This window comes from Burkholderia sp. Bp9142 (genome assembly GCF_003853415.1).
In the GTDB taxonomy this organism is placed as follows: Bacteria; Pseudomonadota; Gammaproteobacteria; order Burkholderiales; family Burkholderiaceae; genus Burkholderia.
This window is the reverse complement of the sequence record NZ_QTPP01000001.1, coordinates 400109-456086: the sequence shown is the minus strand read 5'-3', so window position 1 is coordinate 456086 and position 55978 is coordinate 400109. Positions and strand designations below refer to the sequence as shown.

53 protein-coding genes (2 of these 53 cut by a window edge) are annotated in these 55978 nt (G+C 68.4%); 22 read left to right on the top strand and 31 right to left on the bottom strand.

The genetic code is table 11. The features are described 5' to 3' along the window. The 4 genes from DIE22_RS02095 to DIE22_RS02075 all read left to right on the top strand — a co-directional run. Positions 1–344 carry the final stretch of an RHS repeat-associated core domain-containing protein gene (locus DIE22_RS02095; protein WP_124604322.1) on the top strand. Its footprint begins 4519 nt before the window's first position, so 344 of the gene's 4863 nt are visible here — the last part of the coding sequence; its start codon lies off the left edge, out of view; it ends in the stop codon at positions 342–344. Positions 345–749: 405 nt separating this feature from the next. Further along, on the top strand, positions 750–2213 hold the full coding sequence (locus DIE22_RS02085; RefSeq protein ID WP_124604318.1) for an IS1182 family transposase: 1464 nt from the start codon (positions 750–752) through the stop codon (positions 2211–2213). Between the two features lie 260 nt (positions 2214–2473). Next, positions 2474–3136, top strand: a complete 663-nt coding sequence (locus DIE22_RS39150) for an RHS repeat-associated core domain-containing protein (protein WP_311767725.1) — start codon at positions 2474–2476, stop codon at positions 3134–3136. Next, complete coding sequence (locus tag DIE22_RS02075; RefSeq protein WP_124604314.1) at positions 3133–3528, top strand: hypothetical protein; 396 nt, start codon at positions 3133–3135, stop codon at positions 3526–3528. Before DIE22_RS39150 ends, DIE22_RS02075 begins: the two co-directional genes overlap by 4 nt. A gap of 74 nt (positions 3529–3602) precedes the next feature. Here DIE22_RS02075 and DIE22_RS02070 read toward each other — a convergent pair whose 3' ends face one another. The 5 genes from DIE22_RS02070 to DIE22_RS02050 all read right to left on the bottom strand — a co-directional run bounded on the left by DIE22_RS02070 (position 3603) and on the right by DIE22_RS02050 (position 8656). Continuing rightward, positions 3603–4325 carry an HAD family hydrolase gene (locus DIE22_RS02070; protein WP_124604312.1) on the bottom strand — a complete coding sequence of 241 codons (723 nt, stop codon included), beginning with the start codon at positions 4323–4325 and terminating at the stop codon, positions 3603–3605. Between the two features lie 21 nt (positions 4326–4346). Then, positions 4347–5318 (bottom strand): ornithine cyclodeaminase family protein, encoded by a 972-nt coding sequence (locus tag DIE22_RS02065; RefSeq protein WP_124604440.1) that lies wholly within the window; start codon positions 5316–5318, stop codon positions 4347–4349. 153 nt (positions 5319–5471) lie between these two features. Next, complete coding sequence (locus tag DIE22_RS02060) at positions 5472–6602, bottom strand: DSD1 family PLP-dependent enzyme (protein ID WP_124501819.1); 1131 nt, start codon at positions 6600–6602, stop codon at positions 5472–5474. A 113-nt stretch (positions 6603–6715) separates the two neighbouring features. Continuing rightward, on the bottom strand, positions 6716–7642 hold the full coding sequence (locus DIE22_RS02055) for a LysR family transcriptional regulator (protein ID WP_260426583.1): 927 nt from the start codon (positions 7640–7642) through the stop codon (positions 6716–6718). Positions 7643–7741: 99 nt separating this feature from the next. Beyond that, positions 7742–8656 carry an NAD(P)/FAD-dependent oxidoreductase gene (locus DIE22_RS02050; RefSeq protein ID WP_124501817.1) on the bottom strand — a complete coding sequence of 305 codons (915 nt, stop codon included), beginning with the start codon at positions 8654–8656 and terminating at the stop codon, positions 7742–7744. Positions 8657–8798: 142 nt separating this feature from the next. Here DIE22_RS02050 and DIE22_RS02045 point away from each other — a divergent pair, with 142 nt between their 5' ends. The 4 genes from DIE22_RS02045 (at position 8799) to DIE22_RS02030 (ending at position 14677) form a co-directional block, all read left to right on the top strand. Then, complete coding sequence (locus DIE22_RS02045) at positions 8799–9239, top strand: Rrf2 family transcriptional regulator (RefSeq protein WP_059601208.1); 441 nt, start codon at positions 8799–8801, stop codon at positions 9237–9239. A gap of 259 nt (positions 9240–9498) precedes the next feature. Then, on the top strand, positions 9499–10083 hold the full coding sequence (locus DIE22_RS02040; RefSeq protein ID WP_124604310.1) for a DUF2760 domain-containing protein: 585 nt from the start codon (positions 9499–9501) through the stop codon (positions 10081–10083). Continuing rightward, positions 10080–11921: an Hsp70 family protein gene (locus tag DIE22_RS02035; RefSeq protein ID WP_124604308.1), complete on the top strand. Its 1842-nt coding sequence runs from the start codon at positions 10080–10082 to the stop codon at positions 11919–11921. Before DIE22_RS02040 ends, DIE22_RS02035 begins: the two co-directional genes overlap by 4 nt. A gap of 5 nt (positions 11922–11926) precedes the next feature. Beyond that, positions 11927–14677 (top strand): Hsp70 family protein, encoded by a 2751-nt coding sequence (locus DIE22_RS02030; RefSeq protein WP_124604306.1) that lies wholly within the window; start codon positions 11927–11929, stop codon positions 14675–14677. Positions 14678–14810: 133 nt separating this feature from the next. On the opposite strand, the gene ctlX is transcribed toward DIE22_RS02030, so the two are convergent. Continuing rightward, positions 14811–15812: a citrulline utilization hydrolase CtlX gene (ctlX, locus tag DIE22_RS02025; RefSeq protein WP_124604304.1), complete on the bottom strand. Its 1002-nt coding sequence runs from the start codon at positions 15810–15812 to the stop codon at positions 14811–14813. A 59-nt stretch (positions 15813–15871) separates the two neighbouring features. Beyond that, entirely contained in the window at positions 15872–16951 is a 1080-nt protein-coding gene (locus DIE22_RS02020) for an ornithine cyclodeaminase (protein WP_124501812.1), read from the bottom strand. Positions 16952–17246: 295 nt separating this feature from the next. Here DIE22_RS02020 and DIE22_RS02015 point away from each other — a divergent pair, with 295 nt between their 5' ends. Beyond that, entirely contained in the window at positions 17247–17678 is a 432-nt protein-coding gene (locus DIE22_RS02015) for an Lrp/AsnC family transcriptional regulator (RefSeq protein ID WP_044845386.1), read from the top strand. Between the two features lie 99 nt (positions 17679–17777). Here the strand turns inward: DIE22_RS02015 and DIE22_RS02010 are convergent, their stop codons facing one another. Further along, a complete protein-coding gene (locus DIE22_RS02010) occupies positions 17778–19196 on the bottom strand; it encodes a sensor histidine kinase (RefSeq protein WP_124604302.1) in 1419 nt (472 codons plus the stop codon). Continuing rightward, a complete protein-coding gene (locus tag DIE22_RS02005; RefSeq protein WP_124604300.1) occupies positions 19183–19848 on the bottom strand; it encodes a response regulator transcription factor in 666 nt (221 codons plus the stop codon). The genes DIE22_RS02010 and DIE22_RS02005 overlap by 14 nt, the downstream gene beginning before the upstream one ends. A 246-nt stretch (positions 19849–20094) precedes the next feature. Between DIE22_RS02005 and DIE22_RS02000 the strand changes: the two genes are divergently transcribed. The 3 genes from DIE22_RS02000 (at position 20095) to DIE22_RS01990 (ending at position 22886) form a co-directional block, all read left to right on the top strand. Next, positions 20095–21120: an ABC transporter substrate-binding protein gene (locus DIE22_RS02000; protein ID WP_124604298.1), complete on the top strand. Its 1026-nt coding sequence runs from the start codon at positions 20095–20097 to the stop codon at positions 21118–21120. Positions 21121–21233: 113 nt separating this feature from the next. Then, positions 21234–22544, top strand: a complete 1311-nt coding sequence (locus DIE22_RS01995) for an MFS transporter (RefSeq protein ID WP_124604296.1) — start codon at positions 21234–21236, stop codon at positions 22542–22544. 99 nt (positions 22545–22643) lie between these two features. Further along, positions 22644–22886, top strand: a complete 243-nt coding sequence (locus DIE22_RS01990; protein ID WP_311767724.1) for a prevent-host-death protein — start codon at positions 22644–22646, stop codon at positions 22884–22886. Positions 22887–23043: 157 nt separating this feature from the next. On the opposite strand, the gene DIE22_RS01985 is transcribed toward DIE22_RS01990, so the two are convergent. Further along, on the bottom strand, positions 23044–24843 hold the full coding sequence (locus tag DIE22_RS01985; protein WP_124501799.1) for a sensor histidine kinase: 1800 nt from the start codon (positions 24841–24843) through the stop codon (positions 23044–23046). Further along, positions 24840–25487 (bottom strand): response regulator transcription factor, encoded by a 648-nt coding sequence (locus tag DIE22_RS01980; protein ID WP_124501798.1) that lies wholly within the window; start codon positions 25485–25487, stop codon positions 24840–24842. Before DIE22_RS01980 ends, DIE22_RS01985 begins: the two co-directional genes overlap by 4 nt. Before the next feature lie 303 nt (positions 25488–25790). Between DIE22_RS01980 and DIE22_RS01970 the strand changes: the two genes are divergently transcribed. Beyond that, positions 25791–26243, top strand: coding sequence for a hypothetical protein (locus DIE22_RS01970; RefSeq protein ID WP_124501797.1), 453 nt, complete (start codon positions 25791–25793; stop codon positions 26241–26243). 102 nt (positions 26244–26345) lie between these two features. Next, positions 26346–28364 (top strand): LssY C-terminal domain-containing protein, encoded by a 2019-nt coding sequence (locus tag DIE22_RS01965; RefSeq protein WP_124604294.1) that lies wholly within the window; start codon positions 26346–26348, stop codon positions 28362–28364. A gap of 15 nt (positions 28365–28379) precedes the next feature. Here the strand turns inward: DIE22_RS01965 and DIE22_RS01960 are convergent, their stop codons facing one another. From DIE22_RS01960 to DIE22_RS01935, 6 genes are all read right to left on the bottom strand, one after another. Then, positions 28380–28709: an addiction module antidote protein gene (locus tag DIE22_RS01960; protein WP_124604292.1), complete on the bottom strand. Its 330-nt coding sequence runs from the start codon at positions 28707–28709 to the stop codon at positions 28380–28382. Continuing rightward, positions 28706–29038 (bottom strand): type II toxin-antitoxin system RelE/ParE family toxin, encoded by a 333-nt coding sequence (locus DIE22_RS01955; protein ID WP_124604290.1) that lies wholly within the window; start codon positions 29036–29038, stop codon positions 28706–28708. Before DIE22_RS01955 ends, DIE22_RS01960 begins: the two co-directional genes overlap by 4 nt. Before the next feature lie 356 nt (positions 29039–29394). After that, positions 29395–29949, bottom strand: a complete 555-nt coding sequence (locus DIE22_RS01950; protein WP_124604288.1) for a protein tyrosine phosphatase — start codon at positions 29947–29949, stop codon at positions 29395–29397. Positions 29950–30138: 189 nt separating this feature from the next. Continuing rightward, positions 30139–32577, bottom strand: a complete 2439-nt coding sequence (locus tag DIE22_RS01945; RefSeq protein WP_124604286.1) for an alpha/beta hydrolase fold domain-containing protein — start codon at positions 32575–32577, stop codon at positions 30139–30141. Beyond that, complete coding sequence (locus tag DIE22_RS01940) at positions 32564–34282, bottom strand: GMC family oxidoreductase (RefSeq protein WP_124501415.1); 1719 nt, start codon at positions 34280–34282, stop codon at positions 32564–32566. Before DIE22_RS01940 ends, DIE22_RS01945 begins: the two co-directional genes overlap by 14 nt. 26 nt (positions 34283–34308) lie before the next feature. Further along, positions 34309–35730 (bottom strand): coniferyl aldehyde dehydrogenase, encoded by a 1422-nt coding sequence (locus DIE22_RS01935; RefSeq protein ID WP_124501416.1) that lies wholly within the window; start codon positions 35728–35730, stop codon positions 34309–34311. 144 nt (positions 35731–35874) lie between these two features. Here DIE22_RS01935 and DIE22_RS01930 point away from each other — a divergent pair, with 144 nt between their 5' ends. Together DIE22_RS01930 and DIE22_RS01925 are read left to right on the top strand one after the other, a co-directional pair. Next, complete coding sequence (locus DIE22_RS01930; RefSeq protein ID WP_124604284.1) at positions 35875–36924, top strand: AraC family transcriptional regulator; 1050 nt, start codon at positions 35875–35877, stop codon at positions 36922–36924. Between the two features lie 60 nt (positions 36925–36984). Next, on the top strand, positions 36985–37494 hold the full coding sequence (locus tag DIE22_RS01925) for a GNAT family N-acetyltransferase (protein ID WP_124501418.1): 510 nt from the start codon (positions 36985–36987) through the stop codon (positions 37492–37494). An 8-nt stretch (positions 37495–37502) separates the two neighbouring features. Here the strand turns inward: DIE22_RS01925 and DIE22_RS01920 are convergent, their stop codons facing one another. The 3 genes from DIE22_RS01920 to DIE22_RS01915 all read right to left on the bottom strand — a co-directional run bounded on the left by DIE22_RS01920 (position 37503) and on the right by DIE22_RS01915 (position 39457). Beyond that, positions 37503–38456: a leucyl aminopeptidase gene (locus tag DIE22_RS01920; RefSeq protein WP_124604283.1), complete on the bottom strand. Its 954-nt coding sequence runs from the start codon at positions 38454–38456 to the stop codon at positions 37503–37505. A 58-nt stretch (positions 38457–38514) separates the two neighbouring features. Beyond that, entirely contained in the window at positions 38515–38637 is a 123-nt protein-coding gene (locus tag DIE22_RS38590) for a hypothetical protein (RefSeq protein WP_006752127.1), read from the bottom strand. 364 nt (positions 38638–39001) lie between these two features. Next, positions 39002–39457, bottom strand: a complete 456-nt coding sequence (locus DIE22_RS01915) for an Lrp/AsnC family transcriptional regulator (RefSeq protein WP_124501420.1) — start codon at positions 39455–39457, stop codon at positions 39002–39004. Between the two features lie 117 nt (positions 39458–39574). On the opposite strand from DIE22_RS01915, the gene DIE22_RS01910 reads away from it, so the two are divergent. Both DIE22_RS01910 and DIE22_RS01905 read left to right on the top strand, forming a co-directional pair. After that, a complete protein-coding gene (locus tag DIE22_RS01910; protein WP_124501421.1) occupies positions 39575–40120 on the top strand; it encodes an alpha/beta hydrolase in 546 nt (181 codons plus the stop codon). A 248-nt stretch (positions 40121–40368) separates the two neighbouring features. Continuing rightward, positions 40369–41628, top strand: a complete 1260-nt coding sequence (locus DIE22_RS01905) for a YbfB/YjiJ family MFS transporter (protein WP_124604281.1) — start codon at positions 40369–40371, stop codon at positions 41626–41628. A gap of 54 nt (positions 41629–41682) precedes the next feature. Here the strand turns inward: DIE22_RS01905 and hpaC are convergent, their stop codons facing one another. Continuing rightward, complete coding sequence (gene hpaC, locus DIE22_RS01900; RefSeq protein ID WP_124501423.1) at positions 41683–42228, bottom strand: 4-hydroxyphenylacetate 3-monooxygenase, reductase component; 546 nt, start codon at positions 42226–42228, stop codon at positions 41683–41685. Positions 42229–42561: 333 nt separating this feature from the next. Here hpaC and DIE22_RS01895 point away from each other — a divergent pair, with 333 nt between their 5' ends. Further along, positions 42562–43194, top strand: a complete 633-nt coding sequence (locus tag DIE22_RS01895; protein WP_124501424.1) for a response regulator transcription factor — start codon at positions 42562–42564, stop codon at positions 43192–43194. Positions 43195–43299: 105 nt separating this feature from the next. Here DIE22_RS01895 and DIE22_RS01890 read toward each other — a convergent pair whose 3' ends face one another. Genes DIE22_RS01890 through DIE22_RS01870 form a run of 5 tightly spaced genes read right to left on the bottom strand, consistent with a single transcriptional unit; the run spans position 43300 to position 47423 of the window. Further along, the gene (locus tag DIE22_RS01890; protein ID WP_124604279.1) at positions 43300–44043 is read right to left on the bottom strand and encodes an SDR family NAD(P)-dependent oxidoreductase; all 744 of its coding nucleotides are present in this window, start codon (positions 44041–44043) and stop codon (positions 43300–43302) included. A gap of 56 nt (positions 44044–44099) precedes the next feature. Further along, positions 44100–45224 (bottom strand): amidase, encoded by a 1125-nt coding sequence (locus DIE22_RS01885; RefSeq protein ID WP_124604277.1) that lies wholly within the window; start codon positions 45222–45224, stop codon positions 44100–44102. Between the two features lie 32 nt (positions 45225–45256). Further along, the gene (locus tag DIE22_RS01880; RefSeq protein WP_124604275.1) at positions 45257–45790 is read right to left on the bottom strand and encodes a nuclear transport factor 2 family protein; all 534 of its coding nucleotides are present in this window, start codon (positions 45788–45790) and stop codon (positions 45257–45259) included. A gap of 8 nt (positions 45791–45798) precedes the next feature. Continuing rightward, positions 45799–46176 (bottom strand): hypothetical protein, encoded by a 378-nt coding sequence (locus tag DIE22_RS01875; RefSeq protein WP_124501428.1) that lies wholly within the window; start codon positions 46174–46176, stop codon positions 45799–45801. Positions 46177–46229: 53 nt separating this feature from the next. Beyond that, on the bottom strand, positions 46230–47423 hold the full coding sequence (locus DIE22_RS01870) for an acyl-CoA dehydrogenase family protein (protein WP_124604273.1): 1194 nt from the start codon (positions 47421–47423) through the stop codon (positions 46230–46232). A gap of 127 nt (positions 47424–47550) precedes the next feature. Between DIE22_RS01870 and DIE22_RS01865 the strand changes: the two genes are divergently transcribed. Further along, complete coding sequence (locus DIE22_RS01865; RefSeq protein WP_124604271.1) at positions 47551–49104, top strand: ATP-binding protein; 1554 nt, start codon at positions 47551–47553, stop codon at positions 49102–49104. 62 nt (positions 49105–49166) lie between these two features. Here DIE22_RS01865 and DIE22_RS01860 read toward each other — a convergent pair whose 3' ends face one another. The 3 genes from DIE22_RS01860 to DIE22_RS01850 form a co-directional block, all read right to left on the bottom strand. Next, positions 49167–49553 carry a tautomerase family protein gene (locus DIE22_RS01860; RefSeq protein WP_124501431.1) on the bottom strand — a complete coding sequence of 129 codons (387 nt, stop codon included), beginning with the start codon at positions 49551–49553 and terminating at the stop codon, positions 49167–49169. A 65-nt stretch (positions 49554–49618) separates the two neighbouring features. Then, positions 49619–50122 carry an aromatic-ring-hydroxylating dioxygenase subunit beta gene (locus tag DIE22_RS01855; RefSeq protein WP_124501432.1) on the bottom strand — a complete coding sequence of 168 codons (504 nt, stop codon included), beginning with the start codon at positions 50120–50122 and terminating at the stop codon, positions 49619–49621. Continuing rightward, complete coding sequence (locus tag DIE22_RS01850; RefSeq protein ID WP_124501433.1) at positions 50119–51402, bottom strand: Rieske 2Fe-2S domain-containing protein; 1284 nt, start codon at positions 51400–51402, stop codon at positions 50119–50121. The genes DIE22_RS01855 and DIE22_RS01850 overlap by 4 nt, the downstream gene beginning before the upstream one ends. 139 nt (positions 51403–51541) lie before the next feature. Here DIE22_RS01850 and DIE22_RS01845 point away from each other — a divergent pair, with 139 nt between their 5' ends. Then, positions 51542–52459, top strand: coding sequence for a LysR family transcriptional regulator (locus tag DIE22_RS01845; protein WP_124501434.1), 918 nt, complete (start codon positions 51542–51544; stop codon positions 52457–52459). A 144-nt stretch (positions 52460–52603) separates the two neighbouring features. Here DIE22_RS01845 and DIE22_RS01840 read toward each other — a convergent pair whose 3' ends face one another. Both DIE22_RS01840 and DIE22_RS01835 read right to left on the bottom strand, forming a co-directional pair. Further along, positions 52604–53584 carry a PDR/VanB family oxidoreductase gene (locus DIE22_RS01840; protein ID WP_124501435.1) on the bottom strand — a complete coding sequence of 327 codons (981 nt, stop codon included), beginning with the start codon at positions 53582–53584 and terminating at the stop codon, positions 52604–52606. 154 nt (positions 53585–53738) lie between these two features. Next, positions 53739–55136: an MFS transporter gene (locus DIE22_RS01835; RefSeq protein ID WP_124501436.1), complete on the bottom strand. Its 1398-nt coding sequence runs from the start codon at positions 55134–55136 to the stop codon at positions 53739–53741. 410 nt (positions 55137–55546) lie between these two features. On the opposite strand from DIE22_RS01835, the gene DIE22_RS01830 reads away from it, so the two are divergent. Continuing rightward, positions 55547–55978, top strand: partial view of a porin gene (locus DIE22_RS01830; protein WP_124604269.1) — the 5' end (the start) only. 699 nt of this gene lie beyond the right edge of the window; 432 of the gene's 1131 nt are visible here — the first part of the coding sequence; it begins with the start codon at positions 55547–55549; its stop codon lies beyond the right edge, outside the window.

The following is a 55978-nucleotide window of genomic DNA, read 5'->3' as shown; positions in this document are numbered from 1 at the left end:
CGTTGGGGCTTTCTGCTGCATCCGATCTACCTCGGGTGAAAGGACGAAGTGCGCCACGTGTAGGATCGGTGCTGAATGATGCGGGCTTTGCCAAAACGAAAGACAATGGCGTGAACGAGACTTGGAAGCATGCGGACGGATCAGAGGTCCGGGTTCATAAATACGGAAACAAGTGCCCTTGTCCTTATAGATCGGGAAATAACGCGCATGTCCACAAGGAAGATCCCGCTGGGAATCAACTTAATGATCGTGGACTTGTATCACTAGATCCAAATGAAACGCACATTGGTATCCGTAACCCTGCTGATCTGCCAGCCGTTCGCGGGAGGCCGCACGGATCATGAGCTACGAATATAGATTGGTGTTTGACGACGCTGCTTCAGCGCAGCTTGTCATCGATTCACTGAAGTCGAGTGACGCCTGTGTCAAAGCGCAAGCTCAGGAAGTCTGCCTGAAGGACAGGGACCTACAGACGTTGGCTGAATATGATGCTAGGTTGACCAAAGAGAGTGATCGAGCGCTACGGTTGGAAGTTAATTTTAGATCGCCTAATTTGTACAATTTAGTGCAAGGAGCATTGAGCAGCAGGGTTGTTAGATGCTTCGAAGATGGGGATTGGGACGATGAAGTAACACTGAAGGAGGCGTTTCGCATCAAGTCCAGTAACTAACAACAAGGGCCGCAGTTGCGGCCCTTCAGACTGCTGACAAACCCTCGCCAAGTGCGAGGGTTTTGTTTTTAATAGCGTGATGCTGAAGACACCGACGCCCACGCAGCACGAACTCGAGATGGTGACGCTCGAGGAACTCGTGCCGAAGGACCACTTGCTGCGCCAGATCGACGCGGCGGTGGATTTCGAATTCATCCGCGAGAAGGTGGCGCATCTGTACTGCGCGGACAACGGCCGGCCGGCACTCGATCCGGTGGTGATGTTCAAGCTGCTATTCATCGGCTACCTGTTCGGGGTACGCAGCGAGCGGCAACTGATGCGCGAGGTCCAGGTCAATGTCGCCTATCGCTGGTTCGCCCGGTTCCGGCTGACCGACAAGGTGCCGGATGCCTCGACGTTCTCGCAGAATCGCCGACGCCGCTTCACGGACACCACGGTGTATCAGGAGATCTTCGACGAGATCGTGCGGCAGGCAATCAAGCGCGGGCTGGTCGACGGTCGGGTGCTGTACACGGACAGCACGCATCTGAAGGCGAACGCGAACAAGAACAAGTTCGACGTGGTGAAGCTGGAACAGACTCCGGCGGCGTACACGCAGGCGCTGAATGCGGCGGTGGACGCGGACCGTGCCGCGCACGGCAAGAAGCCGCTGGATCGCAACGACGACGAGCCGCCACCGAGCAAGGACACCAAGGTCAGCCGGACCGACCCGGACAGCGGTTACATGGTCCGGGACGACAAGCCGAAGGGCTTCTTCTATCTGGACCACCGCACGGTGGATGCCAGGCACGCGATCATCACCGATACGCACGTGACGCCGGCCTCGGTACACGATAGCCAGCCGTATCTGGATCGACTGGATCGCCAGCGCGAGCGCTTCGAGTTCAAGGTTGAGGCGGTCGGGCTGGATGCGGGCTACTTCACGCCTGCGGTGTGTCAGGGGCTGGAGGAGCGGGAGATTGCCGGGGTAATGGGTTATCGCACACCGAACCACAAGCCGGGCATGTTCTACAAACGGCAGTTCAAGTACGACGCGTATCGCAACGAATACGTATGCCCGCAGGGGCAGGTGCTGCTTTACAGCACGACCAATCGGGTCGGCTATCGGGAATACAAATCGAATCCGCAGATCTGCCGGCGCTGCGCGGTGCGGGCACAGTGTACGAACAGTGCCAACGCGGTGAAGGTGGTGACGCGCCACGTCTGGGAGCGTGCCAAAGAACGGGTGGATGCGCGACGCCTGACCGAATGGGGCCAGCGCATTTACGCGCGGCGCAAGGAGACGGTGGAACGCAGCTTCGCCGACGCCAAGCAGTTGCACGGACACCGTTATGCACGCATGCGCGGGCTGCGCAAGGTGGCTGAACAATGCTTGCTGGCCGCGGCGGAGCAGAACATCAAGAAGATCGCGATGCTGTTGGCCCGGAAGGGGAAAAAGGGCCCAGCGGGTCCCGATTGGTGCTTCGTACGCCTCCTGCTGCGCCTGGTGAGCCGTTTGCCCAGCAGCTTTGGCTGCTCGCTCGCTGCGAGTCTGCAACCCTGATTCCAGAAAGACGAAACCCCACGCTTCGAAAAACGTGGGGTTCGTCAGCAGTCTGAAGGGCCGCAGTTGCGGCCCTTGTTGTTATCGAGGTTGGTGGTGATCCGGGCCGATGGTGATCTGCTCGGCTTGCGTTACTGCGGGAGCGATCTGAGCGGCGGTAATGGTGAGCTTGCCGTGTTCAACGTGAACGTGGAGCTTCTGACCGGCGTGGAAGCCACCGTCGTGGGCGAGCCACTGAGTTGCTGGATGAGTCGGGGAAGGTGGTGTGGGTCGGGCGGTATCGTGCGTGGGGCGGGGAGAAGACGGTGTGGCGGGAGACGCCGGAGCGGAATGAGGCGGGTAACTCGATCCGGTTTCAGGGGCAGTATCGGGATGAGGAGACGGGGCTGCATTACAACCGGTATCGGTACTACGATCCGGGGTGTGGGCGGTTTGTTAGCAAGGATCCGATCGGGCTGGCCGGTGGACTGAACGTTTATCAATATGCACCGAACGGTACCGAATGGGTCGATCCTTTAGGCTTAGCCGGAAATCGTGCGAACCGTCGTGCAGGTAATATTTTGCAGGATATCGACGCAAAGGGAGGAGGGCACACCTATTCTCATCATGGAGCAGGGACAACACTTGCACAGCAGGAGCATCGTGCTATGACGGGAATTCCGCCTGACTGTCCGTGTCCTAAGCGTCCTCGTCCGACCGATTCAACGAGGTTTATGAGTAATGTTGATCAGTTGGATGCTATTCAGCGCGGTACGGCAAAGCTGAATGCCAGCGGGGAAAATTCAGTAACTTTCGATATAGGCAGAACTGTAGGGGAAGGCTATCGAAAAGGGGGAGGCGCAGTATTGAGCACGTCAGAGGTTACCGTTGTTCGTCGGGACGGAAGTATCGTCACTGCATTTCCTAAGTTGCCATCGCCATGAAGAAAATCATCAATTTTAACTATATCGGCCCATTGTATTATTACCTCTACTCCATGAGGGATGATGAGCTGGATGATTTTTATGTTAATGAAAAGAATGATCTGAATCGACTGTTTGGGGAGATGAAGTTGAGGTTTGAGGGGTTTGGGCCGATTTCTCAGTCTCGGGTTTCAGATGTTTTGGAATATGTTATGGCTTCGCATTCGTGCTGCGCCAACTGGAGAGGATTGTTTCCGCAAGAGATTCCTTTGGATGAAGTGGAAGATAAGGAGCGATTTGTGCATGATCTTTTTGTTGCGCTGTTTGGAAGAGAGCCAAATTTTGATTTTGATATTGCGGATATCGAGGTGAATAATTTTGTTGGCCCGGATGGCATTGATACAAAAATATGATGTTGGGAGGCGACTTGCTTGCGCGCGATTCCCATCGAACGATTCGATTGATTCACCTGCCGTCTCGAGAACTTCTACGACACCTCGACAGGCCCGCCGAGCGCTCGACACAGCGACGACAGGTCGCGCAGCGTGAGGTGCGCGGAAGCCGCTCGTGGCTGAACGTGTTCCGCGTCCGGATGCGTGTCGCGAACCAGCCACGCCGCCTGAAGCCCCGCATTCAACGCGCCGACGATATCGAGGTGAAAGTCGTCCCCGACGTGGAGCAGTTCGGCCGCAGGCACGCCAAGCGACGCCGCCGCCGCATGAAAGATTTCCGGCTCGGGTTTCGCGACCCCGAACGCCTGCGCGCTGAGCGTTTCCCGAAAGAATTCGCCGCCGCCGGTCAGCCGGAGGTCTGCGTTGCCGTTGGTCACCGCGATCAGCGGAAAGCGCGCGCTCAACCACGCGAGCGCCGGCAACGCATCTTCGAAGAACTCGACCTTGTTCCGCGCGGAATAGAACGCGGCGTACGCGTGTCCGGCCAGCGAGACATCTTCGTTCGCCCGCTCCAGCGCAAGCGCGATCGATCCGATTCGCAACGCACGATAGTCGCTGACGAGGTCCGGGCGCGCGCGCTCGTATTCGTCGCGCAACCGGCTCAACGCGTGCCGCGTGGGCAAGATGCTCGCGGTATCGGGCGCGTGCTCGATCAACCATGCGTGAAGTGCGGCCTCGGCCCGTTCGACGGTGGCGCCGAATGGCCATAGCGTGTCATCGAGATCGAACGAGAGGGCGGATACTTTGGCGAGACGCATGATGGTTGAAGGGGAAGTCGGTTACCAGGGCCACGGAACGAAGGTTCCGGTGCCGTTTTCGAGAGCCTGCCGATACAGGAAGCGCGCAACGGTCAGGTCCTGAAGCGCGAGTCCGGTCATGTCGAAGACCGTGATCTCGTTCGGCGCGCGATTGACCGGCGCAACGCCAGCGAGGATGTCACCGATTTCAGTGCGCGGCAAATCCGGCGCCCATTGGCACTCGCCGATGCTGCGCGCCTGCTCGTGGTCGTCCACGAAAATCCGCGCACGCGCCAGCACGCCTTCCGGAAGCTCGCGCTTGCCAGCGGTGTCGGCTCCGACGCAGGTCAGATGCGTGCCCGGTTGAACCGCATCCGCGTCGAACAGCGGGCCGCCGCCCGGTGTCGCCGTGATGACCACATCGCTGCCCGCCACCGCATCGTTGCGGTCCCGCGCGACGCGGATGTCGCAGCGTTCGCGGAACGCCGATTCGAACCGCGGATCCGGCTCGCCGCTGACGTTCACGTACTGCACCGCGCATCGTCGCGGCAGCAGCCCGATCGCATAGTCGAGCTGGACGCGCGCCTGCACGCCGGTGCCGAACACGCAGATTCGCGAGCTGTCGGGCCGGGCGAGCGCCTGCAGCCCGAGGCCGCCGGCCGCGCCTGTGCGGGCGGTCGTGATCGCATTGCCGTCCATGATGCAGAGCGGGCGGCCGGTGGCCGGGTCGAACAGCGCGATCGTCGCCTGATGCGGCTCGCCGCCCCGGCTGCGATTACCGGGCCAGAACCCGGCCGCCTTGAAACCGAGCAGATCCTGGCTGGCGACGTCGCCCGACTTGATACCGAACACGCCGCCGGTATGCAGCTTCTCGCGCACGACCGGGAACACGCGTCCGGCGCGTCGACCATGCAGCACGAAGGCTTCGCGGACGGCCGCCATCACCTGCTCGGCTTGAAGGGCCGGTTCGACGGCATCCCGGTCGAGAAGAAGGAGTTGGGCGTCTGTCGGCATAGGGGCGAACCTGTCGGGTGCAGTGCGAATCACGAATTTTATAGTTTGTCTATATTTGGACAAGCAGTCAATGCCGGGGCGAGGGTGCGGTGGCCGGTTTCATCGCAGGAAATCGGTGCATCACATCCCCGCACCGGCCGTCGTACTCGTTCTTTACCACCCGTAGAAGCGCGGCCAGGTCTGTACGGTGCCGTCGCCGCTCAGCGCGTGGTATTCCGGATGTTGCGCACCGGTCGCGCACGCGTGGTTCGGCAGGATCCGCAAACGGGTACCGATCGGAAACCGCTGCGCGATGCCCGTGTCGGGCGTATCGATGCGGGACACGATGCCGTGCTCCTGATTGGCCGAGCTCATCACATACTCGCCGAGCACGTCGCCGTCGTCGGTACACACCTGCCCGTAGCCGAAATCCCGCGCCTGCCGCTGCGTGCCGCGGTCGCGGCTCATCGCCATCCACCCCGCGTCGACGATGGCCCAGCCTTTCTCTTCCTGGTGCCCGATGACGGTGGTCAGCACCGACAGCGCGATGTCGGACAGCGCGCACACGCCGATGTTGTGCATCACGAGGTCGAACAGCACGTATACGCCTGCGCGGACTTCCGTCACCCCGTCGAGGTTCTCCGCGGACAGCGCGGTCGGCGTCGAACCGATGCTCACGACCGGGCACGGCAAGCCGGCCGCCCTGAGGCGCTCGGCGGCGCGCACGGTGCGGCTGCGCTCCTGTTCGGCGATCGCGACCAGCGCGTCGCGCGTGTCGTATTCATAGCTGGAGCCGGCATGAGCGAGCACGCCGCCGAGCGTCATGCCGCCGTCGACCAGCGCGCGGCCGACGTCGATCAGCAGGCCGTCGTCGGGCCGAACGCCCGAACGGTGTCCGTCGACGTCGACTTCGATCCAGACTTCGAAGCGCTCGCCGTGCTCGCGTCCGAATTCGGCGATCGCGTTCGCGGTCTGCACGCTGTCGGCGACGATCTTCAGGTCGCAGCCCTGGCGGCGCAGCGCGAGCGCCTGGCCCAGCCTGGCGGGAATCATCCCGACCGCGTAGACGATGTCACGCACGCCGCCCGCGAAGAACTGTTCGGCTTCCTTCAGCGTCGACACCGTGACGCCCTGCGCGCCGGCCGCGATCTGCGCGTCGACGACCTGCCGGCACTTGGTGGTCTTCACGTGCGGCCGGAACCTGACGCCGAGCGCGTCGAGATGCGCCTGCATGCGCGCGATGTTCTCGCGCATGCGATCGACGTCGATCAATGCGGCGGGGGTGTTGACGGGTGGGATGCCCATGGTGCGTTGCCTCGGTAGGTTGCCGACAGCGAGCACTGTAGGGCGTTTGGCCAGCAGCGTGTTTAACGCCAGGCAAATCGATCATTAACCGGCATTTAATCCGGGAAAGTCGTTCATGCCTTGCCGCGCCAAGGCGGCGGATCGAGAAATTGCCTCGCGGCGTCGAGAAAGACGCGTTGCCGCGCGGAACGGCCGGTGCGTGACGGCAGCAGCGCGGTCACGGGCGCCGGCGGCAGATGCCAGTCGGGCAGCAGCCTGACCAGCTTGCCGTTCGCGAGCAGCGGCGCGACGTCCCATTCCGAGCGCTCCACGATGCCGAGCCCGGCCAGTGCCCAGTCGGTGATGACGGTGCCGTCGTTCGACGACAGCGCGCCCGTTGCGCGGATCACCGTGGATCGCCTGGGTTCGCCCTTGTCGTCGCCGTTTTGCGAGAAGTGCCAGCGCGGGATGTCCTCGTCGTTCTCGCGCAGGCACAGGCAGTCGTAGCGGGCCAGGTCCGACGGGTGATTCAGTTCCTCGATGCGGCGCGCGTACCCGGGGCTCGCGCACAGGAAGCGCTCGTTGGGCGCGAGCGGATAGCCGATCCATGACGACGACTTCAGGCTGCCGACATGCACGACCACGTCGGCGCCCGATGCGCTGCTTAGCGGACTCTCCGCGAGGTGCAGCGAGATCTCGAGCTTCGGATGCGCGCGTAGCACGTCCCGCACGATCCGCGCGACGTACTTGCGTCCGAAGCCGAACGGCGCGACGACGCGCAGCGTACCCTGCACGTCGCCGTGATCGCCGGAGATGTTGACCGGCAGTGCCTCGACGCGCTCGAGAATCTCGACGGCTTCCTGATACAGCCGCTGACCTTCGTCGGTCAGTGCGATCCCTTTCGGCTGTCGCACGGCAAGGCGGACGTCCAGCCGCGCCTCCATCCGCTGCAGGCGGATCGTGACCGCGGGCGGGGTGAGGTCGAGCAATCGGGCGGCGGATGCCAATGAACGCGACGCGCCGATCGCGCGTACGAGTCGAAGGTCTTCGAGATCGAGCATTGCGTGTCTCTTAATGCTGGCGTTGCCGAGCATTAAACACCACATCGGGTGACGAAAGTGGCGATACGCCGCATCAACCCGCGCGCGGCTTCATGCCCGTCATGCCTCGAGCCCGAAAATCAACGACCGATGCGCGCCCACCCCGGCCGCGACGCCCGATGCCGACGCGAACGTCGCATTGGTCATCAGGCTCGACGCATCGCCGGCCGCGAACACGCCGGGCACGCTCGTCTGCTTCCACATGTCGACGCGGATCGCCACGCCGAGCGGCCCTTCGTCGAACGCACAGCCGAGCTGTCGCGCGAGATCGCTCGCCATCGCCGTACGCGCGCCGATGAACAGCGCATCGATCGGTACGACTTGTCCGTCGGCGAGCCGCAACGCGTCGATACGCGGCGCTTCGCCGAGAATCTCGACCACCGGCGACCGCTCGATACGCACGTCACGTGCACCGAGCAATGCGGTTTCCTCTTCATTCGGTTCGACCACGCGTTGCGTGAACCAGGTCGTCGGCCCCCAGTCCGGAATCAGGATCGCCTGATGCACGGACAGCGGATGCGTGGCCAGCACGCCGAGTTGCCGGCCCGACACCTCGTATCCATGGCAGTACGGACAATGCAGCACGCTGATCCCCCAGCGTTGCGCGAGCCCCGGCAGTGCGGGCAACTCGTCGCGGATGCCGGTCGCGAGGATCAGCCGGTCGGCGCTTGCGCGGCTGCCGTCCGCGAGCGTCACGTGAAAGCGTCCGCTCGCATCGCGCTCGGCGGTGCGCGCTTCACCGGTGATCCGCTGCACGGTCGGATAGGCCGCGAGTTGGGCGGCGGCGTCGGCGACGATCTGCGCGGGCGGCTTGCCGTCCTGCCCGAAAAATCCGTGCGCGTGTTCGGCAAAGCGATTACGCGGCCGCCCGGCATCGATCACGAGCACGCGGCGCCGTGCGCGCGCCAGTTGCATCGCGGCCGACAGCCCAGCAAAGCTGCCGCCGATCACGATCACTTCATGATGGTTCTGCATGTGTTCACACCTTTCCCGAATCCGTACAAGCGAAGAACGTGCTCCGATGGCGGTCAACTCATGAAACACGATAAGTTGCATGATAGGTCGATGGTATCATTCATGCAACTTCATAAGTTTCGAGAGTGGGAGCAACCCGTCCGTGAGAACCGACAGTCGTTTGTCGCGCATGCTGCATGCGCTGATCCACATGGACCAAGCTGACGGGCCGCTGACGTCGGAGGCGATCGCGGCGATGCTGTGCACGAATCCGGTCGTCGTGCGGCGCCTGCTCGGCGGCTTGCGCGACTGCGGCTACGTGCAGTCGGAAAAGGGTCACGGCGGCGGCTGGGCGCTCAGCGTCGCGCTGGACGACATCACGCTGCTCGACGTCTATCGCGCGGTGGGCGAGCCGCCGGTGTTTTCCGATCTGGTGGCCGAGGATGCGCCCGAATGCCTGGTCGAACAGGCGGTCAACGCGCATCTGTCGGCCACGCTGAAGGAGGCCGAGGCGGTGCTGCTCGCGCGCTTCGGCGAGGTCACGCTCGGCATGCTGTCGCGCGATTTCGAAGCGAAGGCGGCGCGCCGCCGCAAGCCGCGCTGATGCGCTGCAACATCGCGGCCGACGGCAGATAGCCGGCAGTCCGACGCAATCCGGCGCGGTGCAAAACCGGCGCGTCGCCGTGTTCTGTCCCCCAACTTCTGCCCGGTTCGCCCGCCACAGGGCAAAATACGGGTTTTCCGCACCCGAGAGGGCGCGCCCGAATCACGCGCCGGGTGGCGGCAGTGCGCAATCGCACGCCGCCGCCGGGCGCCCAGGCAAGCTGCTCGCCGCGTCGCGAGCCCACAGGAGTCCAGACCCCATGCCCGAATCCAACCTGTCCTTCTTCGGCCGGCTGTCGCTGGCCGTCGGCACGTTCTTTTCCGTGCTCGGCAACCGCGAGTTCGCGGCCGGCGTGCTGCGCGTGCGCGATGGCGCCCCGGCACCGGTCGTGCCGACGCCGGCCCCGGCTGCCGCGCCCCCGGCGCCCGCGCCCGTGAAGGCGCCGGCCCCCGAGTTGCGCGAAGCCAGCCCGCAAGCCGCGCTGCAGCTGCTCGGCCTGCTGCAGCGCGATGCGCGCTTCATCGACTTCGTCGAGGAAGACATCGCCGGCTACGCGGACGCCGACATCGGCGCCGCCGCCCGCCTCGTGCACGAGGGCTGCCGTGCCGCGCTGCGCGAGCACTTCACGATCGTGCCGGTGCGCGATGAAGCCGAAGGCAGCCGCGTGACGCTGCCGGCCGGCTTCGACGCGACGGCCGTGCGCGTGACGGGCAACGTGGTCGGCGCCGCGCCCTTCACCGGCACGGTCAGCCATCGCGGCTGGCGCGTGGCCGACGTGCGCCTGCCGAAGCTGACGGGCAGCCACGACGCCTCGGTGGTCGCACCGGCGGAGGTGGAACTGTGAGCGATCCGCGCTATTCGATCGGTATCGACCTCGGTACCACCCACTGCGCGCTGTCGTACGTCGACAGCGCCGCGAGCGAAGGCGAAAAAATCACGCAGCAGGTGCTGCCGATCGCGCAGCTGACCGCGCCCGGCGCGCTGGAGTCGCGCGACCTGCTGCCGTCGTTCCTCTATCTTCCGCATGAAAGCGAGCTGACGCAGGGCGACCTGACGCTGCCGTGGACCGCCTCGCGCGGCTTCGCGGTCGGCGAAATGGCGCGCACCCGCGGCGCGGGCACGCCGATCCGCCTCGTGTCGAGCGCGAAGAGCTGGCTGTGCCACCCGGGCGTCGATCGCCGCGCAGCGATCCTGCCGAGCGATGCGCCGCCCGAAGTGTCGCGCGTGTCGCCGCTGGAAAGCTCGATCCGCTACCTGACGCACCTGCGCGAGGCGTGGGACCATGCGCATCCCGACGCGCCGTTCGCCGACCAGGACGTGACGGTCACGATCCCCGCGTCGTTCGACCCGGCCGCGCGCGAACTGACGGCGGAAGCCGCGCGTGCCGCCGGCTACTCGCGGATGACGCTGCTCGAGGAGCCGCAAGCGGCGCTCTACAGCTGGATCCAGAAGAGCGACGGCGGCTGGCGCAAGCAGGTGCAGGTCGGCGACCTGATCCTGTGCGTGGACGTCGGCGGCGGCACGACCGACCTGTCGCTGATCGCGGTGGTCGAGCGCGACGGCAACCTGGAACTGCATCGCGTGGCGGTCGGCGAGCACATCCTGCTCGGCGGCGACAACATGGACCTCGCGCTCGCGCACGTGGTCGCGCGCAAGCTCGCGCAGCAGGGCACGCAGGCCGATCCGTGGCAACTGCGCGCGCTGACCTACGCGTGTCGCGCCGCGAAGGAAACGCTGCTGTCCGACCCGATGACCGATGCGGTGCCGCTCGTCGTGCCGAGCCGCGGCTCGAAGCTGATCGGCGGCTCGATCCGCACGGAGCTCACGCGCGCCGAACTCACGCAGACGATCCTCGAAGGTTTCTTCCCGCAAGTCGATGCGGCCGCGCGTCCGGTGAGCCGCGCGCGCGTCGGCCTGACGCAGCTCGGCCTGCCGTATGCGCAGGACGCGGGCATCACGCGCCATCTCGCGGCGTTCCTCGGCCGCCAGGTCGCGGCGCTCGACGCGCTCGACGGCGTGCAGCGCACGCTGCCGCAGGGCGCGACGTTCCTGCATCCGACCGCGGTGCTGTTCAACGGCGGCGTGTTCAAGTCGACGCTGCTCACGCAGCGCGTGCTCGATACGCTCAACAGCTGGCTCGCCGCGGAAGGCGCGCCGGCCGCGCGCCTGCTCGAAGGCGCGGATCTCGATCTCGCGGTCGCGCGCGGCGCGGCGTACTACGGCTATGTGAAGCGCGGCCGCGGCGTGCGCATTCGCGGGGGCACGGCGCGGGCGTACTACGTCGCGATCGAGTCGGCGATGCCTGCGGTGCCGGGGCTCGAACCGCCGGTGCAGGCGCTGTGCGTCGCGCCGTTCGGGATGGAGGAAGGCTCGGATGCGGCGCTGCCGCCGCAGGAGTTCGGCCTCGTCGTCGGCGAACCGGTGCAGTTCCGTTTCTTCGGGTCGTCGGTGCGCCGTCAGGATCAGGTGGGCACGCTGCTCGACTACTGGTCGCCGGAAGAGCTGCAGGAGCTCGAGGAAATCCAGGCCACGCTGCCCGCCGACGGGCGCACGGTCGGCGAGGTCGTGCCGGTGAAGCTGCATGCGCGCGTGACCGAAGCCGGCACGCTCGAACTCGAGGCGATCCCGAGCGGCACGAACGAGCGCTGGAAGGTCGAGTTCGACGTGCGCGGCGCCGCCTGAGCGCGATGAAGCGCTATACGGTCGGCATCGACCTCGGCACGAGCAACACGGTCGTCGCATACGTCGAGGCCGGCTCCGACGCGATCCGCGTGTTCGACGTCGAGCAGCTGGTCGGCCCCGGCGCGGTGGCCGCCCAGCCGCTGCTGCCGTCGGTGCGCTATCACCCGGCGGCGGGCGAACTGCCGCCGGACGCGCTGCGCCTGCCATGGGCGGGCGATCCGAAGGCGAACGCAGCCGCAGCCGATGCGCCGCCGGCCGTGATCGGCCGTTATGCGCGCACGCTCGGTGCGCAGGTGCCGGGGCGGCTCGTCACCAGCGCGAAGAGCTGGCTGTCGCACGCATCGGTCGACCGGCTCGCGGCGATCCTGCCGTGGGGCGCGGCCGACGGCGTCGACAAGGTGTCGCCGGTCGATGCGAGCGCGAGCTATCTCGCGCACGTGCGTGCCGCGTGGGATGCCCGTTTTCCCGATGCGCCGCTCGCGAAGCAGGACGTCATCCTGACGGTGCCGGCGTCGTTCGACGACGGCGCGCGCGCGTTGACGGTCGAGGCCGCCAGGCGCGCGAAACTGCCGGCACTGCGGTTGCTGGAGGAACCGCAGGCCGCGTTCTACGACTGGTTGTACGGCCAGCGCGCGACGTTGCGCGACACGTTCGCCGCGCCGCGCCGCGTGCTGATCTGCGACGTCGGCGGCGGCACGACCGACCTCACGCTCGTCGATGTCGCGCCGGGCGACGACGGCGAGCCGGCGTTCACGCGCGTCGGCGTCGGCAATCACCTGATGCTCGGCGGCGACAACATGGATCTCGCGCTCGCGCGCCTGGTCGAGACGCGGCTGACCGAGCCCGGCACGCGGCTGTCCGCCGCGAGCCTGTCGCAACTTGTCGAACGCTGCCGGGCCGCGAAGGAGCGGCTGCTCGGCGACGACGCGCCGGCGTCCGTCACCGTGACGCTGCTCGGCGCGGGCAGCAAGCTCGTCGGCGGCGCGCGCTCGGCCGAGCTGACGCGGCAGGAAGTCGAGCAGATCGTCGTCGACGGATTCTTTCCACAGGTCGAGGCCGGCGAGCTGCCGCGCCGCGCGCGGGCCGCGATCGTCGAATTCGGCTTGCCGTATGCGAGCGACCCGGCCGTTACGCGCCACGTCGCCGCATTCCTGAATCGTCATGCGGAAGGCCCGCTGCCCGACACGCTGCTGCTCAACGGCGGCGTGTTCCGCGCGGGCGCGCTCGCCGGCCGTCTCGCGCAGACGCTCGGCGCGTGGCGCGGCGCGCCGCTCGACGTGCTGCACAACGCGCATCCGGATGTGGCGGTGGCGCGCGGCGCGGTGGCCTACGGCCTCGCGCGGGCAGGGCATGCGCCGCGCATCGGCGGTGGCTCCGCGCGCAGTTACTTCCTCGTGCTCGACGATGGTGACGGCGACGCGGCCCCGCGCGGCGTCTGCCTGCTGCCGCGCGGCGCGGAGGAAGGCCGCGAGATCCGGCTCGAGGAGCACACGTTCGCGCTGCAGCTCGGGCAACCGGTGCGGTTCCACCTCGTGTCGACGGTAGCCGAGACCGCGTACCGGCCCGGCGATCTCGTCGACCTGGACGGTGGCGATTTCGTGCGGCTGCCGCCGATCGCGACAGTCGTCGACCGGCAGGCCGGCGGCGACGCGCGCGAAACGCCGGTAAAACTCACCGCGTCGCTGACTGAGGTCGGCACGCTCGAAATGCACTGCATCGCGACCGACGATGCATCGCGCCGCTGGCGGCTCGAATTCCAGTTGCGCGGCGATGCGCCCGCACATGGTGACGACGCCGCGCTCGCGCGCCATCCGCGTCTCGATCACGCGATCGAGCTGATCGACCGCTCGTTCGGCAGCAAGTCCGCGGAGGTCACGCCGAAGGACACACGACGGTTGCGCGCGCAACTTGAACAGGTGCTCGGCCCGCGCGACGAGTGGGACGTCGCGCTCGCGCGCGAACTGTTCGACGCGTTGCTCGCACGGGCGCGCCGCCGTCGGCGCTCGGCCGATCACGAACGTGCGTGGCTGAACCTTGCCGGCTATTGCCTGCGCCCGGGCTTCGGCCATCCGCTCGATGCGTGGCGCATCGAGCAGCTGTGGCCGCTGTTCGACGACGGGATCCAGTACGTGACCGACGCGCAGGTGTGGTCCGAGTGGTGGACGCTGTGGCGGCGCGTGGCCGGCGGCCTCGACGACGATGCGCAGACGCAGGTACGCGACGCCATTGCATTCCTCGAACCGTCCGACGACAAGCGCCGCAAGCTGCCGTTCGACCCGGCCAAGGTCGGCCCGGCCGACATGACGCGCTTGTCCGCGTCGCTCGAACGATTGCCGGTCGAACGCAAGGTGGAACTGGCCGAGCGATTGATCGTGCAATTGCAGAAGCCGGCCGAGCGCACGCTGTGCGCGTGGGCGCTCGGGCGGATCGGCGCGCGGCGGCCGTTCTACGGCAGCGCGCACAGTGTCGTGCCGGCCGGGATGGCGAATCGCTGGCTCGACGCGCTGTTCGCGCTCGACTGGAAGCAGGTGGAACCCGCGGCATTCGCGGTCGCGCAAATCGCGCGGATGACGGGTGACCGCGAACGCGATTTGCCGGATGACACGCGTGAAGCGGTGATCAAGCGTCTGTCGGCCGCGAACGCATCGGCCGCGTGGATCGCCATGGTGCGCGAAGCGATTGCGTTCGACGAAGCCGACACGGCGCGCGTGTTCGGCGAAACGCTGCCGGCCGGGTTGAAGCTGCTGGCGGGGTGAGCGGCGCGGTGTGCGCCGGTATCGTTCGGATGCCGGAGCATTCCGCGGCGCCGCCGATTCAATACCCTTCGAATACGAAAACGGCTGCCGGTGCATCGCATCGGCAGCCGTTTTAGCTTTGCCAGCCTGTCGGTCAGATCTGCGGCGCCGTCTCGCGTGGCGAAGCGGTAGATTCCACGGCGATCGCATCCGGCGCCGTTGCCCGCCGCGCGAGATGAATGCCCGCGAGCATGCAGCGCACGGAGCCGCCGGCCAGCTCGATCGTCGGCACGTCGAGCGGCAGCAGTCGCGCGGAGCGTTCGATCGTCGCGCGCTGGTCGCGAGTGAGGCAGTCGAACGCACGCCGTGACAGTGCGAGCACGCGCCCGTCCTTGCCCGACAGTTCCAGCGTATTGCCCGCGAAATTCGCGATCTGCGCGTGATCGAGCGCGATCACGGTGCGGCCCGTTTCGGTCAGGCGTTGCGCGATCTCGTCGCGGCGCCGCCGGTCGGCGATCAGGTCGAGGCCGATCATCGCGAACTCGGTGGCGACGCTCATCATCACGTTCGTGTGATAGATCGGCTTCCCGTTGGCGTCGGCCGTGTCGAAGCAGATCGGCTCGAAGTTGAAGTTCGTGCAGAAGCGCTCGAGCGCGACCGGATCGGCGCGGCGCGAACGCGCGGTGTACGCGATCCGCGCGACGTGGTCGAGCACCATCGCCCCCGTGCCTTCCAGGAACACGTCGTCGTATTCGAGCCCCGAGTAGTCGATCACGTCCTGCACGCGGTACTCGGCCTTCAGCATCTCGACGATGTCCGCGCGCCGTTCGCGGCGGCGGTTCGGGCTATACATCGGATACAGCGCGACGTGCCCGCCCGGATGCGTCGAGAACCAGTTGTTCGGGAACACGGAGTCGGGCGTGTCGCGCTCGCCGTGGTCGTCGAACACGTGCACGCGCACGCCGGCATCGGCGAGCGTGTGCGCGGCGGCCGTGACTTCGTCGCGTGCGGCGGCCGACACCGACGACGAGTCGTGCGCGCTGCCGGCCGCCGTGCGCTGAAACGCGTTGTCGGCGGCGGTCTGCGGGTTCGGCAGGAAGCGGTGCGGCCGGATCATCACGACGGCGGCCGGCGCCTGGATCGATACGAGATTCATGAACGGTAAGGGCGAGAGACGGGGAGGCGGGCGGCGCGCACGCCGCCCGAAGATGACGATCAGCGCGCGAACGCGGCGGCGGCTTCGGTCACGAACGCCGCGTGACCCGGTGCGATCGCGGCCGGATCGTCGATCAGCGCGAACAGGTTCTTCGGGTCGACGGCCGGCGGAATCAGCGCGATCTCGACGCCCGCATTGTGCTGCTGCGCGAGTGCGTACAGGTAGCGCAGCGCCGAGTAGTCCTCGAGCGCGAAGCCGACCGAGTCGAACACCGTGACGTCGTCCGCGCGTTCGCGGCCGGCCGTCTCGCCCTGCAGCACGCGCCACAGTTCGGTCACCGGGAAGTCGGCCGGCATCTGCTGGATCTCGCCCTCGATGCGCGATTGCGGCTCGAACTCGACGAACACGCGGCCCGCGTGCAGCACGCCCGCTTCGAGCTCGGTCTTGCCCGGGCAATCGCCGCCGACCGCGTTCAGGTGCATGCCGGGCTCGATCATGTCGGCCGTGATGATGGTCGCGTACGCCTTGTCGGCGGTGACGGTCGTCACGATGTCGGCGCCGCGCACGGCGTCGGCGGTCGACGCGGCGCGCACGACGCGCAGCGCCGGATAGGCGGCGAGGTTCCGCACGAGCTTGTCGGTCGCGCGCGGATCGACGTCGAACACGCGGATCTCTTCGATGCCGAGCAGCGTGTGGAACGCGATCGCCTGGAATTCGCTCTGCGCGCCGTTGCCGATCAGCGCCATCGTGCGCGCGTCGGGGCGGGCGAGCGCCTGCGCGGCCAGCACCGACGTCGCGGCCGTGCGCAGCGCGGTGGTCAGCGTGAGTTCGGCGAGCAGCAGCGGGTAGCCGGTGTCGACTTCGGCGAGCGCGCCGAACGCCATCACCGTATGCATCCCGCGCGCGGCGTTGACGGGGTGGCCGTTCACGTACTTGAACGCGAACAGCGACGCGTTCGCGACCGGCATCAGCTCGATCACGCCGTCGCGCGAATGGCAGGCGACGCGCGGCGACTTGTCGAAGTCGGCCCAGTGCAGGTAGTCGGCGCGCAGCGTGTCGACGAGTTCGCGCAGGAACGGCGTGACGCCTGTTTCGGCGATCAGTCGGGCAGTGGCGGGAACGTCGAGGAAGCGAGTCATCGGTCAGTCTCCATTTTTTTGCCGGTACGGGTGTCCGGCGTTCTGGTCGACCGGGGCGGGCGCGTCGGCCCGGGCCCCGGTTCCATGAAAAGCGGTGTCGCGGCGTGTGCGGCCGGTCGATGGAGTCATTATTTCCGGGAGTCGAGCCAACAAAAAGACGGCAAAAGTGGCATATTTATCGATAGACTTGGCAAATTGCTGGCCTGATCTAGCGATTTGTGCAACTCGTGCTGGTCGAAATGCGCGCTGTCCGGCACGCTGTCGGCCGGCTCATGTTCAACAGGAAGGTCCGTTCATGATTACGCTCGACGACGTCGACCGGCAGCTCATCGCGCTGTTGCGCGACAACGCGCGAATGCCCGTCGTCGCCCTCGCGAAGGCGCTGCGCGTCGCGCGCGCGACCGTGCAGAACCGGCTGACGCGGCTGGAGAAGAACGGCGTGATCGTCGGCTATACGGTGCGGCTCAAGCCGGCGGCCGAGCGGCACCGGATCCGCGCGCTGATGTCGATCGCGGTGCAGGGCAATCGCGGCGCGGAAGTGGTGAAGGTGTTGCGCGGGCATCCGAACGTCGCGTCGATCCACAGTACCAACGGGCGCTGGGATCTGGTCGCCGAGCTGCATGCCGATTCGCTCGAGCATTTCGATCGCGTGCTCGGCGCGATCCGGTTGATCGACGGGATCGCGAATACGGAAACGAGCATTTTATTGTCGACGCACAAGGCATGACGCGGGCAGTGCTGGATCCGAACGCTGAGCGACGCTTCGCTCGAATGACTTTGCGCCGGCCTGGGGCCTGCGCAAGCCCGTTATTGGCGTGAACAGACGCTAGGCGTCGCCTGCGCGCGTCGCCGCCCGCGGAAACGTCAGCACCACCGCGAACCCGCCCGCATCGGGAAATGCGAACCCGACGCGCCCGCCGTGCGCCTTCATCACTTCCTGCACGATCGCGAGCCCGAGCCCGGACCCGGTGCGGCGCTCGCTGCCGTCGGGCGCGATCCGCACGAACGGCTGCAATGCCGCATCCCAATGCTCGCGCGGAATCCCCCGGCCGTTGTCGGTGACGGTCAGCGTCACTGCATCATCGAGGTTGCCCGCGGTGGCGACCGACACGACGATATCGTCCGCATGCCCGTGCAGCAGCGCGTTGTGCAGCACGTTCGACAACGCCTCCTGGAGGCTGATCGCATCGCAGTCGATCCACGCATGCGGTGAATCGCTCGCGAACGCGACGGCCACGTCGCGCTCGTCCGCGAGCGGAATCGTGCGGCCGAGCACGTCCTTCGCGAGTGCGACGAGTTCGACGGGTTGCAGCGGCACGGCCTCGGTGCGATGGATCACCATCGCATGATTGAGCAACTGCCCGGTGAGGCGCCCGACATCCGAGCACGTTGCACGCAACGCATCGAGCCGCGCCGCATGACGCGCGGGATCGGCCTCGCCGTCGAGCAGTTCGATCTGCGCATCGAGCCGCGCGAGCGGCGTGCGCATCTGGTGCGCGGCGTCGGCGATGAAGCGCTGCATCGCGTTGATCCGCTCGGCGAGGCGGCGCATCAGCCCGTTGATCGCCCCGATGATCGCGTCGATCTCGCTCGGCGTATCCACGGCCACCGGCCGCAGGTCGGCCGGGTCGCGCGCGGCGATGATCGTGCCGATCTGCGCGAGCGGGCGCAATCCGCGCCGGATCGCGAGGCCGCTCGCGCCGATCGCGAGCACGCTCATCAGCAGGATCAGCGTCCACACCTTGATGCTCATGTCGTTCGTCAGCTGCTGGCGCGCATGGGTTGTCTGCGCAACGGTCACGAGCGCCCAGCCCGGCGTGCTTTCCTCGGGCATGTAGCGCGCGATGGTCGCGGTGCGGATCCGGTGACCCTGGTAGACGGCGTTCGCGAACGCGGGGCCCTGTTTCGCGGCGGCGAGCGTCGCGGCGCTCGCGAGATCGTTGTAGCCGGCCACGACGACGCCGCGCGAATCGACGACCTTGTAGTAAACGAGGTCGTAGCGCGACAGCGTCGACAGCGCCGCCACCGGCGGATTCAGCGCGAGCACGCCGCCCTGCACGTACAGGTTTTCCGCGACCTGGATCGATGCGCCCGCAAGCAACTGGTCGTATGCGCGCTCGGCCGCGACGCCCGCGTAGTAGCGCGCGATCACCGCGAGGGCGAGCGCGCCGGTCGCGACGACGAGCGCGATGAACAGCAACGTGCGCCCGAACAGCGTCTTCGGGAACCAGTCAATGCGCGGCAATCTGATACCCCATCCCGCGCGCGGTGCGGATCTCGACCGAGCTGCCCTGCAGCTTTTTGCGCACGCGCGTCACGTATTGCTCGACCGCGTTCGCGGTCGGCTCGTTGCCAAAGCTGAACAGCTGGTTCAGCAACTCGTCCTTCGAGAAGATCCGCTGCGGGCGGCTCGCGAGAATCTCGAGCAGCGCGAACTCCTGGCGTGACAGCGACAGCGGCTGGCCGTCGAGTTCCGCGAGACGGCTGCTGCGGTCGATCACGAGGCCGCCGAGCGTCAGCACGTCGTTCGCATGGCCGCTGTTGCGGCGCAGCAGCGCCTGCACCCGCGCATCGAGCTCGCGGTAGTCGAACGGCTTCACGAGGTAGTCGTCGGCGCCGAGGCCGAGACCGCTCACGCGGTCGTCGATCGCCGAGCGCGCGGTGACGAGCAGCACGGGCGTCGTGCTGCCCGATGCGCGCAGGTTGCGCAGCACCCGGAAGCCATCGAGGCCGGGCAGGTTCGCATCGAGCACGACGAGGTCGAAGCGTTCGACGCGCAGCAGGCCGTTCGCGGTCGAGCCGTCGGTTTCGAGATCGACGGCATGGCCGAGCCGCGCGAGGCGGCCGCGGATCGCCGCGCCGATTTCGGCATCGTCCTCCACGACGAGAATGCGCATGGTGCCGTTTGCAGGTAGAGGGGTTAGGGGTTTTCCCGGGGCCGGGATGTCAGCATTTTCTCAGACTCGCTCGATAACCTGTGTTCAGCCGGAACAAGCGAAGACGGCCATTAATACCAGAACCACAGGAGACGGCAACATGCAGCAGGAAGCGGGAGCGACGAACGCGCGGCACAGCGTGCCGCCGGCCTGCGCTCGCCGGTGCGGCGAAGCCGGCCGTGCCGTGTGGGTCGGGAAGGCGGGCGCATGACGACGTCGCCGCGCCGCCGCGCGTTGCTCGCCGCCGGCCTCGGCATGCTGAGCGTGCTGGGGGCGCCTTCGCTGGTGCGCGCGAAGCCGCGCACGGTGCGGATCTCGAAAGGCTATGGCGTGCTGTACCTGCCGCTGCTCGTGATGGAGAAGCAGCGCCTGTTCGAGCGGCATGCGGCGCGGCACGGGCTGCGCGACGTCGCGGTCGACTGGGTGCTGCTCGACGGCGGCAATTCCGTCAACGACGCGATGATGGCCGGCACGCTCGACTTCGCGGGTGCCGGCGCGCCGGGCTTCATCGAGCTGTGGGCGCGGGCGCGCGGGATTCCGAACGTCGAGGTGATCGGCATCAGCGGATTGTCCACGACCTCGCTGTCGCTCAATGCGAACCGTCCCGGGCTCGCGTCGCTGCGCGACTTCACGCCGTCCGACCGGATCGCGGTGCCGGGCATCCGCACGTCGCTGTCGGCGGTCGTGCTGCAGATGGTGGCGAGCCGGCAACTCGGCGCGAAGCATTTCGCGCAGCTCGATTCGATCACCGTGAACCTGCCGCATCCGCAGGCGATGCAGGCGCTGATCCGCCGCGAGAACGGCGTCACCGCGCACTTCACGTCGCCGCCGTTCTCGACGCTCGAATTGCGGCAGCCGGGCATTCACCGTGTCGTGAATTCGGTCGACGTGCTCGGCCCGATGACGCTCGACGTCGTGTTCGCGCCGAAGCGGCTCGTCGATGCGGAGCCCGCGCTGGCCGCGGCGTTTCTCGCCGCGCTCGACGAAGCGAACCGGCTGATCGCGCAGGACCCGCGCGCGGCGGCCGCGCTGTATGCGGCGTCGTCGGGGGTCGGCGTGTCGCACGACGACGTGATGCAGATGCTCGCCGCGCCGGACACGCGTTTCTCGGTGCGGCCGAACCAGCTGATGGACTACGTGGAATTCCTGTACCTCGCCGGCACGATCAAGGCGAAGCCGCGCGCGTGGCACGAGATGTTCGCGCCGATGCTCGACGACTACCGGACACGCTGAGCGCCGCCGTCCGTCGCCGAACCCCATTTTCATCGAACACCACCGCGCCCGCGCGTTCATCGCGCGCGGCGCCGATTCAACCGACAAGCAACCGATTCACGGAGGAGCCCGCAGTGAATGCCACCGAAACCCTGGACTCCGCGTCCGCCGAAGAGCAGCGCATCATGTCGAAGATGGCGCGGCGCCTGCTGCCCATCCTCGTCGTGATGTTCCTGATCGCGTTCATCGACCGGCAGAACGTCGGCTTCGCGAAACTGCAGATGGTGCACAGCCTCGGGATGACCGAGGCCGCGTTCGGTCTCGCGTCGTCGCTGTTCTTCATCGGCTATCTGCTGTTCGAGGTGCCGAGCACGCTCGCGCTGCATCGCTACGGCGCACGCGTGTGGCTCGCGCGGATCATGCTGACGTGGGGCCTCATCACCGTGCTGATGGGCTTCACGACGTCGATGCCCGCGTTCTGTTCGCTGCGCTTCCTGCTCGGGATCGCCGAGGCAGGCTTCTATCCGGGCGTGATCTACTACCTGACGCTGTGGTTCCCGCAGAGCTACCGCGCGAAGGTGCTCGGCATCTTCACGCTCGGCAGCGCGCTCGCGAACATGCTCGGCTCGCTGGTCGGCGGCGTGCTGCTGAGCCTGAACGGCGTGTGGGGGCTCGCGGGCTGGCAGTGGGTGTTCGTGGCGACGGGCATCCCGGCCGTGATCGTCGCGATCGTGGTGTTCCGCGTGCTGCCGGCGTCGTTCCGCGACGCGCCGTTCCTCGACGAACGCGAGAAGCAGATCGTCGCGGCCGCGCTCGAACGCGAGAAGCCCGCGCAGGCCGAGCATGCGCAGCCGTGGAAGGCGCTGCTCGATCCGCGCGTGATGCTGTTCGCGGCGACCTACATGCTGATGTCGACGTCGCTGTACGGCGTGACTTACTGGCTGCCGACGATCGTGAAATCGTTCGGCGTGTCGAGCAGCACGAACGGCTTGCTGAGCATGCTGCCGTGGGCGCTCGCGGTGCTGCTGCTGGTGTGGCTGCCGTCGAAGCTGCGCCGCGCGAAGAGCATCCTGCGCACGATCGCGATCGTCGCGGCGCTCGGCGCGCTCGGCTTCCTGCTGAGCCTCGTGCTGCCGTCGACGCCGCTGCGCTTCATCGCCCTCGTGCTCGGCGGCGCGTGCATCCCGCTGCTGTATCCGTGCTTCTGGTCGATGCCGCCGCGTTACTTCACCGGCGCGCGCGCGGCGGCGAGCGTCGCGGCGATCAACTCGATCGGCAACCTCGGCGGCTTCTTCAGCCAGAACCTGATGCCGTTCGCCGGCAAGGTGACGGGTACCGCGTTCGGGCCGATGATCGTGCCGATCGTGTGCCTCGCGTTGCTCGGGATCGGCGCGCTGGTCGCGTGGACGCGCTCGGAGCGGGGGATGGTGGCGGCGCGGGCGTGATGGGCGGAGGGAGAGCAGAGGGCTGCAGTTTCATGCGGTTCCTCTCGGGATCGTGCCGATGTGCTACCGTGCACGAGGTTGGAATGCATGGAGAGCACAATGAAAACGACGGCGATGTCCGCGCTTCGAGTCGATCCGCAATTGCTCGAGACAGCAGAGGCCGAGTTGGCGCAACACGAGACGCCGTCTGCGTTCGTCGAATCGACACTGCGCGATTCCATTGCGCATCGACGCTTGCACCACGAGTTTGTCGCGCGCGGCCGGCGTCGGCCGACGAGGCGCGGCGCACGGGTGAATATGTCGACGCGGCAGACGTCCAGGCCGAACTTGGGACGATGCTGAAAGTCGCGCGTGCACTGACGAAAACCGATTCGACGAGCGACGTCGATCGACGCGCATGATCGAACAAGTCACGATCCTGGCCGTTCGGCATCCGCGCGAAGACGACTACCACTGACACTCACCGCAGCGGCATTCCGCCGCCGCTGCGTCGACCGCCTTACCCCTCCGTCCGCGACGTCCCCCGTCCATCATGCGCAAGCGCCACATGCGCGGCCGACACGGGAATATCCACCTCCACCGTCGTGCCTTCGCCGAGCGTCGTAGCGACCCGCAGCGTTCCGCCGACGAGATACGCGCGCTCGCGCAGGCCGACCAGCCCGAACGATCCCGACTTGCGCGGCGCACCGGGATCGAAGCCCGCACCGTCGTCGCGAATCGTCAGCGCGATCGTCTCGTCCCGGTACACGAGCGTCACGGTCGCGTTCGATGCAGCCGCATGCCGCGCGACGTTCGCGAGCGCTTCCTGCGCGATCCGGAACACGGCCGTCGCATACGGTTCGTCGAGCTGCAGTTCACCCGGCTCGACGTGCAGCGCGCACGCCATGCCGTGACGGTGCCGGAAATCCTCCACGAGCCATTGCATCGCGGCCGCGAACCCGAGATCGTCGAGCATCAGCGGACGCAGGTCCGACGCGATGCGCCGCGTCGCCGTCACCGCGCCGCGCGCGAGCGCATGCATCGACGCGATCTTGCGCGCCAGCAGCGCGTCGTCCTGCGGCACGTGGTCGAGCAGCCATTCCAGATCGTTCTTCAGCGTCGCGAGCGTCTGCGCGAGTTCGTCATGCAGTTCGCGCGCGATGCGGCGCTGCTCGGCCTCCCGTGCGGTCGCGCTGATCGCCGAGATCTCGCGCAGTTCCTCGCGCGACGCCTGCAGCGCCCGCTCCGCACGCACGCGCTCCTCGACTTCGCGCCGCAGGTCGCGGTTCGACGCGCTCAACTGCGCGGTGCGGGCCGCGACGCGTTGCTCGAGACGTTCGTTCGCCTCGTTGAGCTGCGCGCTCTTCTGCACGACGAGCAGGTGCTGATAGCGCGCACCGGCGAGCGCACGCACCGTCTGCGCATGCAGCCGGCCGTTCTCGAACAGCAGCGCGAACAGCACGACGCCCGACGCGACGAGGCCGTAGGTCCGCCCCGCGTAGAAGCCCAGGTCGAAGCGTCCGTGGTTCAGCATCGACGACAACGCGATGTCGAACAGCCACGCGACGAGCACGATCATCACCCACAGGTCGAGCACGGAGTGACGGTGCCGTTGTCGCCACATCAGCACGACGGCCGCAAGGTTCAGCGCCCAGACGACTGCGATCGCGTTCGTCATCGTCGAGGCCATCCGGTTGCCCTGCATGATGCGCGGCAGCAGGTCGTGGCCGGCGGTCGCGAGCAGCGCGAGCGCGGCGGTCGCGCCGGCCGTCAGGACGATGCAGAGCAGGAGCGGAACCGCCGCGCGGCGGCGCTCGAGCGACGGCGGGCGCGCGCGCGGTGCCGCGCGCAGCAGCACGTACGCGGCAACCGCCAGCGGAAAGCCGCCGTGCCAGAACAGATACAGCCACGCGGTGGTCTGTTCGCCCGCGCCGAGCAGGCCCGTCGGCGTGAACAGTCCCGGAAAGGTCAGCATGTGCGTGCCGGCCATGAAGCCCGTGAACAGGTAGCCGGCCGCGAGCGCGAGCAGCGGCTTCTCGCGCAGGATCGCGTACTGGCCGAGCAGCAGGCCGGCCGTCACCATGTCGTTGACGACGATCGCCGACTGGTACACGGGAATGAAGCCCCACACGCGGGCAAGCGGCATGCCCGCGAACGGCGCGAGGGCGGCGAAGATCACGGCCGACACGATCACCGTCGCGATCGCGAGCCGCCGCTCGCGCCGCCCGGGCGGCAGCGACGACATGAACAGGCGCGACGGATCCGGCGCGTCGTCGCCGTCTTCGGTGGCCGCGGAGCGGAAGCGGGGCGCGGGCATCATGCGTCGTCGACGCCGAGGTCGAGATCGTGGCGCACCGCATAGCGCACCAGCGCGGCTTCGTGCGGCAGCTCCATCTTCTCGAGAATGCGCGTCTTGTAGGTGCTGACCGTCTTCGCGCTCAACGTGAGCTCCGATGCGATCCGCGTGACCGTCTGGCCGGCGACGATGCGGCGCATCACGTCGAGTTCGCGCGCGGACAAGCGTTCGTGCGGCAGCATCTCGGCCGGCGCGCGCAGCGTGCGCGCGAGGCTCTCGGCCGCCGACGCGCTCACGTACACGCCGCCCCCCGCCACCTTGGTGACGGCCGTGACGAGCTCGGCGGTCGCGCTGTCCTTCGTCAGGTAGCCGGTGGCGCCGGCCTTGAACGCGCGCGCCGCGTACTGCGTCTCCGCATGCATCGTCAGCACCAGCATGCGCAGCGACGGCGCATGCGTCTTGACCAGCCGGATCAGGTCGATACCGGTCGGTGCGGGCATCGACAGGTCGAGCAGCAGCACGTCGGCGGCGCGACGCTCGGCCAGCGCGAGCGTGGCCGCGCCGTCGCTCGCCTCGCCGACGATTTCGAAGCCGCCGGCCGTTTCCAGAATGTGACGCAGTCCGTCCCGCATGACTGCGTGATCGTCAGCCAGAATTACCCTGATCATCTAGCGGTCCTCTTCGGGATGACGCCGCGGGCTGTTCCGCCGGTTGCCGCGGCCGTTCTTCCGACCAATATATTCCGCCGAAGCCGGAAAAGGGGCACCTGCGCGAAATTTTTGAGACATCCGGGGGTGGAGTGTGCCCTGAAACGAAATAATCAGCATGAAATGGTATTGGCGATAGGGGCGGATGGGGCGGGTATTCCCGAGGAATCGCCGCAGTGCCGCAGGCGCGGTGCCTCGCGGACCGCCCTGATTCAGAGATAAACTGGTGCCCGATTGCACCGTTTCGACCCGAGGAGCCCCACGATGATCGATCTCGCCGACATCCTGCCGTCCGCGCTGCCCGACGCGGTCGCATGGGCCGACGCGCAGGCGGCGCACGGGCTCGCGCAGGGCGTGCCGCTGACGCCCGCGCAGGCCGACGACGCGCGTACCGTGGGCGTCGCGCAACCGGAGCGGATCCGCGTCGTGGTCGCCGACCGGCTGCCGTTTCCCGACACGCCGGCGCTCGGCGCGATCGCGCGCGACACCGGGCTGCTGTCGCCGGGGACGATCGGCCTCACGCTCGGCCATGCGGTGTTCGTGCTGCGCGGCCACGACACGCGACGCCTGCTCACGCATGAGTTCCGCCATGTGCATCAGTATGAGGAAGCCGGGTCGATCGACGCGTTTCTCGCGCGCTACCTGCACGAGATCGCGACCGTCGGCTACCACGACGCGCCGCTCGAGGCCGACGCGCGGCAGCACGAGTTCGACTGACGCCGCCGGCCGGCGCCAACGCGCGCACCTTCCGATGAACCTTCCCCACGCCATTGCCGGCCCGGTGCAGACACCCCGCGCCGCCACCCAGCGCGACCCGCGATGAGCGTCACGATCCACGCGTGGCTGGGCGCGATCGGCGCGCATCCGGGGCTCGTGCTGGCGGTCGTGTTCGCCACGGCCTGTGCCGAGTCGATCGCGCTGATCGGCACGGTCGTGCCGGCCGGCGCCGTGATGTTCGCGGCCGGCACGCTGATCGGCGCGGGCGCGCTCGACGGCTGGACGGCGATCGGCGTCGCGACTGCCGGCGCGGTCGTCGGCGACGGGATCAGCTACGAGCTCGGACGGCACTACCGCGGCGCGATCCGCGACGGCTGGACGCGTCTCGGCTACGCGGACGCCTACGCGCGCGGCGAGGAGTTCGTGCTGCGCCATGGCATGAAGAGCATCGTGCTCGCGCGCTTCCTGGCGCCGGTGCGCGCGGTCGTGCCGGTCGTGGTCGGCTGCGCGATGCTGCCGCGCCGGTCGTTCTACCCGGTCAACATCGTGTCGGCGCTGATCTGGGCGCCCGTGCACATCGCGCCGGGCATCCTGTTCGGCGCGTCGGCGGCGCTGGCCGCGGCGATCAGCGTGCGGGTCGCCGCGATCCTGCTGGTGGTCGCCGCGCTGGTCGCGCTCGTGTGGTTCGGCGTGCGCCTGGCGCTGCGGCGCGGCTGGCCGTTGCTGTGCCGGGCGGCCGGCGCGGCGGTGCATGCATGCGCGCACCGCTGGCCCCGCTTCGGCGCCCGGCTGCACGATACACTCGACAAGGTGCGCCGCCTGCCGGGCGCGGTGCCCGTGTTCGCGCTGCTGTTCCTCGGCTGCGTCTGGCTGTTTGCGGGCATCGTGCAGGACGTCGTCGCGAACGATCCGCTGATGCACGCCGACATCGCGCTGTATGCGTTCCTGCAGAATCTGCGCACGCCGCCCGTGGATGCGGCGATGCGCGCGCTCGCGGTGTTGCACGGACACGATACGGGGCTGATCGTCGCGGCCGCGTTTCTCGTCTGGCTGCTGATCCATCGCTGCTGGGTGACATCCGCATGGTGGCTCGCGACGGTCGGCATCGCGGTCGTGCTCGGGCCGGCGTTCGGCGCCGGCTTGCCCGGCACCACGCCCGCGAGCTTGCCGCCCGGCGGGCTGCACGTGCCGCTGCCCGACGCCGATGCGGCGTTCGCGATGCTCGTGAGCAGCGGCATCGGCTGGGTGCTGACGCGCGACCGGCCCGCGCTGTGGCGCGTCCCGGTCGTGACGGCGGTCGTGCTGTGGATCGTGCTCGGCGGCTTCGCGCGGCTGTACGTCGGCGATACGTGGCTGTCGGGCCTGCTCGGCGGCTGGAGCCTCGGGCTCGCGTGGTTCGCGGTGCTGGCGGGCGCTCATGCGTACTGGCAGGTGCGCGAGCATGTGCAGCCGCGCGGCGCGCTCGTCGCGGTGCTCGTCGTGCTGGCGACGGCCGGCGTGTGGACCGTGCCCGCGCAGTGGCAGCTCGATCGTGCGGCACGTCCGCATATCGGCGACGTCGTCGCGATGACCGTCGACCAGTGGATGCGCGGCGGGTGGCAGCGCGTGCCGACGCGGCGCACCGAGATCGGCGGCGACCGCGAGGAGTATCTGCCGCTGCAATGGTGCGCGACGTCGGACACGCTCGATCGCCATCTTTCGCTGGCCGGCTGGCAGCGCGCGACGCCATGGTCGCCTGCCGCCGCGCTGCGCTGGCTGTCGCCGCAGGCGCCGGCCGATGCGTTGCCCGTGCTGCCGCGCTACACGCAAGGCGAGAGTACGCGCCGCGTGTTCGTGCGCGTCGAGCCGACCGATCCTGACAGCCGACTCGTGCTGCGGCTGTGGCGTTATCCGTACGTGCTGCAGGATGCGCTCGGCACGCGGCCGCTGTGGTACGGCGCGCTGTATCGCGAGACGCTGCACCGGCCCGCCCGGTTGATGACGACCGAGCGCACGACGACGGTCGACGATGCGGCGACGATCGCGCAGGCACTCAAGGTCGAGCCGACGATCGCGCAGCCGCCGGCGGGGATGCGCGCGGCGCCGGCCGCGATGCTGCTCGTGTGGATGGTGCAGCCTTGAAGCGCGGCCGCCGCGTCAGGCGTGCGACGGTTGCGCGGGGACGACGGACAGGCGCAAGCCAACCGTCTTGAGCACCGCGAGCAGGGTTTTCAGCGTCGGGTTGCCGTTGGGCGACAGCGTGCGATACAGCGATTCACGGCTGATGCCGGCTTCGGCGGCAACCGCGCCGAGCCCGCCGTATGCTTCCGCGACCGTGCGCAGTGCGAGCAGCGCGGCCGCACGGTTGTCGGGATCGTCGAGCGATTCCATCGCGACGCGCAGATAGGCGACCGCGAGCTCGCGGTCGGCACCGAGTTCGGCGACTTCCGCGTCGTGGTGCGATACCGCGCCTTTGAGCTTGTTCACATTTGCCTCCGTTTCCAGTTCGACCCGTGTTCCTTCGCATGCCTGATGTCGTCGGACTGGCTGCGCTTGTCGCCGCCGGACAACAGCAGCACCAGCGCGCTGCCGCACCGGCCGAAGTACACGCGATAGCCGGCACCGACGTGGATGCGTAGTTCGATCACGCCTTCGCCGACAGGCTCGCAATCGCCGACATTGCCGGTCTGCACGCGTCGCAGGCGTTCGCGAATCCGTGCCTGGATGACCTTGTCGCGTATGGTGTTCAGCCATTCGGTGAAAGGCTCGCGACCGTCGACGCGCTGATAGCGAAGCAGTTCGAACTTGGAGAGCATTGTAACTTATAAGCTACATGAAGGGTAGGGGTATCGACGTGATTGCGTGGTCTGTCGGATGAGGCGGATGAAGAGACGCGTACGCGGGCCGACTGCCGAAGCGAGACGATGCACAACGCAAAGGCGCTGCGCAGGCGTGCATGCAGCGGCTTCGCGGTTCGGGATATCGAGCGGTGAGGCGGGCTTCCCGAACGAGGATCATTCTTTCATTCGGGGCGTGCGCTGACGATTCGGCTGAACGGCCGGTCTCATCGGCGTGTTCGGGAGACGCGCCGTGCGCGCATGAACTGCTCGAGCGGCCGGCCCGTCGGCGCCGCCGCACGACGCGACGGGCGACCCGGCCGGTCCAACCTGCGTTACTGCTTCGCGGGTGCGGCCGTGGCAACCTTGTCGAGCGCGGCCGGGATGAATGCGTCGAGCTGCGCGGTCACCGATTCGTAGAAGTCGATCGGCTTGCCCCACGCGTCGGGTACGTCCTTGTGCGCGCCGGTCGCGTATTCGGCGAGCGTGAACACCTTGCCCGCGGCCGACGGATGGAGCGCGAGCACCTTTTCCTTGTGCTTGTCGGTCATCGTCAGGATCACATCGGAGTGCTTGACGTCGTTCGCGTTCAGTTGCACCGCACGATGCGCGGACGTGTCGAGCCCGCGCCGCTTCATCAGGATCACGCCGTTTTCCTCGGGCTTTTCGTCGTACGGATCCTCGTCGACCGCGCGCGAGATCACCGCGATATGCGCGTGCCGTTGCGCGATCAGTTGTCCGGCGATCGCTTCGGCCATCACGCTGCGTCCGGTATTGCCCGTATCGACGAACGCGATCTTCTTCGGTTCGTCCGCGAATGCCGACGTCGCGCACTGGACGCCCAGGCAACAGAGCAGGGCGAGCGTCTTGAGGGTGTGGCTTTTTTTCATTCGTTTCTCCGCCAGGATGGGGGGCAGTCGCCGCGGCATCGCACCGAGGCTGGCGGAGATCATGCCGCCCGCGTGCACCGGAAAAAAATAATCGGCCGGTTTTGGCAAGAGGGTGTCGCATTGTTGCAAGAGCGCCGATCGAGGCAGCCGTGCACCGCTGCCTCGATCACCGGCATCACCGGATTGTCGCTACGCCGTCGCCGCCACCCGCTGCGCGGCAAACCCCGCCAGCGTCCGCAACGCGTCCCGCGCCGAGCGCAGATAGAACGCCTGCAGATGAAACACATGCCAGCGCGCGGCATGAATCTCCAGCCGACACGGCACGCCGCAGGCAAGCGCATGCTCCGCGAGCCGCCGCGCATCCGACAGCAGCACTTCCTGGTCGCCCGCCTGCACCAGCATCGGCGGCAGGCCGCGCAAGTCGGTGTCGAGCGGGCCGCGCGGCGCCAGCGATCCGGCGCCGTGATACCAGCGCAACCCCTGCTCGAGCCAGCCGCGACGGATCATCGGATCGTCGTGGCGGCGCGACGCGAGCGTGTCGCCGCCGAGCGCCGGGTCGGTCACGGGCGAGATCAGCAGCAGCGCGGCGGCAGCGGGTTCGCCACGCTCGCGCAGTGCGAGAGCGAGCGCCAGCGCGAGCGCGCCGCCGGCCGAATCGCCGGCAAGCACGATCCGGTGCGGCGCATGGCCCTGCGCGCGCAACGCATCGTAGGCGGCCAGCGCGTCGTCGAGCGCCGCCGGGCTCGGATGCTCGGGCGCGAGCCGGTAGTCGGGCGCCCACACGGGCAGGCCGGCTTCGGTCGCGAGGCGCGTCGTCACGCCGCGATGCGTATGCGGGCCGCCGAGACAGAACGCGCCGCCGTGCAGGTAGAGGATCGCACCGCCCGCGTCGCCGCGCTTCGGCGCGATCACTTCGACCGGCACGCCGGCGGCGGACGTCCGGTAGCGCAGCGTGCCGCCCGCGCCCGGCATCAGCGGCGACAGCAACGCGACGACGCGGCGCTGCATGCGCGCGCCGAACGGCGGCCCGATCAGCGGCCGGAACGCGACGCGCAGGAAACCGCGCAGCGACGCGGCGGCAAGCGCTTCCACGCGACCCGCGGGTGGCGCGACGACGACGCCGTGCGCCGGCGTGGCGGGTTGCGTGAAGCGATACGCGGACAGCCCCGTGAAGCGCGTGATCCATCGATAGGTCAGCGTGAAGCCCGGCCAGTTCGTGCTGTTGTGCCCCGACGCATCGACGTACCAGCTCTTGCAGCCGCTCCACACCGAGCCTTCGAGCCGCTGCTGCACGTGCGCGTTGTAGCGCCGGTAGCGACGCGGATCGACGTCGATCGCGCGCGCGCCGTCGCGCCGCATCGCGCGCACGCAGCGCATCACGTGCGCGATCTGGCTCTCGAGCATGTAGACGATCGAGTTGTGGCCGAGATTGGTATTCGGGCCGTACAGCATGAAGAAGTTCGGGAAGCCCGGCACGGTGAGCCCGAGATAGGCCTGCGCGCCGCGGCGCCATGCGTCGTTCAGGTCGAGTCCGTCGCGGCCCGTGATGCGCATCGGCGACAGGAACTCGGTCGCCGCGAAACCGGTGCCGTAGACGATCGCGTCGACCGGATGGTGCACGCCGTCGTCGGTCTCGATGCCGGTTTCGGTCACGAGCCGGATGCGCTGCGTGACGAGTGCGACGTTGTCGCGGCCGATCGTGGCGAGATAGTCGCTCGACAGCAGGAGCCGCTTGCAGCCGATCGGATAGTCGGGCGTGAGCCGATCGCGCAGCGCGGGGTCGCGCACGTCGCGCGCGAGCAGCTTGCGGAACGGCCGGCCGACCGCGACATCCATCAGCCCGTGCAGCCGCGTGAACGCGATCGCACGGGACTCGTAGCGCACGTAGATCGCCGCGCGATGCAGCTTCATCGCCCACGGCAGCCGGCGGAGCAGTGCCTGCTCCCACGGACGATACGCGCGGTCCGGGCGCGGGATCACGTAGGCGGGCGAACGCTGGAACACGACGAGGCGCTCGACGTCGCCGGCGATCGCGGGGACGAACTGGATCGCCGATGCGCCGGTACCGACCACGGCGACGCGCTTGCCCGCGAGCGGATAGTCGTGGTCCCAGTGCGCGGAGTGGAAGGCACGGCCGCGGAACGTGTCGATGCCGGGCAAGTCGGGCATCGCGGGGCGGCTCAACTGGCCGGTGCCGCTGACGAGCACGGCGGCACTGAGCGTCGTGCCGTCGACGAGCGTGACATCCCACAGCGCACGGGCTTCGTCGTACTGCGCGTGCGCGACCTCGGCGCCGAACCGCAGATGGCGCGCGAGGCCGTACTTGCGCGCGCAATGCTGCAGGTACGCGTAGATTTCGGGCTGCGGCGCGAATATGCGCGACCAGTTCGGGTTGGGCTCGAACGAGAACGAGTACAGATGCGAGGGCACGTCGCACGCGGCGCCCGGGTAGCGGTTGTCGCGCCACACGCCGCCGACGTCGTGCGAGCGTTCGACGATCACGAAGTCGTGAATGCCGGCGCGTTGCAGCGCGACGGCCATGCCGATGCCGGCGAAGCCGGCGCCGATGATGATCGCCGACAGCGGCGCGGCCGATTCGGCGGAACGGGAAGCTTCAGGCGACGACATGGCGGGTTTCCTCGGGCTGGATCGCGTCGTGCGACGCGGGAACGGTGTCGCGATGCATTGGCCCATCGGCCGGTTCGTATTCGGTGTCGACAGTCGAGCATGCCGGCACACGCCGCACGCCGCGGATCAGGTCGACGGCCTTCTCGGCGATCATGATCGTCGGCGCGTTGGTGTTGCCACCGATCAGCGTCGGCATGACCGACGCATCGACGATGCGCAGCCCCTGCACGCCGTGCACGCGCAATTGCGGATCGACGACCGCGAGCGCGTCGCGCCCCATCCGGCAGGTGCCCACCGGGTGATACACGGTGTCGGTGCGCCGGCGCAGCACGTCGCGGATCTCGTCGTCGGTCGTCACGTTCGCGGTGAACAGATCGCGCGTGGTCCATTCGGCGAGTGCCGGCGCTTCCATCAGCCGGCGCGTGAGCCGGAAGCCGGCGACCATGTCGTCGAGGTCGCGCGGATCGTCGAAGAACGCGGGGTCGATGCGCGGCGCGGCGAGCGGATCGGCGCCGTGCAGCGTGACCGAGCCGCGGCTGCGCGGCCGCAGCAGGCACACGTGGCACGACAGCCCGTGGCCGGCGTGCAGCCGGCGCGCATGATCGTCGACGAGCGCGACGACGAAGTGCAGCTGGATGTCGGGTGCATCGAGGTCGGCACGCGTCTTGAGGAAGCCGCCGCCTTCCGCGAAATTCGACGTCAGCATCCCGCGCCGTTCGCGGCGAAAGCGCGCGAACTCGCGCAGCATGCGCAGGCCGCCGCGCGCGGACACGCCCATCGTGTCGGGGCTGCGCGTGCGGTAGCCGAGGATGAAGTCCGGATGATCCTGCAGGTTGCGGCCGACGCCGGGCAGGTCGGCGCGCACCGGAATGCCGAGCCGCTGCAGTTCGCCGGCCGGACCGACGCCCGACAGCATCAGCAGTTGAGGCGTCTGCAGCGCGCCGGCCGCGAGCACGACTTCGCGCCGCGCGCGCAGCGTGCGGACTTCGCCGTGCTGCCGCACCTCGACGCCTGTCGCACGCGTGCCGTCGAACAGGATGCGCAACACCTGCGCGTGCGTCTCGACCGTCAGGTTGTCGCGACGGCCGACGTGCGGCAGCAAATACGCGCGCGCCGCGCTCCACCGCTCGCCGTGTTTCTGCGTGACCTGGTAGATGCCGACGCCTTCCTGCCGTGCGCCGTTGAAGTCGTCGGTGAGGGGCAGGCCCGCCTGCCGCGCTGCTTCCAGGTAGCGTGCATGGAACGGGTTGCCGGTGCGCAGGTCGCTGACCCACAGCGGGCCGTCGCGGCCGTGAAATGCGTCGTCGAAGCGCTCGTTGTGCTCGCTCAGGCGAAAGTACGGCAGCACGTCGTCGTAGGACCAGCCTGCGTTGCCGAGCGCCGCCCAGCCGTCGTAGTCGACGCGATGGCCGCGAATGTAGACCATCGCGTTGATCGCGGACGAACCGCCCAGCGCCTTGCCGCGCGGCTGATAGCCGATGCGCCCGCCGAGCCCCGGCTGCGGCACGGTGTCGAACGCCCAGTTGTTCATGCGGGTCGGCAGCATCGCGACCGCGCCGGTCGGCACGTTGACGACCGTGCCGTCGCCGCGGCCGCCGGCCTCGAGTACGCAGACGGTCGCGGCCGGGTCCTCGGTCAGTCGCCCTGCGACGACGCATCCGCCCGAACCGCCGCCGACGACGATGTAGTCGAAAGTCTTGCTCATGGAATCGTCTCCCGATGGTCGATGGATCACGCGATGCGCGTCAGCACGCGCAGCAGCAGCGCGAAAGTCCTGCCGTACGGCGGGTGGAACAGCGCGGTGCCGCTGCGGCGTGCCTGGTGGAACACCGGCTTGTGATGGCTGAAGGTGTCGAAGCCCCATTTGCCGTGATACGCGCCGATGCCGCTCGGGCCGACGCCGCCGAACGGCTGGTGTTCCTGCGCGAGATGCCACAGGCAGTCGTTGACCGTGACGCCGCCCGACACGGTTTCCCGCAGCACGCGGTCGCGGCGCGCGGCATCGCGGCCGAACCAGTACAGCGCGAGCGGGCGCGGGCCGCGATTCACGCGATCGATCGCGTCGTCGAGGTCCGCGTATTCGACGATCGGCAGCACGGGGCCGAAGATCTCCTCGCGCATCACCCGCATCGTGTCGCGCGCGCCGAGCACGAGCGTCGGCGCGAACTTGCGCGAGCCCGCGGCGAAGCGTTCGCCGGCCGGATTGACTTCGAGCACGTGCGCGCCGCCGTCGCGCGCGTCGTCGACCAGCGCCGCGAGGCGGTCGCGATGCCGCGCGCCGATGATCGCCGTGTAGTCGGGGTTGCCGGCGAGCGTCGGGTAGCGGCGCGCGATCGCGTCCGACAGGCGCGCGGCGACGGTCTCGGCGGTGCCGGCCGGGACCAGCAGATAGTCGGGCGCGATGCAGGTCTGGCCGGCATTGAGCAGCTTGCCGAACGCGATGCGCCCGGCCGCGTGCGCGACGTCGCACGACGGGTCGAGGATCGCGGGCGACTTGCCGCCGAGTTCCAGCGTGACGGGCGTCAGGTTCTCGGCCGCGGCTTGCGCGACGTCGCGCCCGACCGCGGTCGAGCCGGTGAAGAACAGATGGTCGAACGGCAGGCGCGCGAATGCCTTCGCGGTGTCGACGTCGCCCGTCACGATGCCCAACTCGTCGGCATCGAACGCGTCGGCGACGAGCGTGTCGAGCAGGGCCGACAGCCTCGGCGTCAGCTCCGACGGCTTGACCAGCACGCGGTTGCCGGCGGCGAGCGCCGCGACCGCGGGGCCGATCGCGAGCTGAAGCGGGTAGTTCCACGGGGCCATCACGCCGACGACGCCGCGCGGCTGCGGCGCGAGCCGGTTGTAGCCGGGCCGGAAGTGCGGTGCGGTCGGCACGCGGCGTTCGCGCATCCAGTGCCGCAAGTGCGCGCGGGCATGGCGCAGGCCGCTTCGAACGACGAAGAGTTCGGCGAGACGTGTTTCGTGCGCGGAGCGTCCGCCGAAATCGGCGTCGATCGCGCGCACGATCGACGCTTCGTGCGTATCGAGCAGCGCGCGCAGGCGATCGAGTCGCGACAGGCGGATCGCGAGCGGCGGGGCGGGGTCGCGGGCGAATGCTTCGCGCTGGCGTTCGAAGCGGGCCGCGAGATCGGGTGGGCGACTCGGTCGCATGGTGTCTCCTCCGAAGGGCGTTGGCGTCGTTCAGGCGACGACTGATGACGCCGATGGTGCGGGCCGCATGGGAAAACACCAATGCTGCTTCGGGACAATTGTTTTAGTATTTGGGCCAAATCGGCGCTTCGAGGGTTTCTCCGCATGAGCTTCTGGGACTTCACCCGGAGTCCGGCCAGCGCGCGGCTGCTGGTCGATTTCGGCGGCGAACGCGGCGTGCCGCGCACGACGTTGCTGGCCGGCACGGGCCTCGCGGACGCGCAGCTCGACGATCCGAACGTCGAGGTGACGGCCGCGCAGGAACTGCGGCTGACCGGCAACCTGTTGCGCGCGCTCGGGCGCACGCCGGGCCTCGGGTTCGAGCTCGGGCAGCGCTATCACTTCTCCGCTTACGGCGTGTGGGGTTACGGACTGATCGCGAGCGCAACCGCGCGCGACGCGCTGGCGCTCGCGATGCGCTTCCTGCCGCTCACGTATGCGTTCACGGTGATCACGTATCGCGAGGAGCCGCAGGCGTGCGTGCTCAATTTCGGCGCGCCGGAGCTCGATGCCGACCTGAGCCGGTTCCTCGTCGAGCGCGACATGGCGGCCGCGGCCGTGCTGCTGCAGGAAATCGGCGGCGGCGATTTCGCGTTGTCGCGCTTCACGATGCAGGCCGCGAGCGCGGCGAGTGCATCCGCGTCCACACGTGCACCCGCACCGCGCATCGCCGGCGTCGAACCCGCGTTCGGCGCGCGCACGAACAGCCTCGTCTTCGACCGCGCGTTTCTCGACCGGCCGCTGCCGCATGCGAACCCGCTGACGGTCTCGATGTGCGAGCAGATGTGCGGCCAACTGGTCGAAGCGCGGCGCGCGCGGGTCGGCACGTCGGAGATGGTGCGGCAATACCTGACGGCGACGCCCGGCAACGTGCCGTTCTCGCTCGAGGACATGGCGCGGCTGATGAACACGAGCCCGCGCACGCTGAAGCGCCGGCTGCAGGAAGAAGGCACGACGTTTCGCACGCTGCTCGCGCAGGCGCGCGGCGCGATGGCCGAGACGCTGCTCGGCGATGCACGCCTGTCGCTGACGGAAGTCGCCGAGCGGCTCGGCTTCAGCGACCTGTCGAGTTTCTCGCAGGCGTTCAAGCGCTGGTATGGTGTGCCGCCGGGCACCTATCGCAGCGGCCTGCTGCGCGACGGCGGCCCGCACTGACGCACTGACGCGGTGTCGCGCCACGCGCATGATTCCCAACCCATTCACGAGAGAACCCGCATGATCACGCTTCGCCCGATGACCGCAGACGACTTCCCCCGCTTCTGGCCCACGTACCACGCGATCGTCGCCGCGCAGGAGACCTACGCATTCGATCCGGCGCCGACGCGCGAAGCTGCCCGCGCGCTGTGGCTCGACGCGCCGCTCTGCACGTGGGTCGCCGAGGAGGACGGCGTGCTGCTCGGCTCGTACTACCTGAAGGCGAACGCGGCGGGCCCCGGCAATCACGTGTGCAACTGCGGCTATATGGTCAGCGAGGCCGCGCGCGGCAAGGGCGTCGCACGCCTGATGTGCGAGCACTCGCAGCAGGTGGCCCGCGAACGCGGCTTCCTCGCGATGCAGTTCAACTCGGTGGTCGCGACGAACGAAGTGGCGGTCGCGTTGTGGCAGAAGCTCGGCTTCGAGATCGTCGGCCGCCTGCCGCGCGCGTATCGTCATGCGCGGCTCGGCTTCGTCGACTGCCTCGTGATGTTCAAGTGGCTCGGCGACACGGTGGCCGCCGAAGCCTGATTCCGGCGTCAGACGGCGAACGCGCCGTCGAACACGATCCGCTCGTCGAACGCGAGCGTGCCGCGCGCGAAGATCAGGTCGAGGTGATGGCTGCCGTTCGCGCCGCCGCCGAGGCCGAGATGCAGGCCCGGATGGCGTTCCTCGAAGCCGGCGTTGCGGCCGTACAGCCCGCGGATACCGAGGTTCGTGCCGATGCCGAATTCCTCGATGCGCCGGTGATTGTCATGCCGGTCGAGATACGCCGTGAAGTCGCGCCGGAAGCCCGCGTCGTCGCTGTCGAAATCGACGATCAGGCTGTCTTCGACATGCAGTGTCGCGAGCCGCTCCGCCACGCGGTACTTGATCGCGAACGGCACGGTGCCGAGAAACGTGCCGCTGAACATGATCGAGCCGTGCAGGTCGGTGACATGCGTCGCGATCTCGCCGGGCACGACGTCGAGATTGCCCATCCCGTCCACGCTCGTCCATTTCTGGCCGGGCGCGAGCGAACCGGTCAGCGTGTTGCCGACTTCGTCGATGAAGTGGATCTGCGATGCGCGCGCGGCTGCTTCGATCAACCGGCCGTTGCGCGCGGCGATGTCGTCGAGCGATTCGGCGAACGCCTCGTCGAGATGCGGGCCGTAATCCTTGAACAGCACCGACTTGCTCCAGTGCTCGACGATCGCGGGACGGATCGCGGCGAGGAACGGCGGGCCGCTCGGCGACGGCGTCGGCAGGCACGACGAGTCGTACAGCAGCACGAACAGGTCGGCGTGCGCGAGCGCGGCGGTGATCTCCGCGGGCGGGGTGCTTTCGAGGCAGAGGGTCGTCGCGTCGAGCGAGTCGGGCAGGGCGGAAAACGCGCGCAATGCGGTGTCGCGGTTGCGGGTGTCGTAGCCGACCAGCAGTTTGCCCGTCTCGCCGCGTGCGAGCTTGTCGCGCAGCGCCGGGTGAAAACCCAGCGCGCGGTGCAGGTTCAGCATGCGTGTCTCCGGAAGCGGCGGAAGGGCCGCAGCCCTTCCGCGGGAACGGGCTGGCCGCTCAGACCGGCCAGAGCGCGGTGCCGAACGGCACCACGGCATCCTCGACCATCATGTCGACGGCCTCGGGGTGCGTGTCTTCCTGCATCCAGTCAAGCAATTCGATCTGCCGGGTTTCCTGCATGTCAATTCTCCTGTGGTGAACATGAGCGATTCAACATGAAAGCGCGGTAAAGGGATTACCGCCGCTCGTCCGGAATTTTTTGAATACCGGACGAGTGGCGTCGATATTAGTCTGACGATTTGAGGAATGCAATGCGTTGCAAGGTTTTTAGCCGTGGCGTGCTAAACATGCAGGAGTGGGAGCGCATCGCGGGAGGGAGGTGAATAAATCGAATCACGAAGCGTGCGGATTTTTTATCGAATATCGGGGCCGTGAATGATTAATCGATTCCGCGATTTTTTAAATCTGGAATCCAATCGCGCCGATCATTTCGATTTGCATCGTTTTCGATCGGTCCCGGCGCAACGCCGGACCATTGCCGGCTTCAGCCCAGCAGTGCCTTGCCGAGCGGCTTGACCGGCTCGGACCGGAGGACCAGTGAAGTCGTGACCGCGCCGAAGCGGGCAATCGCGTCGATGATGGTTTCGAGCTGACCGGGCGTCGGCACGAGCACCTTCAGCAGGAAACAGTCCTCCCCGGTCATCCGGTGAATCTCGATGACGTGCGGCATGTCGGCAAACGCACTCAACGCGGGCTTGATGTGCTCGTGCGTCGTTCTCAGCCGGATGATGGCCATCATTCCCAACCCGAGCGCGGCCGGATCGATCCGCGCGGTGTAGCCGGCGATGATGCCGCGTTCCTCCAGGCGCTTGACGCGCTCCGACGTCGCCGGCTGTGACAGGCCGATGCGCCGGCCGACTTCGGACAACGGCGTGCGCGCATTCTCCTGCAGCGCTTCGATGATCGAAATATCCAGGCGATCCAGTTCTCCGTCGGGCATCTCTGCATTCCTGTTCCGTTAATTCATCGGGATTCTGTCTCAATATCCGATGACTTGCCATTCCGCGCAGCAGTCCCGCAGGTCAGACTGGGCGCTCTCATGTTCATGGAGGCGGGAATGGATCGACGCATCGTCATCGTGCCGGGGATCGGCAACTCGGACGCGGATCACTGGCAGACCCACTGGGAGACGGCGCTTCCGGGCGCCACACGCATTGCGCCGGCGTCGTGGGATACGCCCGACTTGAGCGACTGGATCGCGGCGCTCGACGCGGCCGTCGCGGAGGCCCGGACGCCGCCGGTCGTGGTGTGCCATTCCCTCGGGTGTCTGTTGTTCGCGCATTGGCGTGCCGCTGCAGCGCGCCCGGTGCACGGGGCGTTTCTCGTGGCGGTGCCCGATCCGGACGGTCCGCGTTTTCCGGTTGCCGCACAGGCGTTCGCGCGTTTGCCGGACGAGGATTTCGGCGACCGGCCGGTGATGGCGATCGCCAGTTCGGACGATCCGTACGACCCGTCCGGGCGAGCCATCACCTGGGCGGCGGAACGCGGCGCGAAACCGCTGGTGCTCGGCGCGCGCGGCCATTTGAATGCCGCTTCCGGGCTGGCGGGGTGGGACGAGGGGCGTGCGCTTTTCACTGCTTTTACCGCCGGACTGGGCGCGTAGTGGAGGCCGGGTGTCGTCGCGCCCCGGTTCCGGGCGGTGCACCCGGCATCCCTGCCATTGACGCACGCCGGGCTCGTGACCGGTCAAGTATCATCGGTCGATCGGCGCACCGGTCTCGGCAATCGGGATCGGAGCCTGCCACGACACGGATTCCGCAGCGACGGCGCCACGGCTCATGGCCGTCCAGCCGCGTCGACGTTGCGGGCCTCAGGCCCGTACCGGCCTCGAACCACGATGGAGACACCGCGATGCGCGCAGCGCCGCAACCGGAACACGCCGGCCGGGCACGGCCGGACGCCGGCGCCACCGAACCCGACCGGATGGCCGCGTGGCGGCTCGCGATCTGCCTGTCGCTCGGCAGCGCGATCGCGCTGGGCCTCGCGCGCTTCTCGTATGCGCTGTTGCTGCCGCCGATGAAGGCCGATCTCGGCTGGAGCTTCGCGCAGGCCGGCGCGCTGAACACGGCCAACGCGGCCGGCTACCTGATCGGCGCGCTCATCTTCCCGTTCCTGTCGCGGCGCTGGCGCACCGGCACGCTGCTCGCGGCCGGCTGCGCGCTGACCGCGGTGCTGATGGCCGCATGCGGGCTCACGTCCGGCATGAACGCGCTGCTCGTCGAGCGGCTCGCGACGGGCGTCGGCAGCGCGCTGATCTTCATCAGCGGCGGTGTGCTGGCCGCGCGGCTTGCGTCCGCGTCGCCGCGCGATGCGGGGTTGCTGCTCGGGCTCTATTACGGCGGCACCGGGTGGGGCATCGTCGCGTCGTCGCTGCTCGTGCCCGCGACGCTCGTGCAGCGCGCGCAGCACGCGCACGGCTGGCAGCCCGCGTGGTTCGCGCTCGCCGCCGCATGCGTGCTGTTCTCGGTGCTGGCCGTGTCGGCCGCGCATCACATCGAGCGCGCGCACGCGGCACCGGCCGTGCGGCGCGACGGCGCCGCGCCGGTGGCGGCCGCGCATCCCGCGCGCTTCGCACTCGCGCTCGCGGGCTACGGCCTGTTCGGCGTCGGCTACATCGGGTACATGACGTTCATCGTCGCGCTGCTGCGCGGCGCGGGGATGAGCGGGGCGGTGGTGTCCGCGTTCTACGTGATGCTCGGCGTCGCGACCGTCGTGTCGGCGCGGCTGTGGTCGGGGCTGCTCGACCGGATGCGCGGCGGCCAGTCGCTGGCCGTGCTCAATGCGCTCCTCGGCGTGGCGACGCTGATGCCGGCGCTGTTCGTGCATCCGGCGGCCGCGTTCGCGTCGGGCCTGCTGTTCGGCGCGACGTTCCTGTCGGCGGTCGCGTCGACGACCGCGTTCGTGCGCCACAACCTGCCGCCGGAGGGCTGGGCGAAGGGCATCAGCGCGTTCACGACGATCTTCGCGTTCGGGCAGATCGCCGGGCCTGTCGCGATCGGCTGGGTGTCGGACAGCGCGGGGCTCGCGCGCGGGCTCGTTTATTCGGCACTGACGCTGTTCGCGGGCGCGGCCCTCGCGGCCGGACAGCGCGCGTTGCGGGCGGCGGCGTAGCCCGGCGTGCGCTCGCGTCCGGCGAGCGCGGCACCGTGTTCGTTTCCCTGACCGTTACCGCACGCAGGCCGTGCGCGACACGCGATGGAATGCGCGGCTGAAGTAGATGAGGCTGTCGCCGTCGTGGCGCACGCGGATCGACGTCGCCTCGATGAACATCACCGAGTGCGAGCCGACTTCCTTCATCTCGGCGATCGTGCCCTGCAGGCTCGCGAGCGCGTCGCGCAGCACGGGCACGTCCTGCTCGCCGCGATCCCACACCGGCAGCGCGAAGCGGCGTTCCATCGGCAGTTCGGTGAGCCCCGCGAAATGCCGCGCGAGCAGTTCGTGCTCGGCCGGCAGCACGTTGATGCACACGTGGCGATTGCGCTCGAAGATCGCATGCATCGCGCTCGACCGGTTCAGGCACACGAGCAGCGTCGGCGGCGCATCGGTGACGGAGCAGACGGCGCTTGCGGTGATCCCGCAGCGGCCGTGCGGCCCCGCGGTCGTGATCACGTTGACGGCCGCGCCGAGGTGGGCCATCGCTTGCCGGAAGGCCTTTTGCGCGTCGGTCGGTTCGGCGCGCGCCGGTTGCGGGGTATCGGTCGTTGCGGACATGGGCGCTCCAGGGTGAATGAGGGTGGTGATCGCGCATGCCGTCGATGCGGCAGCGGATCGTCGACGATGACCCAAGCGTACGTCGCGAAAAAGCCGGCGAACATTCGCACGATTGATGCCGAAGCTGGCGTTCCCGCCAACGCGTCTAAAGGTTCTACCTAGATGCGCGGCGCGGTGTGCGGGAAAAATCGCGATCGGGCGTTCGCGCGGTACGCAAAAGGGTATTCAGCGCATTTTCGGCTCGTTATGATGTACCGCACACCCCTGACGAACGACGCTTGCATCCCCCGCGGCGCGTGCGACACCCATACCGATATCTTGCGAGACACCCCGATGACGTCACCCGCTCCGATCGTATACATCGTCGACGACGACAGCGGCATGCGGACGTCGCTCGCCTGGTTGCTCGAATCGGTCGGCATCGCGTCCGAAGGCTTCGCGAACGCCGCCGACTTTCTCGCGCGCTTCGACGTGAACCTGCCCGCATGCCTGGTGCTCGACGTGCGGATGCCGGAGAAAAGCGGTTTCGACGTGCAGGCGGAGCTGAACGCGCGCGGCGCGACGCTGCCGGTGATCTTCGTCAGCGGGCACGGCGACATCCCGATGTCGGTGCGCGCACTGCAGAACGGCGCGATCGACTTCGTCGAGAAACCGTACAACTCGCAACAGATGCTCGAGCGTGTGCAACGCGCACTGCGGCTCGCGCAGCAGCGGCACGCGGTCGACCAGCGTCACCGCGAGCTGCGCCAGCGGCTCGATGCGTTGACCGCACGCGAGAAGGAAGTGCTGCGCGGCGTCGTCGACGGCAAGGGCAGCAAGCAGATCGCGTCGGACCTGTCGATCAGCGTGAAGACCGTCGACGTGCATCGTGCGAGCATCAAGGAGAAGCTCGGCGCGACGTCGATCGCCGCGCTCGTGCGCGACGTGATGGTCGTGTGGGGCGACGACGGGGAATCGCCGCGCTAGCGGTCGCGGCCCGGCCCGTACACGACTGCGTCCCCGCGCGCACGTGCATCGCGCGCGGCACCGCTCGAAACCGGTCGGCACCGCGCGATCTCCGCATGCCGCGGCTCAACGCATGTACAACCCGCCGTTGATGTCCCAGCACGCGCCATTCGCGAAATGCGCGTCGTCCGACGCGAGCAGCACGGCCGCATCCGCGACGAAGCCGGCCGACCCGAGCTTGCCGCCCGGCAGGCTCGCGAGCACCTGCCGCAGCTTGTCCGGCGCGACGCTCTCGTAGACGATCGGCAAATCGAGCGGGCCCGGCGAGATCGCGTTGACGGTCACGCCCTGCGCGGCGAGGTCGCGCGCGAACACCTTGGTCAGCGTCAGCGTGCCGCCCTTCGCGGCCGCATAATGCGCGCCGGTCGCCGAGCCGCCGTTCTGCCCGGCGAGCGATGCGATGTTGACGATGCGGCCCGCGCCGCGCGTCGCGAAGTACTGGCCGAACACCTGGCAACCGAACAGCACGCTGCGCAGGTTCACGTCGATCACCTGGTCGAACTGCTCGGCCGTGATCTCCATCGCGGGCACGACCTTCGATGCGCCGGCATTGTTGACGAGCACGTCGATCGTGCCCCAGCGCGCGACGAGCGCATCGCGCGCGGCTTCGAAGTCGCGCTTCGACGTGACGTCGAGCGGCAGTGCGATCGCGCGTTCGCCGCTTGCGTCGAGGTCGCGCGCATGTGCGTGAATGGCGTCGACGGCAATGTCGGCCAGCGCGACGCGATAGCCGGCCGCATGAAAGCGTTCGGCGATGACGGCGCCGAGCCCGCGCGCGGCGCCGGTGACGAGGACGACTCGATCTGACATGGTGCGTGATTCCCTGGTTCGAGGGCGCGTGGCCGAAGCGGCGCCCGCATCGTGGTTCATGCGGCGAGTGCCGCCTCGAAGTGCGCGGCGACGGCGCACACCTGTTCGTCCGCGCCCTTGCGTCCGACGATCTGCAATCCGGCCTTCAGCGGTGTTCCCGCGAGCGGCAGCGGCAGGCTGAGCGCTGGATGGCCGCTCAGGTTGAACGGCCGGATCAGCGACGACATCGCGATGACCGACACGCCGTCGCGTGCCTGTTGAAGCGTGATCGGCAACGCGGGCAAGGTCGGCAGCACCAGCACGTCCGCGCGTTCGAGCGCGGCGTCGACCTGCGCGGTGAAGCGCGCGCGCACGGCTTCGGCTTCGGCGAGCGCGGCCGGTGTCGTCTGCGCGGCCGTGCGCAGCCGCGCATCGAGATCGGCGCCGAGCTGGCCGGTTTCGACGAGACGACCGAATGCACGCGACGTTTCCGCGTTGATGACGGCGAGCCCCGCCGCGAACGCGGCAGGCAGTTCGTCGAGCACGACATCGTGCGCGCGCAGGCCCGACGCGCGCACCGCGGCGTCGAGCGCGGCGGCGATGGCCGGATCGGCATCGACGATCACGCGCGCGACCGTGCAGCCGGCAACGGGCGCCGTCGCGCGCGCCCGATCGAAGCCCGGTGCGATGGCGGCCATCACGGCCGCGAGCGTGCGGACGTCGCGCGCGAACGGCCCGACGCAATCGAGCGTGGTGTCGGCAGGCGCGACGCCGCGCCGCGACACGCGGCCGAACGTCGGCTTGAGCCCGGTTACGCCGCAGCACGCGGCCGGCCCGCGAATCGAGCCGCCGGTATCGGTGCCGAGCGCGGCGTCGACGACACCGAGCCCGACGAGCGACGCCGAGCCGCTCGATGAGCCGCCCGGAATGCGTGTCGGGTCCTGCGGATTGACCGGCGTGCCGGTGTAGTCGTTGATGCCGGTCATGCCGAACGCGAGCTCGTGCATGTTCGCCTTGCCGGCAATCTGCCAGCCGGCGTCGAGCAGCAGGCGGACCGCGTCCGCGTGCCGCGTGGCGGGCGGCGCGTCGGTGAGCGCGCGGCTGGCCGCGCGGGTCGGATGGCCGGCGATGTCGATCGTGTCCTTGATCGCGATCGTCGGGCCCGGGCCGCCCAGCGTGAAGGTGTCGATGAAGCCTGTCATGGTGCGATGGCGTGCGAGCGGAGTGAAAGGGTTCAGGATCGCGGCGCGGCGGCGAGCGGCCACGGGCCGTCGAGCACGCGCTCGGTGCGGAAATGCCGGATCAGCCAGGCCGAGCCGTCCTCGGCCGGCGCGAAATCGACGGTCAGCCGCGCGGCGATCAGCTCGGCCGTGCCGTCCGCATGGCGCGACGCCTGCAGCATGATCCAGCGGCCGCGCGCGCTTGCATGATCGGCGCCGACGTCGATCGACTCCGACGTCAGGAAGTGCAGGTTCGCCGTGAAATGCGGGACGGGCGGCAGATAGCGGCGCAGCATCGCGACGATCGCATCCGTGCCTTCGAGGCGGCCGAACTTGCGCGCGTACTGCGGGCCGATGCCTTCCCACACCGCGTCGGCTGTGAACAGCGCGGCGAGCGCCGGGCCGTCGCCGGCCTCCTCGGGCACGTCGCACAGCGCCATGTAGCGCGTGATCGCCGCGCGCACCGCGCGTTCGGCGTCGAGTGCCGCGACGCGCCGCTCGAGCCCTTCGAGCGCTTCGAGCGCGCGTGACGAATCGGGTCCGGTCATCGTGCGCCTCACGACGCGGGGCGCGTGGCCGGCGGCACGGTCAGCGCACGGCCGACGCGTGCCTCGATCTTGCCGTAGCGCCACAGGTTGTATTCGCCGACGGGCGTCGTGCGATACAGGTTGCAGACCGCGACCGCCGTGTCGAAGTCGGCGACGTCGGCCATGATGTAGAACGTCCACGGCGCGCCGTCGGCCTGGCCGACGACGAGGCGATCGTCATCCATCACGCCGAGCACGCGCACGCCGGGCATCGCCTCGACGGCGGCGAGCATCGCGCCGTACGCTTGCCACACTTCGCCGATCTTCTCGCGCGGCAGGTCGAAGAAATTTTGCGACACGCCGCAGCAGAACAGCACGCGCAGCGGCAGCGGATTCGAATCGGACATGACAGGTTCTCCTGAAGAATGTGTTGGGCGGCGTCGAAGCGGATCGACGCGGATTACAGATAGCCGGGAAACGGCGTGACGCCGGTGAATACCGCGCCCGCGCCGTCGAAGTTGCCTTCGCCGAGAAACGCGTGCTGCGTGACGACCATCGCGTCGCGCAAGAGGCGCTGCAGCGGATGCGAGCGATAGATCGCGGCCGTGCCGCCGAGGCGGTACGCGCGCTCGACGACGCTCGCGCCTTCGCGGGCGATATGCGTGGCGGCGAGCCGCAGCAGGCTGACCTGCTCGGGCGTCACGGGGTTCCCTGCGAGGATCGATTGCCAGACCGAGTCGGTCGCGTCGTAGAAGAATGCGCGTGCCGAGCGCAGTTGCGCCTCGGCCTTCGCGAGCTCGATGCGGAAATACGCGCGGTCGGCGAGGCGCGGCGCGCCGGTGGTCGTCTGGCGGCCGCCCGACATCCGGTTCGCGACGTCGAGCGCCGCGCGCGCCAGCCCGAGGTTGACCACGGCGAGCACCTGCGCCGCATACGCGACGGTCGGATAGCGGTACAGCGGCTCGTCGATGGTCGCCTCGCCACCGCGCACGAAGGTCCACGCGTCGGGCACGAAGCGGTCGTCGACGCGCAGGTCGTGGCTGCCGGTGCCTTGCATGCCGACCACGCTCCAGTTCTCGACGATCTCGACTTCAGCGGCGCGGAACACGGCCGTGCGCGGCTTGTTCGGCGCGGCATCCTGCGCGCCGGGCACCGCGATGCCGACGCCGAGCCAGTCGGCGCCCTTGCAGCCGCTCGCGAATTTCCACGTGCCGTTCACGCGCCAGCCGCCGGGTGCCGCCTGCGCGGGCTGCACCGGGAACAGCCCGCCCGCGAACACCTGGTCGGGGCCGCTCGCGTACAGCTCGGCCTGCGTGGCGAGCGGCAGCGCGGCGAGATAGACGTTGGCCGAGCCGAAGCTCGCGACCCACGCGGCCGACCCGTCGGCGGTCGCGATCCGCTCGATCATGTCGAGGAACGCGGTGGGCGCGAGCGCATCGCCGCCGAAGCGGCGCGGCGTGCCCGCGCGATAGATGCCGGCCTCCTTGAACAGCGCGACCACGTCGCGCGGCACGTGCGACAGGCGGTCGAATTCGTCGCGCCGCGCGACGACGGTCTCGATCACCGCATCGAGCGGCGATACCCGCGCGGCCGCTTCGCGGACCGCATGCGGCGAGGTGGACGCGGCGTCGATGGCGAGGGCGGCGTTGGGCATGACTGTCTCCTGGGGATGGGGTTCGAAAGACGATGCAATCAGTCTAGAAACGCCGAAAACACGCAGCAATTGGTGCGTAGGGCCGCGTGACTGGTGTCGCTCCGTGCCGGACTAAAGAAATCTTCAGATGCGATCGGCGCGCGCCGGTGCTATGTTGGGTTTCCGGCCGCGTGATCCCGCGCGCCTTCCTCCGGATCCGATCATGAGTTTCCCCGACGAAGACGATTTCCACCGGCTGCTCGACGCATTGACGACCTGCGTGCTGCTGCACGATGCGCAGACGAAGGCGATCGTGTGGGCGAATCGCGCCGCGTGCATCGCGCTCGGCTTTTCCGTCGAGGAACTGCTGCCGCTGAAGGCGCCGGACATGACGCGCCCCGAACCGAAATACCAGCGCGAGATCGCGGTGAGCGCATGGGATCGTGCGCTCGTCGACGGGCCGCAGGTGTACGAGTGGTGCTATCGATCGCGTACGGGCGTCGACATGCTGTCCGAGGCCACCGCGACCTACGTGCCGCTGCGCGGGCGCGACGTCGTGATGGTGCAGTTCCGCGACATCAGCGCGGAAGAGGCGGTCCGCCAGCAACTGCGCCGCTACGAGGCGCGGCTGCGCGAGTTCATGCAGGATCTCGACGAAGGCATCGCGGTCGTGACGCCGCACGGCGGCGTGCAGTTCATCAGCGAGTCGGGCCGTCGCGTGCTCGGGCTCGCGCCGGACGAAGCGCTCGGCGAGGTGCTCGACTATTGCAGCGCGGCCGACCGCGACCGGCTCGTCGCGCAGCTGCGCGATGCGCCGTCCGCGTGCCCGTCCGAGCCGCAGCGTTACCGGATCGTGCGGCGCGACGGTTCGACGTGCTGGCTGCGCATCCTGTGCCGGCAGGTCGAGATCGAAGGCGATCTCGACGGGCTGCTCGTGCAGTTTCGCGACGTGAGCGACGAAGTCGCGATCGAGGACGCGCGGCGCGCGGAGGCACGGATGCTCGAATACGCGGGCCGCTACAACGCGATGGGCGAGATGGCGAGCGTGATCGCGCACGAGCTGAGCCAGCCGCTCGCGGCCGTGCGCAACTTCATCGAGGGCGCGGTGCGGCGGCTGAACACGCGCGGCGCCGTCGACGATGCGATCTGGGGGCTGCGCAGCGCGGACCGGCAGGCCGAGCATGCGGCGCTGATCATCAAGAGCGTGCGCGAGTTCATCGTGAAGCGCGAGCCGGTCGTCGCGCTCGCCGACCTGCGCGAGATCCTCGCCGACGTCGCGTACTTCATCGAGCTGCGTGCGAAGGAAGCGGGCGTGACGGTCGCGATCGTGCAGGCCGATGCGCCGCTGCCGATCCGCTGCGAGCGCGTGCTGATCGGGCAGGTGATCCTCAACCTCGCCTTCAACGCGATCGAGGCGTTCGCCGGCTGCGAGCGCGCGCCGTGCACGCTGACGCTCGGGACCGCGAACGTCGGCGGGCAGGCGGAGCTGCGCGCGATCGACAACGGGCCGGGTATCGCCGAAGGCGCGCACGACCGGCTGTTCGACGGCTTCTCGTCGTCGAAGGCCGGCGGCAACGGGATCGGGCTGTCGCTGTGCAAGAGCATCGTCACGCGTCACGGCGGCCGCATCGGCGCGAGCCCGGCCGAAGGCGGCGGGCTCGACTGCCGCGTGACGCTGCCGCTCGCCGGCGTGCAGGCGTAGCCGCTGCGCGGCGTCACGTGCATCGCGTGCGTCACGGCAGGGCGGCGACGCGCGAGGCACGATCAGCGCCCCAGCGCCCGCGCGGTCCGGCCGCCGATCCCGAAGTCGGTGTTCGGGATGTCCTTGATCATCACGCGCGTCGCCTGCACGGGCGCATCGAGCCCGTTCGCGGCAGCGTCGGACAGCGCGGCGATCAGCGCGCGTTTCTGCGCATCGGTGCGGCCGGCGATCAGGATCGCGACGATCACCGGCAGCGACGGCGGCGCGCCGTCGGCGGCCGTGCGCCCGCCGAGGCCGATATGGGTCGCGGGCAATTCGGTGAGCAGCACGCGCACCGATTCGATCGGCGCGCCGATCGCGTCGACGGTCGCGTCGCTGAGCCGCGCGATCAGCTCGGCCTTGCGCGCGTCGTCATGGCCCGCCGGCAGGAAAACTTCGAGTGTGGGCATGGTCGTCCGGAAAGGTGAAGGTGACCGGTTCACCGTTGCGGATTCGGCGGCGAACCGGCGGCCGCTTACAGCAGGAAGCCGATCGCGCTGAGCGCTTCGGTCGAATCGATCAGGCGTACGACCTTCTCCGCGATCCGCATCTCGCCGTCCGCATCGACGTGCAGCCGGTGCGTGACGTCGGCCGCGAACAGCGTCGCGACGCCGCGCTTGTACGCGACGACGACCTGCGCGGATTTCAGCTCGACGATCCCGGCGCTGCTGCTTTCCAGCGTGAAGCGCGACACGGTGCGCACCGTGCGCGCCGCGTCGGACGCCGATGCCGAGTAACCGGACAGCATCCGCTGCACGCGCTTCTCGCGCATGTCCCGGTCGTCGAACACGTAGTTCAGCGTCGCCGCGAAGTCGGTCGCATCGGGATCGATCGGCACCACGTAGTGACCGGCCGGGTCCCACAGGTCGAGCCATGCGCGATAGTCGCGGCGGTCGAGCATCTCGGCTTCGCGCCACACGAATTCGACCGCGCGGGCGAAGGTCTGCTCGGAAAAGAGGGCGTTGCGGTCGTCCATCACTGTTGCTCCATCATCTTGCGCCATTGCTGGTAGGCCTCGCGCATGCCGGTCTCGTCGGTCGCATGCGCGGTCTTTTCGCCGTTCGCGGCGGTCGTCTCGCGGTTCAGCCCGCGGTTCACGAGGATCGGCACGTCGGGGCCCGCATGCGCGCCGCGCTGCACGCGCTCCCACGCTTCCGCGTCGTCCGGGCTGCCGAAGCCGAACGGGCCCTGGAAATGCTCGTGGATGCGCAGCCGCTCGCGGTTCGCTTCGTCCGGGCCGCCGTCCATCGCGAGCGCGACGTGACGGATCTCGGTTTCGTTCGCGGAGATCGGCCGCAGCACGCGGAAGAACGCCATCGACAGCGCGAGGTTCGGGAACAGGTTCAGGTTGAAGCCGACGCCCATCAGCGAGCGCACGATGCGGCGCACTGCTTCCGGCGTGTGGCGCTCGGCGAGCTTTGCCGCGAGCGGCGCGAAGCGCTCGGGCAGCGGCGCGCCGTCGTCTGCGTCGAGATCGATCAGCTCCGGCATCAGCACCGCGAGGCTGTGGCCGTTGCCGAGCGCGCGGCAGAACGCGTCCTCGCTCGTCATGAAGCTCGTGATCGCGGCGGCCGTCTCGTCGTCGATCGACTTCATCCACGACTTGTGCACGACCGGGAAGTGATAGAGGTCCGTCGTGTTCTCGAGCTGGATCTTCCAGTTGCCCTTGAACCTGAACTTGTGCTCGCCGTTCGCCTTGATCGGGTAGCCGGCGCCCTGCTTCATGAACAGGTCGATCCACGGCTTCGCGCCGCCGAGGAAATCCTCGAGCGGTTCGATGGCGTCGTCGAAGCTCGCGAAGATCAGCCCCTGGTACACGCCGACGCGCAGCTTCACGAGCGGCAGGTCGCCCTTCTCGCACACGCCTTCGTAGCCGTCGCCGTACGGCAGCGCGCGCAGCGTGCCGTCGAGCGCGTACGACCAGCTGTGATACGGGCACGTGAAGCCCTTCGCGTTGCCCTTGTGCGTTTCGCACACGGTCGCGCCGCGATGGCGGCAGCGGTTCTGCAGCACGTTGATCTCGCCGGTCTTGTCGCGCACGACGATCACCGGCTGGCGGCCGATCGTCGTCGTGATGAAGTCGCCCGGGTTCGGCAGCTCGCTCTCGTGCGCGACCCAGATCCAGGTGCGGTAGAAGATGCGGTCGAGCTCGGCCTCGAACAGCGCGGGGTCGTGATACATCGCGGGCGCGATGCGGTCGGGCTGCGCGAAGCCGTGCAGCGCGCGGGTGTCGATCGTCTGGTAGGGAATGTCGCTCATCGTCGTCGTGGGGAAAGAGTCGCGAAATCGGGCCGCGCCGTGCGCGGCGTCGGGAGACCAGTCTCGTCTGCTGCTATATATCCGTCAAATTGATCTAAAATTGCTGATCAAATAAATACGGCAAATGATGGAGGTCACGATGACATCGGTCGATCATCTCGATCTGAACCTGTTGCGGGTGTTCCAGGCGATCGTCGAGGAACGCAGCCTGACCAAGGCCGGCGAGCGGCTCGCGCTGTCGCAGCCGGCCGTCAGCTATTCGCTCGGACGGCTGCGCACGCTGTTCGACGATCCGCTGTTCGTGCGCACGCGCGCGGGGATGCAGCCGACGCCGGTCGCGCTCGAACTCGCCGGGATCGTCGGCAAGGCGCTCGACATGGTGCGCATCGCGCTGCGCTATGCGGAGCGCTTCGATCCGGCGTCGAGCACGCGCACGTTCCGGCTGTCGCTGTCGGACGCGGGCGAGATGGCGTACCTGCCGGCGATCTGCCAGGCGCTGCGCGAGCGCGCACCGCGCGTGACGCTGAGCGTGCAGCCGCTGCCGGTGGAGGAGATCGAGGAAGCGCTGCGCGCGAGCCGGCTGGACTTCGCGATCGGCAACCTGCCGGAGCTGATGCCGCGCACGCGCCACCAGGTGCTGTTCGAGGAAACCTACGTGTGCATGACGGGCCGCCGGCGCGGGTTGCCGGCCGGCGCGGCGCTGAGCCTCGAGCAGTTCGTGCGCGCCGCGCACGTCAACGTGAAGTCGGTCGAGCACAGTCACCACGCGCTCGACGATGCGTTGCGCGCGCAGGGCGTGGGCCGCAACATCGCGCTCGAAGTGCCGCACTTCGTCGCGCTGCCGAGCGTGCTGTCGGTCACCGATCTCTATGCGACGCTGCCGAAGCGGCTCGCGCGAATCCTGAACCGCGACAATGCGTTCCGGCTGTACGACCTGCCGGTGACGCTGCCGCCCGCGCCGGTCACGATGCACTGGCACGAGCACTTTCACGAGGACGAGGGGATCGCGTGGATGCGCGCGCTGCTTGGCGAGATCGTCGAGCATTTCGACGCGTGACGGCCGGGCGGCGCGCTGCGTAGGGCTCAGGCGTTTCGCCGGCACCGTGCCTGTGCCTCAACCGCCAGTGAAGCGGCGCATCGGTAGATCGGCGCACCGGCTTGCCAGCGCATCAGCGCGGCAACACGTCAGCCCGTCAGCGCATCAGAGATCGAGGACGAGCACCGCCGAACGCGCTCGCGACACGCAGCAGCAGATCACCGTGTTGCTCGCGCGCTCGGCCTTGCTGAGACAGTGGTCGCGATGATCGGGCTCGCCGTCGAGCACCGGCACCATGCAGGTGCCGCACACGCCTTCGCCGCATGACGTATCGACCTCGATGCCGATGCGCGCGAGCGCGTCGACGATCGACGTGTCGGGCGCGACGCGCACCGATTGGCCGCTGCGCCGCAGGCGCACTTCGAAGCCTTCCGCCGGGGCCGCATCCATGGCGGCATCGGCCCCGGCCGGTTCCGCCGCGAAGCGTTCGAGATGAATCGCGTCCTCGGGAATCCGCGTTGCCGCTGCCGCGACGACCGCATCCATGAACGGGCCGGGGCCGCACGTGTATACATGGGCGTGGGCATCGATCGACGCGACGCAGCGGCCGAGTTGTGCCGCCAGCGAGTCGGGCTCGATCCCGTAATGGAATGTCACGTGCGACGCGAACGGTTCGGCCGACAGCTCGTCGACGAAGGCCGCGTGTTCGCGGCTGCGCGCGAAGTAGTGCAACCGGTAGCGCGCGCCGCGCTGCGCGAGCGCATACGCCATCGACAGCAGCGGCGTGATGCCGATCCCGGCCGCGACCAGCACGTGCTCGCTCGCGTCATCCGTCAGACGAAACAGGTTGCGCGGCGCGCCGATCGACAACTCGGCGCCGACGCGCACGTCGTCGTGCAGCGAGCGCGAGCCGCCGCGCGACCGCGCTTCCTTCTTCACCGCGAACAGATAGCTGCCGCGCTCGTCGGGGCGGCCGCACAGCGAGTATTGCCGCGTGACGCCGGACGGCGCGGTGACGTCGATATGGGCGCCCGGCTCGTACGCGTCGAACGGCTGGCCGTCGACGCGCGAGACCCGGAAACAGCGGATGTCCTGCGCCGCGTCGATCAGCGCGTCGATCCGGACCTGGTGGCGGTTCGCTTGCATGGGGTGTTCCGTGGGTGGGGAGAAAACCGGCGCGGCGGATACCGCGCCGTCATGCAAGCGAGAATAGGGAGGGGCATCACATAAATCAAATCGATTAAAAAGCGATATCTGAATCAGCGGGATGGATGATGGTCGGTGGCCCGAGCGTCGCCGGTCAGCGTGCGGCGACCGCGTTGCCGCCGTCGACGGCCGCATTCACCGCCGCCGCCGCAGGGCCGCGCTCGCGGTCGAGACTGCGGCGGTACTGCCGGCATCCGGCGGCCAGCAGCAGCGCGGCGAGCGTGGCCGCCGCGACGTTGACGATCGACATCGAATGGCCGACCGCCGCCGGCGCGCCGAACACGCGATCGGTGAACAGCGCGACGACGGTCGTGCCGATCCCGAGCGCGATCAGGTTCGACACGAGCAGGAACAGCGCGGAGATCTGCGCGCGCATCTGGTTTGGCGCGAGCGTCTGCATCGCGGCGGTCGACGTCGGCATCGGGAACGACGCGAAGAACATCGCGACGACCAGCACCGCGAGCGACGCGGGCAGGCTGTCGAGCTGCGTGAACAGCGTCGCGGGAATCACCATGCACGCGGCGCCGATCGCGCCGGCGCGCATCGGCGCATCGGTGCGGCCGCGGCGCAGCAGCCAGTCGTTGAGCCAGCCGCCGCAGAACACGCCGGCGGTATTCGCGACGAGCAGCACGATGCCGAGCGTATAGCCGGCCTCGACGGCCGTCATCCCGAAGCGGCGGATATAGAACGCGGGCGTCCAGCTCAGCAGGCAGTACAGCGTCATCGCATAGAACGAGAAGCCGAGGTAGTGGCATGCGAAGGTCGCGCGATGCGTGCCGACGAAGCGCAGCGAATCGCGCATCGACACGCGCCGCACGGCGCCCGAGCGGTCCTGCGCGAGCCCCTTGCGCTGCGGGTCGCGCACGGTCGCGGCGAACAGCAGCGCGACGAGAATCCCCGGCAGCCCGACGATCAGGAACGTCACCTGCCACGCATGCACCTGCCCGACGACCGGCAGCGTGAACGCGCTCGCGTGCTTGAGCAGCGCGATCACGTAGCCGCCGATCAGGAACGCGACGCCGCCGCCGATGAACGAGCCGAGCGAATACACGGCGATCGCGCGGCCGAGCTTCTCCTTCGGGAAATAGTCGGCGAGCATCGAATACGCGCCGGGCGACAGCGCGGCCTCGCCGACGCCGACGCCCATCCGCGCGACGAACATCTGCACGAACTGCTGGCTGAGCCCGCATGCGGCGGTCGCGACGCTCCACAGCGCGATGCCGAGCGAGATGATCCGCGGGCGCGCGTAGCGATCGGCGAGGTAGGCGACGGGCAGCCCCATCACCGCGTAGAACAGCGAGAACGCGAAGCCGTTCAGCAGGCTGAACTGCGTGTCGCTCAGGTGCAGGTCGCGCTTGATCGGTTCGATCATCAGGACGAGCACCTGACGATCGACGAACGAAAAGACATACGCGAGCATGCAGATGACGACGACATACCATTCGTACGTATAGCGCTTGCCGTCGGCAGCGCGGGACATGGGTGCGGACATGCGGATTCTCCAGGAGCGGGCGGTGGGGAGGCGCGGCGTGGGCCTCGCGGGCCGGGTGCCGTCGCGGCGCGAAAGCGTGCGGGTGACACGATCGGAGACGCAGCGTAGTCGGCCAAATTCGGCCGCCATAGCCGGAGTGACAGCCGCGCCACACGGACATTTACCGACCCGGATAAAGAAAACACCGAGGCCGTGCGCGCGGGCCGCCGCGCGGCGCACGTGCGGCGGGGCGCGCGCGCATCATGCGGCGCGTCTATAAGCGTTATAGAGCGCATTGCGTCGACGTCCGAAATTGTCGTTCCTAGACTCGGCCCGTTTTTGATCGGCAGCGCTCGCATCCGCAGTCGAACGCGCTTCATGTCAAACGGCGCGATGCCGACGGGCGCCGGAACTTCCACGGGACGACCAAGATGAACCATCCGAACGGGCGGGCCGACCGGCTCGCCGTACCGCTTGCCACGCTGGTTGCGGCGCTCCTGGCATGCGCATCGCTGCCGGCTGTCGCGCAATCGAGCGTGACGCTCTACGGCCGCATCGATACCGCGATCGAATACGCGAACGCCGGGCCGAACCACGTGACCCACATGGGCAGCGGCAACCTGTGGGCGACGCAGTGGGGGCTGAAGGGCGTCGAGGATCTCGGCGGCGGCTACGCGGCGATCTTCAAGCTCGAGGACGGTTTCAACGCGGCGAGCGGCGCGCTGTCGAACGGCAGCGCGCTGTTCGGCCGCGAGGCGTGGGTCGGCATCACCGGGCCGTTCGGCGGCGTGCAGTTCGGCGAGCTCTACACGATCCTGCACACCACGCTCGTCACGTACAGCCTGCCCGGGCTCGGCGCGGGC

Bases quoted from the DNA above. Each gene is read 5' to 3' on its own strand.
- DIE22_RS02055 (WP_260426583.1), bottom strand. From the start codon at position 7,642: ATGCTCGATCTCGAAGACCTTCGACTCGTACGCGCGATCGGCGCGTCG.
- DIE22_RS01930 (WP_124604284.1), top strand. From the start codon at position 35,875: ATGAGCTTCTGGGACTTCACCCGGAGTCCGGCCAGCGCGCGGCTGCTG.
- DIE22_RS01870 (WP_124604273.1), bottom strand. From the start codon at position 47,423: ATGCCCAACGCCGCCCTCGCCATCGACGCCGCGTCCACCTCGCCGCAT.
- DIE22_RS01940 (WP_124501415.1), bottom strand. From the start codon at position 34,282: ATGAGCAAGACTTTCGACTACATCGTCGTCGGCGGCGGTTCGGGCGGA.
- DIE22_RS02065 (WP_124604440.1), bottom strand. From the start codon at position 5,318: ATGCCGACAGACGCCCAACTCCTTCTTCTCGACCGGGATGCCGTCGAA.
- DIE22_RS02020 (WP_124501812.1), bottom strand. From the start codon at position 16,951: ATGACTCGCTTCCTCGACGTTCCCGCCACTGCCCGACTGATCGCCGAA.
- DIE22_RS01980 (WP_124501798.1), bottom strand. From the start codon at position 25,487: ATGATCAGGGTAATTCTGGCTGACGATCACGCAGTCATGCGGGACGGA.
- DIE22_RS01945 (WP_124604286.1), bottom strand. From the start codon at position 32,577: ATGTCGTCGCCTGAAGCTTCCCGTTCCGCCGAATCGGCCGCGCCGCTG.
- DIE22_RS02040 (WP_124604310.1), top strand. From the start codon at position 9,499: ATGCCCGAATCCAACCTGTCCTTCTTCGGCCGGCTGTCGCTGGCCGTC.
- DIE22_RS01875 (WP_124501428.1), bottom strand. From the start codon at position 46,176: ATGTCCGATTCGAATCCGCTGCCGCTGCGCGTGCTGTTCTGCTGCGGC.
- DIE22_RS02050 (WP_124501817.1), bottom strand. From the start codon at position 8,656: ATGCAGAACCATCATGAAGTGATCGTGATCGGCGGCAGCTTTGCTGGG.
- ctlX (WP_124604304.1), bottom strand. From the start codon at position 15,812: ATGAATCTCGTATCGATCCAGGCGCCGGCCGCCGTCGTGATGATCCGG.
- DIE22_RS38590 (WP_006752127.1), bottom strand. From the start codon at position 38,637: ATGCAGGAAACCCGGCAGATCGAATTGCTTGACTGGATGCAGGAAGAC.
- DIE22_RS01950 (WP_124604288.1), bottom strand. From the start codon at position 29,949: ATGAAAAAAAGCCACACCCTCAAGACGCTCGCCCTGCTCTGTTGCCTG.
- DIE22_RS02005 (WP_124604300.1), bottom strand. From the start codon at position 19,848: ATGCGCATTCTCGTCGTGGAGGACGATGCCGAAATCGGCGCGGCGATC.
- DIE22_RS01970 (WP_124501797.1), top strand. From the start codon at position 25,791: ATGATCGATCTCGCCGACATCCTGCCGTCCGCGCTGCCCGACGCGGTC.
- DIE22_RS01845 (WP_124501434.1), top strand. From the start codon at position 51,542: ATGACATCGGTCGATCATCTCGATCTGAACCTGTTGCGGGTGTTCCAG.
- DIE22_RS01840 (WP_124501435.1), bottom strand. From the start codon at position 53,584: ATGCAAGCGAACCGCCACCAGGTCCGGATCGACGCGCTGATCGACGCG.
- DIE22_RS01885 (WP_124604277.1), bottom strand. From the start codon at position 45,224: ATGACAGGCTTCATCGACACCTTCACGCTGGGCGGCCCGGGCCCGACG.
- DIE22_RS01965 (WP_124604294.1), top strand. From the start codon at position 26,346: ATGAGCGTCACGATCCACGCGTGGCTGGGCGCGATCGGCGCGCATCCG.
- DIE22_RS01895 (WP_124501424.1), top strand. From the start codon at position 42,562: ATGACGTCACCCGCTCCGATCGTATACATCGTCGACGACGACAGCGGC.
- DIE22_RS02070 (WP_124604312.1), bottom strand. From the start codon at position 4,325: ATGCGTCTCGCCAAAGTATCCGCCCTCTCGTTCGATCTCGATGACACG.
- DIE22_RS01925 (WP_124501418.1), top strand. From the start codon at position 36,985: ATGATCACGCTTCGCCCGATGACCGCAGACGACTTCCCCCGCTTCTGG.
- DIE22_RS01935 (WP_124501416.1), bottom strand. From the start codon at position 35,730: ATGCGACCGAGTCGCCCACCCGATCTCGCGGCCCGCTTCGAACGCCAG.
- DIE22_RS01850 (WP_124501433.1), bottom strand. From the start codon at position 51,402: ATGAGCGACATTCCCTACCAGACGATCGACACCCGCGCGCTGCACGGC.
- DIE22_RS01835 (WP_124501436.1), bottom strand. From the start codon at position 55,136: ATGTCCGCACCCATGTCCCGCGCTGCCGACGGCAAGCGCTATACGTAC.
- DIE22_RS02000 (WP_124604298.1), top strand. From the start codon at position 20,095: ATGACGACGTCGCCGCGCCGCCGCGCGTTGCTCGCCGCCGGCCTCGGC.
- DIE22_RS02085 (WP_124604318.1), top strand. From the start codon at position 750: ATGCTGAAGACACCGACGCCCACGCAGCACGAACTCGAGATGGTGACG.
- DIE22_RS01910 (WP_124501421.1), top strand. From the start codon at position 39,575: ATGGATCGACGCATCGTCATCGTGCCGGGGATCGGCAACTCGGACGCG.
- DIE22_RS01890 (WP_124604279.1), bottom strand. From the start codon at position 44,043: ATGTCAGATCGAGTCGTCCTCGTCACCGGCGCCGCGCGCGGGCTCGGC.
- DIE22_RS02060 (WP_124501819.1), bottom strand. From the start codon at position 6,602: ATGGGCATCCCACCCGTCAACACCCCCGCCGCATTGATCGACGTCGAT.
- DIE22_RS01905 (WP_124604281.1), top strand. From the start codon at position 40,369: ATGCGCGCAGCGCCGCAACCGGAACACGCCGGCCGGGCACGGCCGGAC.
- DIE22_RS02075 (WP_124604314.1), top strand. From the start codon at position 3,133: ATGAAGAAAATCATCAATTTTAACTATATCGGCCCATTGTATTATTAC.
- DIE22_RS02030 (WP_124604306.1), top strand. From the start codon at position 11,927: ATGAAGCGCTATACGGTCGGCATCGACCTCGGCACGAGCAACACGGTC.
- DIE22_RS01985 (WP_124501799.1), bottom strand. From the start codon at position 24,843: ATGATGCCCGCGCCCCGCTTCCGCTCCGCGGCCACCGAAGACGGCGAC.
- DIE22_RS01865 (WP_124604271.1), top strand. From the start codon at position 47,551: ATGCGATCGGCGCGCGCCGGTGCTATGTTGGGTTTCCGGCCGCGTGAT.
- DIE22_RS01915 (WP_124501420.1), bottom strand. From the start codon at position 39,457: ATGCCCGACGGAGAACTGGATCGCCTGGATATTTCGATCATCGAAGCG.
- DIE22_RS01955 (WP_124604290.1), bottom strand. From the start codon at position 29,038: ATGCTCTCCAAGTTCGAACTGCTTCGCTATCAGCGCGTCGACGGTCGC.
- DIE22_RS02015 (WP_044845386.1), top strand. From the start codon at position 17,247: ATGATTACGCTCGACGACGTCGACCGGCAGCTCATCGCGCTGTTGCGC.
- DIE22_RS01920 (WP_124604283.1), bottom strand. From the start codon at position 38,456: ATGCTGAACCTGCACCGCGCGCTGGGTTTTCACCCGGCGCTGCGCGAC.
- hpaC (WP_124501423.1), bottom strand. From the start codon at position 42,228: ATGTCCGCAACGACCGATACCCCGCAACCGGCGCGCGCCGAACCGACC.
- DIE22_RS01880 (WP_124604275.1), bottom strand. From the start codon at position 45,790: ATGACCGGACCCGATTCGTCACGCGCGCTCGAAGCGCTCGAAGGGCTC.
- DIE22_RS01990 (WP_311767724.1), top strand. From the start codon at position 22,644: ATGAAAACGACGGCGATGTCCGCGCTTCGAGTCGATCCGCAATTGCTC.
- DIE22_RS01860 (WP_124501431.1), bottom strand. From the start codon at position 49,553: ATGCCCACACTCGAAGTTTTCCTGCCGGCGGGCCATGACGACGCGCGC.